General features: G+C 55.3%; 53 protein-coding genes, 2 tRNA genes and 1 rRNA gene (2 of these 56 only partly in view). 31 read left to right on the forward strand and 25 right to left on the reverse strand.

The window, feature by feature from the left end:
• Positions 1-252 carry the end of a Fe2+-dependent dioxygenase gene (locus tag SYC_RS07870; RefSeq protein ID WP_011243792.1) on the forward strand. Its footprint begins 420 nt before the window's first position, so only the last 252 of its 672 coding nucleotides appear in the window; its start codon lies off the left edge, out of view; it ends in the stop codon at positions 250-252.
• A gap of 165 nt (positions 253-417) precedes the next feature.
• Entirely contained in the window at positions 418-762 is a 345-nt protein-coding gene (locus SYC_RS07875) for a hypothetical protein (RefSeq protein WP_011243793.1), read from the forward strand.
• Positions 763-800: 38 nt separating this feature from the next.
• Here the strand turns inward: SYC_RS07875 and SYC_RS07880 are convergent, their stop codons facing one another.
• Positions 801-1,508: a hypothetical protein gene (locus SYC_RS07880; RefSeq protein WP_011243794.1), complete on the reverse strand. Its 708-nt coding sequence runs from the start codon at positions 1,506-1,508 to the stop codon at positions 801-803.
• 356 nt (positions 1,509-1,864) lie between these two features.
• Between SYC_RS07880 and rpsF the strand changes: the two genes are divergently transcribed.
• The 3 genes from rpsF to SYC_RS07895 all read left to right on the forward strand — a co-directional run bounded on the left by rpsF (position 1,865) and on the right by SYC_RS07895 (position 3,577).
• Positions 1,865-2,188 (forward strand): 30S ribosomal protein S6, encoded by a 324-nt coding sequence (gene rpsF / locus SYC_RS07885; protein ID WP_011243795.1) that lies wholly within the window; start codon positions 1,865-1,867, stop codon positions 2,186-2,188.
• 151 nt (positions 2,189-2,339) lie between these two features.
• The gene (locus tag SYC_RS07890; protein WP_011243796.1) at positions 2,340-2,831 is read left to right on the forward strand and encodes a hypothetical protein; all 492 of its coding nucleotides are present in this window, start codon (positions 2,340-2,342) and stop codon (positions 2,829-2,831) included.
• Positions 2,832-2,956: 125 nt separating this feature from the next.
• Entirely contained in the window at positions 2,957-3,577 is a 621-nt protein-coding gene (locus SYC_RS07895; RefSeq protein WP_231621371.1) for a DedA family protein, read from the forward strand.
• Between the two features lie 85 nt (positions 3,578-3,662).
• Here the strand turns inward: SYC_RS07895 and SYC_RS07900 are convergent, their stop codons facing one another.
• Complete coding sequence (locus SYC_RS07900) at positions 3,663-4,865, reverse strand: argininosuccinate synthase (protein WP_011243798.1); 1,203 nt, start codon at positions 4,863-4,865, stop codon at positions 3,663-3,665.
• A 104-nt stretch (positions 4,866-4,969) separates the two neighbouring features.
• Here SYC_RS07900 and SYC_RS07905 point away from each other — a divergent pair, with 104 nt between their 5' ends.
• The 4 genes from SYC_RS07905 to SYC_RS07920 all read left to right on the forward strand — a co-directional run bounded on the left by SYC_RS07905 (position 4,970) and on the right by SYC_RS07920 (position 7,718).
• Complete coding sequence (locus SYC_RS07905) at positions 4,970-5,293, forward strand: hypothetical protein (protein ID WP_011243799.1); 324 nt, start codon at positions 4,970-4,972, stop codon at positions 5,291-5,293.
• The gene (locus SYC_RS07910; protein ID WP_011243800.1) at positions 5,290-5,640 is read left to right on the forward strand and encodes a YtxH domain-containing protein; all 351 of its coding nucleotides are present in this window, start codon (positions 5,290-5,292) and stop codon (positions 5,638-5,640) included. The genes SYC_RS07905 and SYC_RS07910 overlap by 4 nt, the downstream gene beginning before the upstream one ends.
• Entirely contained in the window at positions 5,637-6,050 is a 414-nt protein-coding gene (locus SYC_RS07915) for a hypothetical protein (RefSeq protein WP_011243801.1), read from the forward strand. The genes SYC_RS07910 and SYC_RS07915 overlap by 4 nt, the downstream gene beginning before the upstream one ends.
• Before the next feature lie 72 nt (positions 6,051-6,122).
• The gene (locus tag SYC_RS07920) at positions 6,123-7,718 is read left to right on the forward strand and encodes a permease (protein WP_011243802.1); all 1,596 of its coding nucleotides are present in this window, start codon (positions 6,123-6,125) and stop codon (positions 7,716-7,718) included.
• Positions 7,719-7,751: 33 nt separating this feature from the next.
• On the opposite strand, the gene purF is transcribed toward SYC_RS07920, so the two are convergent.
• The 4 genes from purF to dnaN all read right to left on the reverse strand — a co-directional run bounded on the left by purF (position 7,752) and on the right by dnaN (position 13,719).
• Complete coding sequence (purF, locus tag SYC_RS07925; RefSeq protein ID WP_011243803.1) at positions 7,752-9,233, reverse strand: amidophosphoribosyltransferase; 1,482 nt, start codon at positions 9,231-9,233, stop codon at positions 7,752-7,754.
• An 84-nt stretch (positions 9,234-9,317) separates the two neighbouring features.
• Positions 9,318-11,651 (reverse strand): phosphoribosylformylglycinamidine synthase subunit PurL, encoded by a 2,334-nt coding sequence (purL, locus tag SYC_RS07930; protein ID WP_011243804.1) that lies wholly within the window; start codon positions 11,649-11,651, stop codon positions 9,318-9,320.
• A 43-nt stretch (positions 11,652-11,694) separates the two neighbouring features.
• The gene (locus tag SYC_RS07935; protein ID WP_199290672.1) at positions 11,695-12,561 is read right to left on the reverse strand and encodes an RNA metabolism; all 867 of its coding nucleotides are present in this window, start codon (positions 12,559-12,561) and stop codon (positions 11,695-11,697) included.
• A 30-nt stretch (positions 12,562-12,591) separates the two neighbouring features.
• Complete coding sequence (gene dnaN / locus SYC_RS07940; protein WP_070105208.1) at positions 12,592-13,719, reverse strand: DNA polymerase III subunit beta; 1,128 nt, start codon at positions 13,717-13,719, stop codon at positions 12,592-12,594.
• A 142-nt stretch (positions 13,720-13,861) separates the two neighbouring features.
• Here dnaN and SYC_RS07945 point away from each other — a divergent pair, with 142 nt between their 5' ends.
• Positions 13,862-14,683, forward strand: a complete 822-nt coding sequence (locus SYC_RS07945) for an HAD-IA family hydrolase (protein WP_011243807.1) — start codon at positions 13,862-13,864, stop codon at positions 14,681-14,683.
• A 120-nt stretch (positions 14,684-14,803) separates the two neighbouring features.
• Here the strand turns inward: SYC_RS07945 and thrC are convergent, their stop codons facing one another.
• Positions 14,804-15,904 carry a threonine synthase gene (thrC, locus tag SYC_RS07950; protein WP_011243808.1) on the reverse strand — a complete coding sequence of 367 codons (1,101 nt, stop codon included), beginning with the start codon at positions 15,902-15,904 and terminating at the stop codon, positions 14,804-14,806.
• 70 nt (positions 15,905-15,974) lie between these two features.
• Between thrC and SYC_RS07955 the strand changes: the two genes are divergently transcribed.
• On the forward strand, positions 15,975-16,739 hold the full coding sequence (locus SYC_RS07955) for a sirohydrochlorin chelatase (RefSeq protein WP_011243809.1): 765 nt from the start codon (positions 15,975-15,977) through the stop codon (positions 16,737-16,739).
• Between the two features lie 42 nt (positions 16,740-16,781).
• Complete coding sequence (gene cobA / locus SYC_RS07960) at positions 16,782-17,579, forward strand: uroporphyrinogen-III C-methyltransferase (protein WP_011378532.1); 798 nt, start codon at positions 16,782-16,784, stop codon at positions 17,577-17,579.
• Here the strand turns inward: cobA and SYC_RS07965 are convergent.
• The gene (locus SYC_RS07965) at positions 17,576-18,106 is read right to left on the reverse strand and encodes an alpha/beta hydrolase (protein ID WP_011243811.1); all 531 of its coding nucleotides are present in this window, start codon (positions 18,104-18,106) and stop codon (positions 17,576-17,578) included. The two genes, cobA and SYC_RS07965, sit on opposite strands and share 4 nt — an antisense overlap.
• Before the next feature lie 201 nt (positions 18,107-18,307).
• Positions 18,308-18,628: a hypothetical protein gene (locus SYC_RS07970; RefSeq protein ID WP_011378531.1), complete on the reverse strand. Its 321-nt coding sequence runs from the start codon at positions 18,626-18,628 to the stop codon at positions 18,308-18,310.
• A gap of 100 nt (positions 18,629-18,728) precedes the next feature.
• Between SYC_RS07970 and xth the strand changes: the two genes are divergently transcribed.
• The 3 genes from xth to SYC_RS07985 all read left to right on the forward strand — a co-directional run bounded on the left by xth (position 18,729) and on the right by SYC_RS07985 (position 22,354).
• A complete protein-coding gene (xth, locus tag SYC_RS07975) occupies positions 18,729-19,526 on the forward strand; it encodes an exodeoxyribonuclease III (protein ID WP_011243813.1) in 798 nt (265 codons plus the stop codon).
• Between the two features lie 86 nt (positions 19,527-19,612).
• Complete coding sequence (gene thrS / locus SYC_RS07980; RefSeq protein ID WP_011378530.1) at positions 19,613-21,427, forward strand: threonine--tRNA ligase; 1,815 nt, start codon at positions 19,613-19,615, stop codon at positions 21,425-21,427.
• A gap of 270 nt (positions 21,428-21,697) precedes the next feature.
• Positions 21,698-22,354 carry a hypothetical protein gene (locus SYC_RS07985; protein ID WP_011243815.1) on the forward strand — a complete coding sequence of 219 codons (657 nt, stop codon included), beginning with the start codon at positions 21,698-21,700 and terminating at the stop codon, positions 22,352-22,354.
• A 62-nt stretch (positions 22,355-22,416) separates the two neighbouring features.
• Here the strand turns inward: SYC_RS07985 and SYC_RS07990 are convergent, their stop codons facing one another.
• The 3 genes from SYC_RS07990 to SYC_RS08000 are packed head-to-tail and all read right to left on the reverse strand — an operon-like array spanning position 22,417 to position 25,688.
• Positions 22,417-23,004 (reverse strand): cytochrome c oxidase subunit 3, encoded by a 588-nt coding sequence (locus SYC_RS07990; RefSeq protein WP_011243816.1) that lies wholly within the window; start codon positions 23,002-23,004, stop codon positions 22,417-22,419.
• A 51-nt stretch (positions 23,005-23,055) separates the two neighbouring features.
• On the reverse strand, positions 23,056-24,681 hold the full coding sequence (ctaD, locus tag SYC_RS07995; protein ID WP_011243817.1) for a cytochrome c oxidase subunit I: 1,626 nt from the start codon (positions 24,679-24,681) through the stop codon (positions 23,056-23,058).
• A 59-nt stretch (positions 24,682-24,740) separates the two neighbouring features.
• On the reverse strand, positions 24,741-25,688 hold the full coding sequence (locus SYC_RS08000) for a cytochrome c oxidase subunit II (protein WP_011243818.1): 948 nt from the start codon (positions 25,686-25,688) through the stop codon (positions 24,741-24,743).
• 230 nt (positions 25,689-25,918) lie between these two features.
• Here SYC_RS08000 and SYC_RS08005 point away from each other — a divergent pair, with 230 nt between their 5' ends.
• From SYC_RS08005 to SYC_RS08020, 4 genes are all read left to right on the forward strand, one after another.
• Positions 25,919-26,833 carry a COX15/CtaA family protein gene (locus tag SYC_RS08005; RefSeq protein WP_011378529.1) on the forward strand — a complete coding sequence of 305 codons (915 nt, stop codon included), beginning with the start codon at positions 25,919-25,921 and terminating at the stop codon, positions 26,831-26,833.
• On the forward strand, positions 26,793-27,749 hold the full coding sequence (locus SYC_RS08010; RefSeq protein WP_011243820.1) for a heme o synthase: 957 nt from the start codon (positions 26,793-26,795) through the stop codon (positions 27,747-27,749). Before SYC_RS08005 ends, SYC_RS08010 begins: the two co-directional genes overlap by 41 nt.
• A 143-nt stretch (positions 27,750-27,892) precedes the next feature.
• On the forward strand, positions 27,893-28,246 hold the full coding sequence (locus SYC_RS08015) for a phenylpyruvate tautomerase MIF-related protein (protein WP_011243821.1): 354 nt from the start codon (positions 27,893-27,895) through the stop codon (positions 28,244-28,246).
• The gene (locus SYC_RS08020) at positions 28,246-29,322 is read left to right on the forward strand and encodes a hypothetical protein (protein WP_011243822.1); all 1,077 of its coding nucleotides are present in this window, start codon (positions 28,246-28,248) and stop codon (positions 29,320-29,322) included. The genes SYC_RS08015 and SYC_RS08020 overlap by 1 nt, the downstream gene beginning before the upstream one ends.
• On the opposite strand, the gene SYC_RS08025 is transcribed toward SYC_RS08020, so the two are convergent.
• Genes SYC_RS08025 through SYC_RS08040 form a run of 4 tightly spaced genes read right to left on the reverse strand, consistent with a single transcriptional unit; the run spans position 29,319 to position 32,972 of the window.
• Positions 29,319-29,798, reverse strand: a complete 480-nt coding sequence (locus SYC_RS08025) for a CYTH domain-containing protein (protein ID WP_011243823.1) — start codon at positions 29,796-29,798, stop codon at positions 29,319-29,321. The genes SYC_RS08020 and SYC_RS08025 overlap by 4 nt on opposite strands.
• 12 nt (positions 29,799-29,810) lie before the next feature.
• Positions 29,811-30,872 carry a Gfo/Idh/MocA family protein gene (locus tag SYC_RS08030; protein ID WP_011243824.1) on the reverse strand — a complete coding sequence of 354 codons (1,062 nt, stop codon included), beginning with the start codon at positions 30,870-30,872 and terminating at the stop codon, positions 29,811-29,813.
• A 51-nt stretch (positions 30,873-30,923) separates the two neighbouring features.
• Positions 30,924-32,354, reverse strand: a complete 1,431-nt coding sequence (locus SYC_RS08035; RefSeq protein ID WP_011243825.1) for a hemolysin family protein — start codon at positions 32,352-32,354, stop codon at positions 30,924-30,926.
• A 6-nt stretch (positions 32,355-32,360) separates the two neighbouring features.
• The gene (locus tag SYC_RS08040) at positions 32,361-32,972 is read right to left on the reverse strand and encodes a hypothetical protein (protein WP_011378527.1); all 612 of its coding nucleotides are present in this window, start codon (positions 32,970-32,972) and stop codon (positions 32,361-32,363) included.
• An 81-nt stretch (positions 32,973-33,053) separates the two neighbouring features.
• Here SYC_RS08040 and SYC_RS08045 point away from each other — a divergent pair.
• Positions 33,054-33,126 (forward strand) — tRNA-Ile (locus SYC_RS08045).
• 44 nt (positions 33,127-33,170) lie between these two features.
• On the opposite strand, the gene SYC_RS08050 is transcribed toward SYC_RS08045, so the two are convergent.
• Positions 33,171-33,689, reverse strand: coding sequence for a hypothetical protein (locus SYC_RS08050; RefSeq protein ID WP_234701759.1), 519 nt, complete (start codon positions 33,687-33,689; stop codon positions 33,171-33,173).
• 117 nt (positions 33,690-33,806) lie between these two features.
• On the opposite strand from SYC_RS08050, the gene pyrE reads away from it, so the two are divergent.
• Positions 33,807-34,415 (forward strand): orotate phosphoribosyltransferase, encoded by a 609-nt coding sequence (gene pyrE / locus SYC_RS08055; protein ID WP_011243828.1) that lies wholly within the window; start codon positions 33,807-33,809, stop codon positions 34,413-34,415.
• Between the two features lie 43 nt (positions 34,416-34,458).
• Here pyrE and SYC_RS08060 read toward each other — a convergent pair whose 3' ends face one another.
• The 3 genes from SYC_RS08060 to SYC_RS08070 all read right to left on the reverse strand — a co-directional run bounded on the left by SYC_RS08060 (position 34,459) and on the right by SYC_RS08070 (position 36,639).
• Positions 34,459-35,127 carry a PilW family protein gene (locus tag SYC_RS08060; protein ID WP_011243829.1) on the reverse strand — a complete coding sequence of 223 codons (669 nt, stop codon included), beginning with the start codon at positions 35,125-35,127 and terminating at the stop codon, positions 34,459-34,461.
• On the reverse strand, positions 35,124-35,639 hold the full coding sequence (locus SYC_RS08065; RefSeq protein ID WP_011243830.1) for a pilus assembly FimT family protein: 516 nt from the start codon (positions 35,637-35,639) through the stop codon (positions 35,124-35,126). The genes SYC_RS08060 and SYC_RS08065 overlap by 4 nt, the downstream gene beginning before the upstream one ends.
• 244 nt (positions 35,640-35,883) lie before the next feature.
• Positions 35,884-36,639 carry a 2-phosphosulfolactate phosphatase family protein gene (locus SYC_RS08070; protein WP_173282573.1) on the reverse strand — a complete coding sequence of 252 codons (756 nt, stop codon included), beginning with the start codon at positions 36,637-36,639 and terminating at the stop codon, positions 35,884-35,886.
• Positions 36,640-36,799: 160 nt separating this feature from the next.
• On the opposite strand from SYC_RS08070, the gene SYC_RS08075 reads away from it, so the two are divergent.
• Positions 36,800-38,320 carry a UbiD family decarboxylase gene (locus SYC_RS08075; RefSeq protein ID WP_011243832.1) on the forward strand — a complete coding sequence of 507 codons (1,521 nt, stop codon included), beginning with the start codon at positions 36,800-36,802 and terminating at the stop codon, positions 38,318-38,320.
• A gap of 18 nt (positions 38,321-38,338) precedes the next feature.
• Positions 38,339-38,866, forward strand: a complete 528-nt coding sequence (locus SYC_RS08080; protein WP_011243833.1) for a DUF3916 domain-containing protein — start codon at positions 38,339-38,341, stop codon at positions 38,864-38,866.
• 73 nt (positions 38,867-38,939) lie between these two features.
• Here the strand turns inward: SYC_RS08080 and SYC_RS08085 are convergent, their stop codons facing one another.
• Entirely contained in the window at positions 38,940-39,377 is a 438-nt protein-coding gene (locus SYC_RS08085) for a YidH family protein (RefSeq protein ID WP_011243834.1), read from the reverse strand.
• Positions 39,378-39,578: 201 nt separating this feature from the next.
• On the opposite strand from SYC_RS08085, the gene SYC_RS08090 reads away from it, so the two are divergent.
• A complete protein-coding gene (locus tag SYC_RS08090) occupies positions 39,579-40,019 on the forward strand; it encodes an Rrf2 family transcriptional regulator (protein ID WP_039755902.1) in 441 nt (146 codons plus the stop codon).
• Positions 40,020-40,026: 7 nt separating this feature from the next.
• Here SYC_RS08090 and SYC_RS08095 read toward each other — a convergent pair whose 3' ends face one another.
• From SYC_RS08095 to SYC_RS08110, 4 genes are all read right to left on the reverse strand, one after another.
• Positions 40,027-40,791, reverse strand: a complete 765-nt coding sequence (locus SYC_RS08095; protein ID WP_011243836.1) for an SDR family oxidoreductase — start codon at positions 40,789-40,791, stop codon at positions 40,027-40,029.
• Between the two features lie 9 nt (positions 40,792-40,800).
• Complete coding sequence (locus SYC_RS08100) at positions 40,801-41,433, reverse strand: DUF3386 domain-containing protein (protein WP_011243837.1); 633 nt, start codon at positions 41,431-41,433, stop codon at positions 40,801-40,803.
• Positions 41,434-41,520: 87 nt separating this feature from the next.
• Positions 41,521-42,342, reverse strand: a complete 822-nt coding sequence (locus SYC_RS08105; RefSeq protein ID WP_011243838.1) for an inositol monophosphatase family protein — start codon at positions 42,340-42,342, stop codon at positions 41,521-41,523.
• Positions 42,343-42,345: 3 nt separating this feature from the next.
• On the reverse strand, positions 42,346-42,714 hold the full coding sequence (locus SYC_RS08110) for a 2Fe-2S iron-sulfur cluster-binding protein (protein ID WP_011243839.1): 369 nt from the start codon (positions 42,712-42,714) through the stop codon (positions 42,346-42,348).
• Between the two features lie 93 nt (positions 42,715-42,807).
• On the opposite strand from SYC_RS08110, the gene SYC_RS08115 reads away from it, so the two are divergent.
• From SYC_RS08115 to SYC_RS08145, 7 genes are all read left to right on the forward strand, one after another.
• Positions 42,808-42,894 (forward strand) — tRNA-Ser (locus tag SYC_RS08115).
• 128 nt (positions 42,895-43,022) lie between these two features.
• Positions 43,023-45,272, forward strand: a complete 2,250-nt coding sequence (dnaK, locus tag SYC_RS08120) for a molecular chaperone DnaK (protein ID WP_011243840.1) — start codon at positions 43,023-43,025, stop codon at positions 45,270-45,272.
• A gap of 9 nt (positions 45,273-45,281) precedes the next feature.
• Entirely contained in the window at positions 45,282-46,166 is an 885-nt protein-coding gene (locus SYC_RS08125) for a DnaJ C-terminal domain-containing protein (RefSeq protein ID WP_011243841.1), read from the forward strand.
• 62 nt (positions 46,167-46,228) lie between these two features.
• The gene (locus SYC_RS08130) at positions 46,229-46,639 is read left to right on the forward strand and encodes a DUF3110 domain-containing protein (protein ID WP_039755524.1); all 411 of its coding nucleotides are present in this window, start codon (positions 46,229-46,231) and stop codon (positions 46,637-46,639) included.
• Entirely contained in the window at positions 46,640-47,563 is a 924-nt protein-coding gene (gene murQ / locus SYC_RS08135) for an N-acetylmuramic acid 6-phosphate etherase (protein ID WP_011243843.1), read from the forward strand.
• A gap of 58 nt (positions 47,564-47,621) precedes the next feature.
• Entirely contained in the window at positions 47,622-49,223 is a 1,602-nt protein-coding gene (locus tag SYC_RS08140) for a site-2 protease family protein (protein ID WP_041677003.1), read from the forward strand.
• Positions 49,224-49,400: 177 nt separating this feature from the next.
• Positions 49,401-50,446 (forward strand): 16S ribosomal RNA (locus SYC_RS08145); it runs 443 nt beyond the window's last position.

Genomic DNA, 50,446 nt, shown 5'->3' on the forward strand with positions numbered 1-50,446 from the left:
TATCGGTTGCCCGCCGGATCGTTGCTGCTCTATCCCTCATCCACCCTGCACCGTGTTGATCCCGTTGAGCAAGGCTACCGCTTTGCCTGCGTGGGCTGGGTGCAAAGTTGGATCCGCGACCCTGCTAAGCGGGAACTGCTGTTTGACCTCGATACAGCTCGGCGATCGCTGTTTACCCGCGAGGGCAAGAGCATTGAGTTTGACCTGCTTTCAAAAACCTATGCCAACCTGCTGCGACGCTGGTCAGAGTAGAGTGATGCCTACTGGAGCGATCGCATAGTGGGTACCTCAGTCCGCAATCGTCAATTGCTAGCTCTGTTGAGACCCAATCTCAAGGCAGTCAAAACTCTCTGAGGCTGCCACTATACTTTGGGTGATCTCTGGCTCAGTGAACACCTTGCTCCCCATAGGATTGTGATGAACTTACTCAAACTGTTCGCTGGTATTGGCTTAGTCATTTACGGCATTTATCAAGTCGGCCAGAAAATCTTCTTTACAACCCGAAGTTCCAGCTTTGATTGGGGTGGTTTTCCCGCCTCAACTTCCGTCATCATCTTTGTGGCAGGCATTTTGGCGCTGCTGTTCATCCCAGGGAAACTCAGCAACATTGGCTGGGGAATCATGGTGGTCGGAATCATTATGATTTTCTATAGCACTAGCATTATTGTCTCGCCTGTTAGTTTGGTGGAATTTTTAATTGCGATCGCTGCAATGGTTGGGGGACTCAAGTTGATGTACAGCAGTAGTCGCTACATCCTGTGATCTCCAGTGTCTTACCAGAGCCACTGCAGGTTGATCAGCTATTGATCGGGCAGCATGGCCAGCAATTGGCTCGGGGTGACCGGGACTTCAATCACTGCACTTAGGGCTGTCGCGATCGCAGCACAGTTTTCTTGGACTTGCTGCCGCGTGAAATCAGCCTTATTCTCTAAGACCGCTTTCAGCGCCTGGGCTTGATCGGGTGCCACACTCGGCAGCGCCTGAATGAAGGCTTGGATAACTGTCTCCAATTTTTGCCCAGACTCTTGCGCTTGGTCGGCCAATAAGGTCCGCAGATAACGTCCAAACCAAGGTACCGGCGCATCAGCTGAGGTACTCGACTCCCGGGCTTGAATGTGAACTTCTAACTGTTCAATCAACTGCCGCAGAGAGAGCAAGACATCGTGGGGGTCTTGCTCCAGAGGACGCCCTTGTCCATCCGCTGTTGCTTCGCCACTAAGAACGGCATCGAGTTGTTCCAGCGAAAGATTAGCCAGTCGAGAAATTCGACGCATTAAACTCCAGCGAATATCCCAAGGATCAATCTCACTCCCCTCATATTTATTGATAAGCGTAGCTGAGACCCCGAGTAATCTTGAGAGCTTTCGTTTCGATAAGCTTTCATGCACCAGAACTTCAGCACGAGCCGGCAAAGCACGACCAACCAAGTTGGCACGAATCTCTTGGAGCAGACTGGAAAGACGTAAGGCTCTCTGCTGACCCTTGGTATCCAACGCGTTGGCAGACATGGATCGATTCCTAAATTTAAGTGTCCTTTAATTCCAATAGTAGTTAGTGGAAAAGAAGGTACGCATTAAATCATCTATGCGATTAGTTCACTTCTAAATCAGTTTTCCCTAGGGTAGAGAAGTCCATTGCTCGTCCCGCAAGGCAGCAGTCTTTATATTTCCTTTAGACTTTTACCAAAACTGCTCCTTTGACCACCTCGGGCAAACACTGCTGCCGCGATCGCCTCCTCAGTCGGCAAGAACTTGCTGCGATCGCTGAGCCTCATTTTTCGGTAAACTAAAAGATCCTTGCTTCAAACTCACTGGGTAAAACCAGCTGAAGGTTTGGAGCCCCATGACCATAAGGATTGGTTCTGATGAAGGACTTCTACTACGAGACGACGTACATCCTCCGTGCAGACTTGACGGAGGAACAAGTTGAGCAAGCGATCGCTAAGTACCAAACGCCGCTCACCGAAGCAGGTGCAGAGGTGCAAGATACACAGCATCGCGGCAAGCGTCGTCTCGCCTACTTGATTAATAAACAGCGCGAAGGCATCTACGTCCAAATCAACTACACCGGCGACGGCTCGCAGATTGCCCCGTTGGAGCGTGCACTGCGGTTAAGTGAAGAGGTTCTGCGGTTCTTGACGGTCAAGCAAGAAGTCCGTCCGCCCGCACCGGTCGCTGTCGAAGCCTAGTCAGAGACTGCAATCGCTAGGACATCAAAGTTCTGGATTCGCGTGAGAGCCTACTGTTTTCAGTGGGCTTTTTTGCTGAGCAAGGCCCCTAGGGGAGTCTCGATCGAGGTGCTAGAGTAATCAAAAATTTCAGCAGTCCTCGAACGTTGGAGTGGCGATCGCTGCGATGTCTCGCTTCCCCGAACCACCGCCAGAGCAGCTCTATGCAGAACTGCAGCGCCTCCAAGAAGAACTGTTGCTGCGCGATCAACTGATTCAACAGTTATCTCACCAGCTCTACACAGAACTTGATCGGCAGGTAGCACCGGCAACTGCTTCAGAGGCTGCTGACGCGATCGCGGTTGAGTCCATTCCGATCAGCTCCGATCAACCACCAGTGGACTTACAACAGAACTATTTACAGCTCAAAGCCCGCAATCAACCGCTCGAACATCAACTCCTGCAACTACCCCAGGTTTATCAACGCAAATTCGAAGAGCGACTGCAGCCCTTGCAAGCCCGTCTGCAGTTCCTTGAAGCAGAAAATCAACGGCTCCAAGCTCAACTAATGGATGAGCTGCCCCTACTGCCTGAAGCACCCACCCATCAACCCGTCCAGCTGCCGCTGCGCACCTACGTTCCAGACTATTCGGCCCTGCAATAATCGCTGGCCCCAAGCGCGATCGGTAGCACTCCTCGACAGCCTTGGGGGAAAAATTCAGACCCTATTGATCCCCGCAATTTTGTTATGTCCGTTACGATCTAGGCCATGCGATCGCAGAGATGTCCATGCCTTTGGAATTGTTCTCCTTAGAAACGGTCCAAGACCTAGCCCACCGCTTCGGTTATGTGACTGTTTTTCTGGGGATCTTGCTTGAGAATGCAGGCATTCCGCTTCCAGGTGAAACGATCACCGTCGTTGGGGGCTTTTTGGCGGGCAGTGGGGAACTGAACCTCTCTGGGGTTTTAGCCTGCGCGATCGGGGGCGCCATCCTCGGAGATAGCTTTGGCTACTGGCTAGGCCGCTGGGGTGGCTGGCCGCTTCTGCATCGCATGGGACAGTGGTTTCGATTTAGCGAAGTGCAGCTGATCTCAGTCCGCGATCGCTTCAGTCGCAATGCCCCCCAAGCCGTTTTTCTCGGTCGCTTCATTGCCATCCTGCGCATCTTTGCAGGTCCCCTCGCAGGCATTGCGGGCATGCCCTACCGGCGGTTTCTCTTCTACAACGCTATGGGTGCGGTGCTCTGGGGTAGCACGACTGTTTGTCTGGCCTACTTTTTGGGCCAAGTGGTGCCGCTGGAGCAAATCATGGGCTGGCTGGCCCAGCTAGGACTGTTTGCTCTCGGAGCGGTTGCCCTCGTGGTGGTGGGACAGGTGTGGTTGCACCGTCGCCAAGACCCATCGCTTTAGAGCCGACTCGCCTAATCATCTTTAAAACGTAAAAGGCAAGGGCGATCACTCCTTGCCTCCTAGGAATTTCTTGCCTGATGTAGATTTAGGCGCGGTGAGTTTGCGACCAAATACGAGTTGGCATACCCCAGACGTAGATAAAGCCTTCGGCAGCTTTGTGATCGAATCGATCCTCAGCGCCGTAGGTAGCCATGTCAGGGCTGTAGAGCGACTGCTCAGAGCTGCGGCCGACGACAGTGGCGTTGCCTTTGAATAGTCGCAGACGGACAGTACCCGTCACCCGCTGTTGAGTTTGCTGAATGAAGGCATCCAACGCTGCTTTGAGCGGGCTGTACCAGAGGCCGTTGTAGACCAAGTTAGACCAGCTATTTTCAATGCCACGTTTGTACTGGCTGACGTCTGCAGTCAGGACAAGACTTTCCAGATCCTGGTGGGCCTGAATCAGCACCAGCAGAGCCGGAGTTTCATAGATTTCTCGGGACTTGATCCCAACCAAGCGGTTTTCGATCATGTCGATGCGGCCGATGCCATGTTCGCCGGCGATCGCATTCAGTTGTTGGATCAGCGCAACTGGTGCCAATGCCTGACCATTGAGCGTCACCGGCAGCCCCTGATCGAAGCCCAGCTCGATGTAGGCCGGTTCATCGGGGGTGTTGGCGATCGCTTTCGTGAGGGCGTAGACCTCTTCTAGCGGCTCATGCAGCGGATCTTCCAGCGGACCCGCTTCGATGCTGCGACCTAAGAGGTTGCGATCGATGCTGTAGGGCGAAGATTTTTTGACAGGAGCCGGAATACCAAAGCGCTCACCGTAGGCGATCGTTTCCTCGCGGCTCATGCCCCATTCCCGTGCTGGTGCCAACACTTTCAGATCTGGATTGAGTGCAGCGATCGAGACATCAAAGCGAACTTGGTCATTGCCTTTGCCTGTGCAACCGTGGGCAACGGCGTCAGCGCCATATTTGGCTGCTGCTTCAACCAAGAGCTTGGCGATCAGCGGTCGCGCCAAAGCCGTCGAGAGCGGATAGCGGCCTTCGTAGAGGGAGTTGGCTTGAATGGCTGGAAAAGCATAGTCACGGACAAACTCAGCAGTCGCATCAATGACCAGCGATTCCACTGCGCCCGAGTCGAGTGCTTTTTGGCGGATCGGCCCGAGTTCATCGCCTTGGCCAAGGTCAGCGGCCAGCGTAATCACCTCTTCAACGCCCCACTCTTGCTTGAGGTAGGGAATACAGACCGAGGTATCGACGCCTCCTGAATAGGCCAGAACCACCCGCTTGGCGCGACCCATGACAATCCACTCCGCTGTTGAAACAGCCTTTTATTATCGCAGTTTGCCTGCGGTCTCAGAAGAAGGTCGCTATCATTGCAGGGAGCATTTTTGAGCCTTCGGCTGTGCTGACTTGGGCGATCGCAATCGCAAACGGAATTCTGGCGCTGGTGCTGTTGTGGGCAGCTGGCAAGGTCTGGCGCTTGCGCGGCTATCTGCGCCAGTGGCGGCGAGAGCTACGGCAGGTCAACCGACAGGTCAGTACGGTGCTGGCTGCAGCTCCGGCTGATTTACAGCAGGCGGCTGATCAGGTGAGCCAAAGTCGTTGGCAGTATCTACGGCTGCGGCAACTGTGGCAGCAGTGGCAACTGTTGCTGAAATTTCTGGGACTCTTGCAGCCGTGGGTTCCTCTGTTCACCCCACCGAAAAAGTCTCGGGCAGCCCAATGACCTCTTCGCGCGACAAGTTTTGGAGTGGTGTGTTGCTGGGGGCAACCGCTGGGGCGATCGCAGCGCTCTTGACGGCTCCTCGGCGCGGCAAAGAGACTCGCGTTGTTCTTCAGCAATCCTTGGAGCATCTGCCCGAGGTCACTGCTGAAGTTACGGAAAAGGTGCAGGAACAAGCGGAACGGCTAGGAGTCGTAGTGGGCGATCGCTGGGGCACGGTGCGTGGGCGTCTGAAACAGGCTTGGCGATCGGGTGTGGCGGCAGCCAAACAGGAATGCCAAACGACGACGATCGCGGCGGAATCCGTCAGTGAGCATGAGTCCTCTAGCCCCGATCAGTCGGCCTCATGACGCCCATTTTCTGGCTGGGGATTTCCTTTTTATTAGTTGCTTCCAGCTTGTCAGTACTGCTCTGGGTGGCCGTTCCAGCCGTGCAAGAACTGGCTCGAACGGCTCGGAGTGCGCAGCGCCTGTTGGATATGCTCTCCCGTGAACTGCCACCAACGCTAGAAGCCATGCGGCTGACTGGCCTAGAAGTGAGTGAGCTAACGGATGAGATGAGTGAAAGCATCCGCAGTGCGGGTTCTGTGGTCAAGCAACTGGATGCAGGACTACAGGGCGTGCGGGAGCAAGCCACGAATGCTCAGCGCACGACTCGCAGTTTGACGGCAGGAGTCAAAGCCGCCTGGCGATCGCTCCACGCCGCGCAGCCCTCTACCAACAATCGCTCCAGTTCTGTACCAGATTCAAAAGATCGTTAGCGCAGACGCTGCAGTTCTCAGCACTTGCCAGCAGAATGAGCGGCAGCGTTTGTCGTTGCGCTCTCAATCCTGATGCTCAATCGCGATCGCCCTCGCTGGTTTGTCGGGCAAGACTTGGATGGATTCCTCGGTCTGGCCCTCGATAACCTGATTCAAATTCTGCTGATCCTTGGGCTCTGCCAAGGCTTACTGGGCTATCCACCCAGCTTGGTCTATGAACGGATTTTGCCTGCGATCGCCCTCAGCTTGATTGTCGGCAACGTGTACTACAGCTGGCTAGCCTACCGCTTGGATGAGCAGGAGGGCACGAGCGATCGCACGGCGATTCCCTACGGCATCAACACCGTCAGCCTGTTTGCTTACGTCTTCTTGGTGATGCTGCCCGTCAAACTCGCAGCTCTCAGTCAAGGGTTATCGGAAGAAGCCGCGATCGAAGCCTCATGGGCGGCAGGGCTGGTAGCTTGCCTAGGCTCAGGCTTGATCGAACTGTTTGGCGCATGGGTCAGCGATCCCCTACGGCGTTGGCTGCCGCGAGCCGCGCTGCTTTCGACCTTGGCCGGAATTGCGATCACCTTCATCGCCTTAGGCTTCCTGTTCCGAACCTACGCCCATCCGATCGTCGGATTGGTGCCCTTTGGCGTGATTTTGCTGACCTACTTCGGTCGGATGAAATTTCCGATTCCCGGCGGTCTGCTCGCGGTTCTCTTGGGCACTGCTTTGGCCTGGATCACTGGTCTTTCCCGCTGGGACAGCACTAACTTTGAGCTGGCACTGCAACCAATTGGCTGGCATGGCCCTAACTTTTACCTTGCCGCTATCTGGGAATCGCGATCGATTTTGCTCTCGCAGCTGAGCGTGATTCTGCCAATGGGACTCTTTAATCTCGTCGGCAGTCTACAAAACCTCGAAAGTGCAGAAGCAGCGGGCGATCGCTATCCGACGAAACCCTGTCTCGCGGCCAACGGCATTGGGACGTTAGTGGCAGCATTCTGCGGCTCCTGTTTCCCGACCACAATCTATATCGGCCACCCCGGCTGGAAGGCTCTAGGAGCCAAGGTGGGCTATTCCTGGCTGAATGGATTGGTGATGGGCGCGATTTGTTTGACTGGCACCATCGGCCTGCTTTCCTACTTCATTCCGATCGATGCGGGCATGGCGATCGTGCTCTGGATTGGCATCGTGATCAGCGCCCAAAGTTTTCAAACAACACCAATCGCCCATGCACCCGCCGTGGTCGTTGGCCTCATGCCGGGCATTGCCGCTTGGGGTGCCCAGACGATTAAAACCAGTCTGCGCATCGCTGGTTTGGGAACGACTGAAAGACCCTTTAGCGCTGCGTTGATCGAACCGTTTCAGCGCCAAGACCTCTACTTGTCAGGAGTTTTGGCTTTAGAGCAAGGGCAAATTTTTTCGGCCATGTTGTTGGCAGCGATGACGGTCTACATCATCGATCGCCAGTTCGGTTGGGCGGCCCTCTGTAGTCTGATTGCAGCAGTACTCAGTTGGATCGGCCTGATCCACAGTTACGAATGGATTACCTCAGACACGGTGATTCAGCTAGGTTGGGGAGCCGGTAGTGAATGGGCGATCGGTTATGCGCTGCTCAGTCTTTTGCTGTTTTACGCCGCTTGGCAACATCCGCGATCGCAGCCTGCACTCAAGGAGTAGAGCTGCGATCGCCTGTGGATATCTGTAATCGACTTAGGCCGTTACAGTTTCGAGCATCAGCTTCGATCGCTTGATCTCCTCGGGAATTGCGATCGGGTAGCGACCGTTAAAGCAAGCCGTGCAGAAGTTACCAATACTTTCTCGGGTCGCCTCCAGCATTCCCTGCTCCGTCAGGTAAGCCAGAGAATCGACACCAATCTGCTCAGTGATTTCACTGACCGATCGCGTGGCAGCAATCAGCTGATCTTGGGTGTCGGTATCAATGCCGTAGAAGCAGGGATGCGTCACAGGCGGTGAAGAAATCCGCATATGCACTTCCGTTGCACCCGCATCCCGCAGAGCTTTGACCAGTTTGCGGCTGGTTGTTCCCCGCACGATCGAATCGTCAATGATGGCAATGCGTTTGCCCGCTAAGACATCCTTGAGAGGGTTGAGCTTCATGCGAATGCCCGTTTCCCGCATCGATTGGGTGGGCTGGATGAACGTCCGCCCCACGTAGCGGTTTTTGATTAACCCTTCGGCGTAGGGAATGCCCAGCGCTTCAGAAAAACCAATCGCAGCCGGAATACCGGAGTCAGGCACACCCAGCACGAGGTCAACATCCGCCGGAGCTTCCTTGGCTAAGCGTTGGCCGATGCGGCGGCGATAGCTGTAAAGCGACTCGCCGTGAAAGAGGCTATCAGGCCGCGCAAAGTAAATCATCTCGAAGACGCAGAGCTTCGGCTGCGGCGCCTCGGCCCAAGTCCAGCTTTCCAGACCTGCATCTGTAATCCGCACCATTTCACCCGGTGCGATATCGCGCACGTAGTCCGCACCAATGATGTCGAGACCGCAGGTTTCAGAAGAAAGCACATAGCGCGTTTGGCCATTGCTCTCCAGCGTGCCCAGCACAAGCGGCCTAATGCCATTGGGGTCACGGGTGCCGTAGAGTGCCTCAGGAGTGCCGATCGTCAGGCTAAAGGCTCCTTGGCTGCGGCGGCAGGCAGACTCGATCGCCCCGCGCCAGTCCTGGCCTTCTGCCACTGCTTCCATGATCGCGAAGGCAATCAGTTCTGAATCGGTGGTGGTCGTCAGCTCGTGGTTCTTAGCTAGCAGCTCTTGGCGCAACTCAACCGTGTTGACCAAGTTGCCGTTGTGCGCCAAGGCCACCGGCCCAAGGCGGGTTTCCAGCAACGCCGGTTGAGCGTTGGCAATACGGCTTGATCCCGTGGTGGAGTAGCGGGTATGACCGACCGCAAGGCTGCCTTGCAGTTGCTGCAGGATTTCGGGATCAAAGACTTGGGAGACCAAGCCCATGTCCTTGTGGAGCATGACGCGATCGCCTTCAAAGACGGCGATGCCAGCAGACTCTTGTCCACGATGCTGGAGCGCGTACAGCCCGAAATAGGCCATGCGCGCCACTTCTTCGCCCGGTGCGTAGAGGGCAAAAACCCCACAGGCTTCTTCGGGGCGGTCAGGTCGCTCCAGGCCCAAATCGCAATCCAGGTCGGCGGTCAGCGGCTGAGTCGGGATCATGCCCTTGCAGAGCTCCTGATTGGCAAAAAGATGGCCAGCGTTGTAGCGGCTAATGCAAATTTAACAATGACTTAACCCTAGCGGTTAGTCTTTAGCCAAACGACGTTCGATCGCCCCGCCCCAAGTCTGCTGGAGCTGATCGACGGAAAGCTGGACGAGGGGCTGGTTTCCAGCGGCGATCGCCAGTCCAGCATCGGCTTCAGTAACCGTGCCGATCGCTTGCCAAGCTGCCGGAATTTGTGCCTGTAGCTCGGCTTCCCAAACCGCGACATGTGCCGGATCGACGGAAACAAGGATCCGCGCACCGCCCTCGGCAAATAGCAACCAGTCGGGACGATGGCCAACCAGTTCACCCAGATTGACCCGAGCACCGAGGGAACCTGCGATCGCCGATTCCGCGATCGCCACAGCCAAGCCGCCTTCCGCACTGTCGTGGGCCGATCGAATCCAGCCTTGGTGAATGCCAAGACGACAGACCGCCTGCACCCGCCGCTCTAGATCAAAATCGATCCGAGGCGGCAGCCCCGCTACGGTTTGATGGGCGATCGCGAGATATTCACTCCCCCCCAAACTGAGGCGATCGTCAGCCGCTTGGGTTGGCAGACCAAGCAGATAGAGGCGATCGCCAACGGATTGGAAACCCTGACCACAGACGCGATCGAGGTTGGGCACCAAGCCGACCATGCCGACCACCGGCGTCGGGTAAATCGGCTGGGGTTTCCCGTCTGAATCCAGCGTTTCGTTATAGAGCGAGACGTTGCCGCCCGTCACTGGCGTGGAAAATTCGCGGCAGGCTTCCGAGAGACCCCGACAAGCTTCCGCCAACTGCCAGTAGCCGATCGGCTTCTCAGGGCTACCGAAGTTGAGGTTATCGGTCACAGCTAGCGGCTCAGCACCAACACAGCTGAGGTTGCGGGCCGCCTCTGCAACCGCTGCTTTTGCCCCCTCGTAGGGCTGCAGGTAGCAGTAACGAGCATTGCAGTCGGTGGTGGCTGCCACACCCTTGTTGGAGGTTTTCAGCGCAGCAGCGCCCATCTGCGGTCGTAACCGCACCACAGCGGCATCTGCTGCCCCCGGCAAGACAACCGTGTTGTTCTGGACTTGGTGGTCGTACTGGCGATAGACCCAGCGCTTAGAGGCGATCGTGGGGCTATCCAGCAGAGTCAGCAGCAAATCATTCCAACTGCGATCACCACAGCCAACTTCGGTAGCTGCCGGAAGCTGATCAATCGTCCACTGCCAAGCCTGTTGAGCGTAAGCAGGCGGTTCGTCGGGGAGTTGCCGGTGATAGATCGGCGTGTTGTCGGAGAGGGCAGTAGCGGGAATTTCCGCTGCGATCGCGCCTTGCCAGAAAATCCGCACGATCGGCTCAGCGATGATTTTGCCAGCGACGACCGCTTGCAGCCCCCAGCGATGGAAGATGTCGATTAGCTCTTGCTCGCGACCAGCTGCAGCCACGAACAGCATCCGTTCCTGGGATTCCGAGAGCAGATACTCGTAGGGCACCATGCCGCTTTCGCGCACGGGAATCAGGTCCAGATCCAGCTCAACGCCGACACCACCTTTGGCCGCCATTTCTGCCGTGGAGCAGGTCAGCCCCGCCGCACCCATGTCCTGCGCAGCAACAACAGCACCTGTTTTGAACGCTTCTAAGCAAGCTTCAATCAGCGATTTTTCGAGGAAGGGATCACCAACCTGCACCGCGGGGCGATCATCCAGCGATTCATCGCTCAGCTCAGCGCTGGCAAAGCTGGCCCCCCCCATGCCGTCGCGACCGGTTGTGGAGCCGACATACAGCACCGGATTACCAATGCCTGAAGCACCTGCTTTGACAATCTCGTCGGTTTCCATCAGCCCCAAGGCCATGGCATTCACCAAGGGATTGCCGTTGTAAGCCGGGTCAAAGGCGACTTCACCACCCACCGTCGGCACGCCGACGCAGTTGCCGTAGTGGCTAATTCCCGAGACCACGCCGTGGAACAGTCGCCGCGTTCGGGGTTGCTCGAGGTCGCCAAAGCGCAGGGAGTTGAGAATCGCGATCGGGCGAGCTCCCATCGTGAAAATATCGCGGAGAATACCGCCTACACCCGTTGCTGCCCCTTGGAACGGCTCTACAGCAGAGGGGTGATTGTGAGACTCGACTTTGAAGGCCAGATGCAGTCCATCACCCAGATCGACAACACCGGCATTCTCACCAGGACCAACGAGGATACGCAGGCCCTCTGTCGGAAATTGACTGAGCAGCGGTCGTGAGTTTTTGTAGCAACAATGCTCTGACCACATCACGCCGAACATTCCTAGCTCGGCTTTGTTGGGGTGCCGACCCAGTCGCTCGACGATCGCATCGTACTCCTCGGGTTTGATGCCCTCACCAGCAATTTCATCGGCCGAAAAAGGAGCAGAGGAGATCGCCGTCATGGCTTTGGAATTCCCGCAGAAGTCGTCCTTAATTGTATCGGCGTTAGACCCACGGGTCGTCGTCGTCCCAAGCCTCGGGCGGAATCAGGGGCTGTGCTGGCGGGGCGATCGCGGCTGATTTAGGGCGCAATTCCGGCAATGGCTGTAAAGCGGTCTCCGCCGCATCCCAATCTTCCTCATCCTCTGCGATCGCGGTGAGAGGCTGTGGGGTGGCATCCTCCCAATCCAAGGGCTGCTGGACTTGCTCCCGCACTTCTTGGACTTGCGCTAATACTTCCTGCGCTTGTTCCTTGACCTTGCTGACTTGCAGCTTCAGCTCTTGCTTCCAGTGGCGCGCCCGCTGGCGTAGATCGCCCAACAGATGCCGATAGTCCGGTTCGGAACCAGCAACCGCTTCCGTCAATCCCGCTTCATAGACCGGCAGCGTTTCTGGATCGAGTTCCGCCACCAAAACCCGCGCTTGGCCATAGCTCAAGACCAGCTGCGGGTCGAGATCCCAAAGCATGCCAGCCACACCCCGCCAACCGTGGGGGCTAACCAGATAGGCGCTGATGTAGCCCGTCTGACGATCGAAGCGGCAATCAACAATTTTGCCGACATGCAAACCGGCATCGGTCCAGACTTCGTGTTGGAGGAGTGATTCGAGGCGATCGACTTTCTCGGGATTGGCAGGCTGTGGCGCTGCTTCTAACACCACGCTGTCATCGCCGAGGGCATGGAGTTGATCGAGCCGAAAGGCAGAAAACTCTCCACGAATGAGCCCTTGCTTGCAGAGAAACCCCAAAACGCGATGGGCTGGCGGATGCATCCAGACGCGATCGATGCGGCCATGTTCATCCGTGGTTTGGCGATCAAGAACTTGTCGATTGAGAAGGTCGCTAACCCGCAGTTCTTCAGGCTGGTCGGACATTGCCACGGTGAGAAAAAGGGGATCTCAACTCTAGCTGCGCAACTGAATCGGCATCACCAAGTAGGTGATTTTGACGGGTCCCAACGGACTGAGCACGACAGGGCTGGTGTTGCTGTTGAGCTGAATCTGAATGTCCGTGGTGTTCAAGGCTTTCAGCCCTTCGGCGAGGTAGCGCACATTGAAGGCGATCTCCAAGGGTTCACCGATGATTTCAGCCGGCACGGCTTCTTGACCGCTTCCCACATCCTGTGCATCGACTGCTAAGGCTAGGCGATTGTTCTCCGGATCAAGGGAAAGACGGATGGCGTTATTTTGCTGATCCGCCAACACTGCAATCCGCTCCAGCGCGGCCAGCAGGCGTTTGCGATCGACGGCAACGTTGCGATTGAACTCCCGCGGAATCAGCTGCCCGTAGTTGGGATATTGGCCATCCAATGTCCGGCTCGTTAGGTACTGGTCGCCCCACTGGAAGACAGTCTGACCTTGGTCATGATAAAGCGCGATCGCCTCGTCACTGCCGCGAATCGCGATCATCCGCTCTAGGTCCCGTAAGGCCCGCGAAGGCACCGTCACAGCAAACTCAGTAGCTGGAGTTGCTGCGGCATTCTCGGTTTTAACCACAGCCAAGCGGTGACCGTCCGTCGCTGCAAACTCTAGGCCATCGGGTTGTACCTTGAGGTGGACGCCCGTCAGGATTTGCTTGGTTTCATCCCCACTAGTCGCAAACAGGGTGCCACGCAGCCCTTCGATCAAAGCGCTGGCGGAGAGTTGTAGAGCTTCTTGGCTCTGAACCAGAGGCAACTCAGGAAATTCATCGGCACTGATCCCCCGCATTTGGTACTGGCCAGACCCCACTGACAGAGTCGCCGCTGCATCGTTGTCTTCCAGCGTGACGTCGCTGTCGTTGGGGAGGCGCGAAACGATATCGTTGAGCAGCTTGGCCGGTAGAGTGATGGCACCGCTCCGTTCGACTTGCGCGGCAAAGCTGGTTTGAATTCCGAGGCTGAGATCAAAGGCGGTTAAGCTCAGTCGTTGAGTACCGGCATCAGCCGCTAGAAGCACGTTGGCAAGCACCGGATGATTCGGGCGGGAAGGTACAGCACGGCTAACGAGCGACAGACTGGTATTCAGTTCGTTTTGGCGACAGACCAACTTCATGGGGGGAGGCTGCCCGAGCCTTTGATCGCAATCTTGCCAAAGCATCGTAGCACTGCTCTTCCACAAGGATTTTTGACGGTGCGATTACTAGATCGGATCTCTTTTTTAATTTTTAGATCAGTAGTAGTAGGGGCTGTGGAAAATGTGGAAAAGATCCTGGAAAGCTTTCATAGCAAGACTTTCAGCGATCGACCCCTGTGGAAAAGCTGTGGAAAAACTAAGAGGGTTTTCCACAGGGGGGATCAAGGGGGGTTCCTTTCTCCACAGACTGAAGGGGTTTTCCACAAGAAATCCACAGGTTTTTCCACAGAGTTATCCACAGACTTTGCAGGCGATTATTTTTGATTTTGATGGAACTTTAGTAGATTCTCTGCCTACTGTAGTTGCAATCGCTAATGCTCATGCCCCGGATTTTGGTTATGACCCGATCGATGAGCGTGACTATGCGCAACTGCGTCAGTGGTCTTCCCGCACGATCGTGCGGCGTGCGGGTCTGTCACCTTGGCAGCAGGCGCGGTTACTCCAACGGGTGCAACGCCAGCTAGGGGATTGTCTACCGGCGCTGCAGCTCTTTCCTGGGGTTGCAGACCTCTTGGCTCAACTGCGATCGCGATCGCTCTGTCTTGGGATTCTTAGCTCCAACAGTCGGCAGAACATCGAAGCCTTTTTGCAACGACAAGGTCTGCGATCGCTGTTCTCTGTCGTTCAAGCTGGAACGCCCATTTTGAGTAAGCGTCGGGCTCTCAGTCAGTTGGTGGCTCGCGAGGGCTGGCAGCCAGCAGCTGTGATGTATGTCGGCGATGAAACCCGCGATGTGGAAGCTGCTCGTCAGGTGGGTCTGATTGCTGTGGCCGTGACTTGGGGCTTTAACGATCGCCAAAGCCTGGTCGCGGCCTGTCCTGATTGGCTACTAGAAACTCCCTCAGACCTATTGCAAGCTGTGACGCAACTGATGCGACAGTAGGGACGTTGTTGTGGGTGGTGCAGTAAATTGGGCAGGTTGGAAAATGACCAAAAGTTAAGTCCTGATCCTTGGTCAAAGAATCAGGACAAAAAGGCGAAGGTTGCGTAGAAGAAATTGGAATTAAAAGCCCATGGTGTGAGCCACGATATCTAAATCAGGCTCAATTCCAGCTTTGAAACCTGTGTGGCTAAATTCGATCGCACTGCTGGGATCCTTGAGGCCATTACCAGTCAGAACGCAGACGATCGTAGCGCCGTCTGGGATTTCATCTTTGCACTTCAGCATGCCAGCGACGGAAGCTGCACTGGCAGGCTCACAGAAGATACCCTCCTGACCAGCCAGCATGCGATAGGCATCAAGAATTTCAGCATCGGTCACTGCATTGAAGGCACCATTACTTTCCTCATGCACTCTGAGGGCACGTTGCCAGTTCGCTGGATTACCAATCCGAATTGCTGTTGCGATCGTATCGGGCGATTGCACAATTTCTCCGGTGACTAGAGGCGCTGAACCCGCCGCTTGAAAACCCATCATGCGGGGCAGTTTTTGGCTCAACCCCTTAGCATGATATTCCTGAAAGCCCATCCAATAGGCACTGATGTTGCCTGCATTGCCCATGGGAATACAGAGCCAATCGGGGGCTTCGCCGAGCACATCAATCAACTCAAAGGCAGCTGTTTTTTGCCCTTCTAAACGATAGGGATTGAGCGAGTTAACGAGGGTGACTGGGTACTGGTTAGCGACTTCGCGAACGATTTCGAGAGCTCGATCGAAGTTGCCTTTGATCGCCAGCACTTCTGCCCCGTAGAGCAGGGCTTGGGCTAGCTTGCCTTGGGCAACAAAACCATCCGGAATCAAGACAAAAGCACGCAGGCCGCCACGTCTTGCGTAGGCTGCTGCCGCCGCCGAAGTGTTGCCAGTACTGGCGCAGATAACCGCTTTTGCACCCGCTTCTTTGGCCTTGGTGATCGCCATCGTCATCCCACGATCTTTAAAGCTGCCTGTGGGATTGAGGCCATCATATTTGACGAAAACTTCCACGCCGCGACCAATTTCACGGGCGATCGTCGGCACAGGAATCAAGGGCGTATTACCCTCGTGCAGCGTGACGATCGGCGTCGTGTCGGTGACGGGGAGGTAGTCGCGGTAGGCTTCGATCAGTCCGGGCCAACCGTGGGCACGGCTTTGGGGTTGGGCTTCAGACGGATACGTTGCGGTCACGAGTACTCTGGATGGGAAGGGTTCGCGATGGCTGCAAGGGAGCGCGATCGCGCCTCACCCGTGGTAAGCCATGACTCAGTTTACCGTGCTCCCTTCGCTCCTCAATGATGAGACTTCGGCTAGGTTCATGTTGCGTGTTTTAGTCGCCCATGGCAGTCGCGATCCGCGGTCGGCGATCGCATTGCAGCAATTGGCCACCGACCTCACGCCTCTGCTAGGAACTACGCCCGCGATTGCTTTTTTGGAAGGCCCTCATCCGCCCCTAGCCGACCAGATTGTGCAGTTGGCTCAGCAGGCTAAAACTCAGGGTGCGATCACGGTTCGGGTTTATCCCCTGTCTCTGCTGGCAGGCACCCACACCACAGAGGATTTGCCGGCAGCGATCGCCACCGCTCAAACGCAGATCCCTTTGCCCGTTGAACTGCAGCCCGCCTGGGGTGAATCGGACAGTCTGCGCAGTCTGCTGCGATCGCAAGTCACCCCCGCAACTGAAACGTGGCTGTTAGCTCATGGCAGTCGTCGCCCTGAAGCCAATCAGCAAATTGAACAATTGGCGGCTGAATTCGGCTGGCCTGCAGTGTTTTGTCGAGCAGAACCGCTGCTGAACGATCGCTTGGCTCGCACCCAGCCCCAACGCCTCTTGCCCTTGTTGCTTTTTCCGGGGCCGATTTACGACAGTGTGCAAGCACTTTGTGAAGCGGCTGATGCCTCTGCTTGCTTGGCACCCCCGCTGAGCCAATGGCCCCGGTTCTTAGAGGCAATTGCCCAGTGGCTCCAATTTGATCTTGCTATCAGCGATAATCGAGCCTCGACCCCTTCTCGTTTTCCACAGTAGCCTGGGGAAATTGGGGAGAAAATCTGCCACTCACCTCCGACATTGACCCTGATTTCTTCTGTTACAAAAGGCAAAGTTTATCTAGTGGGTGCTGGCCCTGGCGATCCGGGTCTGTTGACCTTGCGAGGCAAAGCATTACTAGAAGCTGCTGAGGTGGTTGTTTATGACGCCTTGGTCAGTGATGCAATCTTGTCTTTAATCAATCCCAAGGCAGACAAAATTCATGCCGGTAAACGGCGTGGACAACACTCACTGTTGCAAACTGAAACAACCCAGTTACTGATTGAAAAGGCTCAGCAACAAGCGGTTGTGGTGCGCTTGAAAGGTGGCGACCCGTTTGTGTTTGGTCGGGGGGGTGAGGAGATGGCCGACCTCCAAGCAGCAGGCATTGCAGTGGAGGTGGTTCCCGGCGTGACGGCAGGGGTGGCGGTGCCAGCCTACGCTGGCATTCCCATTACCCACCGCGATCGCAGTTCCAGCGTCACGTTTGTGACTGGTCATGAAATGGCGGGCAAGTATCGCCCCAGCATTGCTTGGGAGGCGATTGCCCGGGGCAGCGAAACGATTGTGATCTACATGGGCCTGCACAATCTGGCTCTGATCATTGAGCAGTTGCAGACCGCAGGCTTACCCGGCATAACCCCGATCGCCTTGATTCGTTGGGGTACGCGACCGGAGCAGGAAGAACTGTTTGCCACGCTAGAAACCGTTGTGGCAGCCGTTGCCGAACGTCAATTTCAAGCACCCGCGATCGCGGTCATCGGTCAGGTTGTCAGCCTGAGTCCGTTGCTGCCGCCGACAATGATGACAGCGAGCGATCGCGGACTACCGACGGCCTAATTACTGCCGCCCGACCCGAGTGATCGAATCAGCGCTTCAAGGTCGCCGACTTGAGCAATCAACCCCAGTAGCGAATCCACATTGACCCGCATGTTGGTGGGATAGTTCTCTAGCAGTTCAACGGGAGAAATTTGACCATCCTTCGACAAGGAAAGCAGAATGGCGGCTCGCAGTGCTTGGCGTCCATCCTGGTTAGAAACCCGTGGAGCGACGATTGTCCCAGCGCGATCGAGTAGGCCTGTCCCTAGGCTGCTGTAGAGCAGATCGCTGGCCTGGACAAGGCTAAAGGGAAAGCTGAGATTCAGAAACCGCTGTAGCTGTTGGGGATCCTGATTGCCAAGCTTCAAAATGGTGCCGAGAAATCCCCGGGCTTCGCCGGTCTCTGCTAGGTGTTTCAGGTCTGCGACATCAATGGATCGGTTCCAAGGACCGTAGATGAGCGTTACGGTTTCTGCAGCCTTTCCGGGAATGGCACTGGCGAACAGTACAGCGAGACCCGAGAGAACAGCAGTGAGCGAGCGGCGCATGGGCAAAACTCACGAAAGCTTAGACGTAGTGTGCCATCGCTCTCCAGAAAACTCTGTATCCTGTCGGAAATTGCAGTAAATCAACGCTTCTGGGGCGATCGCGGCTTTTCTGTTCTCTGTTATGCCCCTGCAAAACAGCGCAGAACCAATTGATCGCCACCAACTGAGGAGGCGATCGCCGAGGGCATAGAGCGTAGGTATTTAGGGCGCTGGTGTAAAAGAATTGCCCGTATTGCGCTGGCGCACTTGCTCTAGCTGCTGCCGACGGAATTGAGCGGCTTCACGGTCAATATTTTGGCTTTGCTCTTGCAGCGACCAATTAGGATTGCCATCCGCCGCTTGTTGGAGTCGCTGAAAGATGCTGAAGGCATCGGTGGGCTGACGACTGGCAGGATTACTTGGATCGTTGTTGGGTGTAAATGTGGTGCCGCTGCCAACGGGAGCAAACTGCGCCTGAGCAAAGGGAGCAACGCAGAGGCCAAGGCAACCGCCAAGGAGAAGAGAGGCTAGCGATCGCTTCATAACCGTTAAGAATGAGTCGGATGACGCTCTTATCCTAGCGGACGCAGGGATCCATGAACCGCGATAGATTGGGCTGCGTCCTGCTTCTGTCTCGATCGCTATGCGTATTGCCACCTGGAACGTCAATTCGGTTCGCAGTCGTCTCGAACATCTCCAGCGTTGGCTAACGGATCAGACCCTTGATATCGTCTGCCTCCAAGAAACAAAGGTAGTGGATGAGCAGTTTCCCTTGGAGCCTCTGCAAGCTCTGGGCTATCACTGCGCGATCGCGGGTCAAAAGTCTTACAACGGTGTGGCGATTCTTAGTCGACAACCCCTCGCAGATGTGCAAATTGGTTTTGGTGCCGTTTTGGGAGCAGAAGCCGTCGGGGATTTAGATGAGCAAAAGCGTGTGATTTCTGGCCGATCTGGGGATTTACGGATTATCAATCTCTACGTGCCGAATGGCTCAGAACTTGGCAGCGAGAAGTATGACTACAAGCTGCGCTGGCTGACCTGCCTGCAGCAATACTTGACGGTCTTGGGCGATCGCGAAAGCCAAATCCATATCTGCGGCGATTTCAATATCGCCCTGGAAGATCGCGATATTTACGATCCAGCGGGCAAAGAAACGCACATTATGTCGTCGCCGACAGAACGGGAGGCCTTGCGCCAGTCGGTGCTTTCCCTCGGCTTTGTCGATGCTTTTCGGCTGTTCGAAGCCGGTGCGGATCAGTTTAGCTGGTGGGACTACCGCACCGGGGCGTTCCGACGCAATCGCGGCTGGCGCATCGATCATCACTACCTCTCGGAGTCAGCCAAGGCACGGGCGATCGCCTGTCACATCGACCGCGAGCCGCGCACTTGGGAGAAACCCAGCGACCACACCCCTGTGGTTCTCGAACTGGCGGATGAATGAGGGCTAGCTAGGAGAGGCAATCGCGCCGGTAGGATAGAACAGTCGCCCGCCCTTGGTTGAGGCGTCCCTTAATCCTTGTGCCCCTCATGGTTCAATCTGCTCCGTCGACCGAAGCCATTCAGCTGCCGAAAACTAGCGAGTCTGCGCAACTCAAGCGCATTCGACACACAATGTCGCATGTGATGGCAATGGCCGTCCAAAAGCTATTTCCCAAGGCACAAGTCACGATTGGCCCTTGGACGGAGACAGGGTTCTACTACGACTTCGATACGCCAGAACCGTTCACCGAAGCCGATCTCAAGGCCATCAAAAAAGAGATGGTCAAGATCATTCAGCAAAAGCTGCCGGTCGTTCGTGAAGAAGTTAGTCGAGAAGAAGCCCAGCAGCGGATTGAGGCGCTGGGTGAACCCTACAAGCTGGAGATTCTGCAGGGCTTAACTGAGCCGATCACGCTCTATCACTTAGGCGATCGCTGGTGGGATCTCTGTGCAGGGCCGCACGTTGAGACCACGGCTGAACTCAATCCCAAGGCCTTTGATCTGGAATCCGTGGCAGGTGCCTACTGGCGCGGTGATGAAACCAAAGCACAACTGCAGCGGATTTATGGCACCGCCTGGGAAACGCCAGAGCAATTGACCGAATACAAGCGCCGCAAAGAAGAAGCGCTCAAACGCGATCACCGCAAGCTGGGGCGGGAGTTGGGCCTGTTCCTGTTTGCCGATCCCGTCGGCCCCGGCCTGCCCTTGTGGACGCCCAAAGGCACGATTCTGCGATCGACCTTGGAGGATTTCCTCAAGCAGGAACAAATGAAGCGTGGCTATCAATCAGTCGTCACGCCCCATTTGGCGAGAGTCGACCTCTTTAAAGTTTCAGGGCACTGGCAAAACTATCGGGAAGATATGTTCCCGATGATGGCTGAGGATGATGAAGCCCGTGGGCTGGAGCAAGGCTTTGTACTCAAGCCCATGAATTGCCCGTTCCATATTCAGATCTATAAAAATGAACTGCGCTCCTATCGCGAACTCCCGATTCGTTTAGCGGAATTTGGTACCGTATATCGCTACGAACAATCGGGTGAACTGGGCGGCCTAACGCGTGTGCGCGGCTTTACCGTCGATGATTCACACCTCTTTGTTCGCCCCGATCAGCTGGCGTCTGAGTTCTTGAGCGTTGTCGATCTCATTCTGTCTGTCTTCAAGGCGCTCAATCTCAAAAAGTTCAAGGCTCGCCTCAGTTTCCGCGATCCCGAGTCCGATAAATATATTGGCTCGGATGATGTCTGGGAAAAAGCAGAGTCTGCAATTCAAGCGGCCGCTGAGACGCTGGGAATGGACTACTTTATTGGCGTTGGTGAAGCTGCTTTTTATGGTCCAAAACTCGACTTTATTTTTCAAGATGCCCTTGATCGTGAGTGGCAGCTAGGCACTGTTCAGGTCGACTATAATCTACCGGAACGGTTTGACTTGGAATATGTGGCAGAGGATGGCAGCCGACAGCGTCCTGTGATGATTCATCGTGCACCGTTCGGGTCGCTAGAGCGCTTAATTGGCATTCTGATCGAAGAATACGCTGGTGATTTTCCGCTGTGGCTAGCGCCTGAACAAATCCGACTGTTGCCTGTCACTGAAACGGTTCTTGATTACTGTCAACAGGTTGCTGATCAACTGCGAGCGATCGGTGTTCGAGTGCAGGTCGATTGCAGTGGCGATCGCCTCGGTAAACTAATTCGCAATGCTGAGAAGGCCAAGATTCCAGTCATGGCAGTGATTGGTGCTCAAGAGGCAGAGTCAGAAACTCTGAGTATTCGTACAAGAGCGACCGGTGATCTTGGCAGCCTAACGGTAGCTGATTTAACCAAACGCCTGTCATCTGCGATCGCAGAAAAATTACCGCATCTTTAGCAGGTTTGAGAGAGTTGATTAGTAGTCACTTGTAAGGAGCTTCTCCAAGGGGTGCTCTCTGCGGCTACGTATTTTCTCATTAGAATCTCGATGTTCCTAGATTGATAATTGAAAGGGGTGACAGAGAACTGTAGCGAGTTGAGATAACCTAAATCGCGATAAGAACAGTCAAACTTTGTTAAGGGATTATAAATATGTAGAACTGGGTAACACACAATCTGTCTTAGAGGCTGCACACTGATAACACTAGATTGCCACAGTGTCAAAAGCATGAGCCTTGGATCCCAGGCATTCGGCCAAGCCTTTCCCTCTGACAACTTCCCAGAACAGCCCCAGGCTGCTGCGTCGCCACAACCTGCGCGAGCAGATAAGGTCGATCAGCAAGTAGTTGCCGTACGGCGCGCCCTAGGGGAGCACTTAGTCTTGGGCGGCTTTTTGACGAACCTTCAACTCCAGGCAGCACTACAGGATCAATTTTGTTCGGTCAACCAAACCGCAAAGCGGCTGGGAGAGATCTTAGTCAGTTATGGTTGGGTCTCTGGCAAGGTGATTGATTTTTTCTTGCGTTATCGCTCCCATCACCTGATTCAGCCAGGTAAACAGCTCGGCGATTATCTGCTTGAGCTGGGTTTGGTTTCGCATGCTGATCTAGATAAGGCCCTTCGACTTCAAAAAACGAGTTATCTAGGTCAGCCTCTCGGCCAAATTTTAGTCAAGTTTGGCTTAGTTAAAAAACAAACAATTGATTATTTAGTTGATTCCATTATTAAGCCAGAGCTCGCACTGCTCAGTCAGTCGTGGACTGGCCCTGAGGGAACTTCTAATCCCTATAAATCGAAACCTAATCCCCTAGCTGATGAGGAAGTTTATTTTGATGAACTAACAACTTTCTCAGAAGCCTTTAGTCCTTTCAAAAAGCGTCAGTAATTTCTTGTTCTTAAAATTGATTATCTAGTTCTCTAGTTCTCTAAGATGGGTAATCACTAAACCTAAATCAAGTAAAGCAATACAAATAAAACAATCCAGACGATATCAACAAAGTGCCAATAAATTTCAGCAGCTTCAATGCCGAAATGATGTTGGTCTGAATAATAATCTGGTTGCCGCGATCGCCACAGAACAGCCAGAATTGCCAGTAGTCCTACGAGGACGTGTAGGCCGTGGAAGCCAGTTAGGGCGTAAAAAGTGCTGGCAAACAAGTTATCTCTGAGGCCAAATGTTAACTGGCTATATTCATAAATTTGACCAACTAGAAAAACAACACCCATCAGAGCAGTAATGCCAAAGTAGCGCTGAACCGCTTTGACGTTATTTTGCTTAATCGCATCTTCAGCGCCATGAATAACAAAGCTACTGCTGATTAAGATGGTTGTGTTAATCGCTGGAATGAGTAGCTCCAGCTCAGGCATTTGCTCTGCGGGTAATGAATTGACAGCCCGAAAGGTGAGATAGGCAGCAAATAAGCCCAGGAAAATCATCCCTTCGGCAACAAGGAACAGAATGAGCCCAAAGATTCGATGATCAGGATGTGCTTCTTCAAGGTGATGAGTTTTTAAGGCTTCCAAAGTGCTTGTCATAGGAGTTGCTAAGAGTGAGGACTGCAAACAAAGACTGTGTTTGAACGGCAATTAAGGCTGAATAATTTTGCGATCGCCATAGCCATAGGGATTGGTCACGAGCGGAGCTTCTCCAACCCAATTCTCAACAGGCGGAGGAGAACTGGTAAGCCATTCGGGTGTAATGCCTCCCCAAGGGTTAGGACCAGCTTTAGCGCCTGCAATCCAGCTCCAAACTGCATTGATTAGGAAGGGAATTGTGGAAATAGCCAGGATAAATGAACCAATTGAGCAGATTAAGTTGACCGTGGCAAACTGTGGATCGTATTCAGCCACGCGGCGCGGCATGCCCTGCAAGCCTAGCCAGTGCATCGGTAAGAAGCAGAGGTTAAAGCCCACAAGCGTCAAGATGAAATGAACTTTTCCCCAGCCCTCATTCAACAGACGCCCAGTCATTTTGGGGAACCAATGATAGATGCCAGCATAGAGGCCAAAAACACTGCCCCCGAAGAGAACATAGTGGAAGTGCGCAACGACGAAGTAGGTATCGTGAACATGAATATCAACAGGAACTGAGGCGAGCATAATGCCGCTCAGCCCTCCAATCACAAACATCGAAATAAAGCCGACACTGAAGAGTAGGGCACTCGTCAGTTGAAGTTTCCCGCCCCAAAGCGTTGCCAACCAGCTAAAAACTTTAATGCCTGTTGGAACGGCAATGATCATGGTGGCAATCATAAAGAACATTCGCAGCCACGGTGGGGTACCACTAGTAAACATGTGGTGCGCCCAAACAATTAGGCTCAGGAAGGTAATCGCTAGGCTGGAATAAGCGATCGCTTGATAGCCAAAGATAGGCTTGCGAGCATGAACTGGCAGAATCTCAGAGATCATGCCAAAAACCGGCAGGATCATAATGTAGACCGCTGGATGAGAATAGAACCAGAACAAGTGCTGATAAACGACAGGATTACCACCACCTAATGGATTGAAGAAGTTCGTGCCTACCATTAAGTCAAAGCTGAGCAGAATCAGGGCACCAGCCAAGACTGGCGTCGATAGGATTGCCATGATTGAGGTAGATAGCATTGCCCAGCAAAACAATGGCATTTGATTCCATCCCAAGCCAGGGCGGCGCATCTTAATGATTGTGGTGGCAAAGTTGATAGCGCCCAGGATCGAGGATGTTCCGAGCAGCAGAACACTGAGGATCCAAATCATCTCTCCGGTCTTACCACTCATCAGGCTGAGGGGTGGATAGGACGTCCAGCCTGAGCTTGGGGCTTCAACTAAGAAGCTCGCAATTAAGAGAATTCCTGCTGGCGGCAGAAGCCAAAAGGCGACAGCATTCAACTTGGGGAATGCCATGTCCCGTGCACCAATTAGCAGGGGAATGAGATAGTTCCCAAAAGCACCACTACCCGCTGGCACGATCCAGAGGAAAATCATGACGGTAGCGTGAACCGTGAAGAGTTGGTTGTACAAATCACGGCTGACGACATCCACAGTCGGTGTGGCAAGTTCAAGACGAACTGCTGTCGCTAACGCCCCACCAATTAAATAAAAGATGAACGTTAAAACTAAATACTGGATGCCAATCACCTTGTGATCGGTACTAAAGCTAAAGTATTCGCGCCAGCCAGTACTACTATGAATTTTTTCCGGTGACTGATCCGGTAGAAAAGCGGTGGTTGTCATTGCTTGATTGAAAATAGGAGTCGCAGATCGATCGCAAAAAACGAATGTAATTGGCAGGACTAAAGAGAGGAGGCTAGCTGATGCAGATGATGGAGATGTTCTGGCTCAACCTGAAGATCTAAAGCGGCAGTTGCTGTCTCAAGACGGCTAGGGACAACGGCTGCTGTCGTAGTTTGTGATTGAATCCAGCGATCGTAATCTTCAGGAGTCTCGACGATGACCTGACTTCTCATCGCGCCGTGATAGCTACCACAGAGTTCTGCGCAAACAATAGGATAAGTTCCGAGCTGAGTGGGTGTGAACTGCAGACGGGTTCTCTCACCAGGAATGGCATCTTGTTTGAGGCGAAACTGTGGTACCCAAAAAGCATGGATGACGTCTTGCGCTTCAATCTCAAGCTGAACGCTTTTGCCAAGAGGTAAATGCAGTTCACCGGCAATCAAGTTGTGACTGGGATAGTTAAAAATCCAGGCGAACTGGAGGCCCTTGACATTGACTGTGACATCCGGCAGAGCCTCTGTAGGAGCTCCGAGGCCTGCAGAAACCCGAGGAGTACTTTTGGAGTCCTGGAGTGAATCGCTGGAGAGTTCAGCGGCGATTGCAGAGTCCCGAGGCTGTGCGTGAGCCATGTGTCCGCCGCCGTGTCCCACGGAGAGCCCACCCATCGTGGTGTAAACACTAAAGCTATAGACGGAAAGGCCCAAAACAATCACCACTGGAATTCCAGTCCAGAGAATCTCGAGGGCGAGATTGCCATGGATGGGAGCGGCGTCAGTGACATCGTTGGGTTTACGCCGGAAGCGCCAGAGGATGACAAAAATGAGGCCTTGAACTAGTAAGAAGAGGCCGGTTGCAATCGTCATCATGGTATTGAACAAACCATCGACTAGAGGCGCATCTGTCGCGGCTGCAACTGGAAGCAAGCCATGGTTTTGTCCGTACCAAAGGCTTAGACAGGTGATGGCAACTCCTGCCAGTAGCGTCAAAATATTGCTGGGAATTGCCACGGAGATTCTCCCTGCACGGGTGCTCCAATCTTAACGACTGTTCCCCGTTAGGCAGGGGATTCATTCACTAAAGATGACAATATTTTTCGATTTGCTTTGGGATCATCCCAGCAGTTGGTGTGCATCGATACGAGTTCTGTAGTTATTTGTAATTTAACGAGAGAAAAATCCAAAGATCGGCTTCTTTTTGAAGATTTAGCGTTAGGCTTCGACTACATCTGGTGAGGAGTATGACGGTTTCAATCGCCTCTCATCTTCAGCGTTTCAGCGGGCATTTGGCGATCGCCACTTGGCTTTTGATAGGGATTGGCGGTGCGACCCGTGTCATGAATGCTGGCCTCGCCTGTCCTGACTGGCCTCTCTGCTATGGGTCTTGGCTGCCTTGGCAGCAGTTCAATTTGCAGGTCTTTCTGGAGTGGTTTCATCGCTTGGATGCGGCGGTAGTGGGTTGTGGCACGTTGGTGATCGCTCTGGTGGCTTGGCGATCGCGATCGCAACTGCCCCGCTTTTGGCCGTGGGCTGCTACGGGTGCTTTGTTGTTGGTGGGGCTGCAAGCCACCCTAGGTGCGCTGACCGTGACAGAACTGCTGCGGTTTGATTTGGTCACTGCTCATCTCGGCACCGCCCTGCTGTTTTTTGTCAGTTTGTTAGGGCTGCAAGCAGCTCTTCAACCGCGATCGCCGCTCAATGCGGGGCAATCCCTGCCACGGCTGCTACTGCTTGTCACCGCGATCGCTGTCTACGGTCAGTGTCTGCTTGGTGCCCTAGTGGGCTCGCGATGGGCGTTGCATCAGTGTTTGGCCGGATCTCAGCTTTGTACCGTGCTGCAAAGCCATCTTTGGGGCATTGCGCCAACTACCTTGCTCGTAATCAGCCTCAGCGTTGTGGCTTGGCTTCGAGGTCAGCACCGTTGGGCCAGCCAGATAGCTGCCTTGCTGGGGTTGCAGTTGCTCTTGGGCTGGGGCACCTATTTCTGGCACCTGCAGATTGAACCTTTGACGATTGGTCACCAAATGGTGGGGGCGGCGTTGTTGGGCTGGATTGCCAGCGCCGGCTTCCGATCGGCATTTAGCCCTCTGTCATCTGTCTCTGAGGAGAAGAACCATGACGTTAAGCAGCGACAGCAGACTGAGGTTCCCGCTTGAAGAGGTTGGCGCTCAGCTTCTGGCCTACTGGCAGCTCACCAAACCGCGCATTATTCTCCTGCTGCTGATCACGACGGCAGCGGGCATGGGATTAGCCGCGCAAGGGCCCCTCGATCCTCGCCTGGCGATCGCAACTCTCATCGGTGGAGGCTTGGCTGCCGCCGCCGCCAACACTCTCAACTGCCTCTACGATCGCGACATCGACGCGATCATGGAGCGCACGCGCTGGCGTCCCTTACCCTCGGGCCGGATTCAACCGTTCGAAGCTTGGGCCTTTGCCCTTTCCTTGGCGGCCCTGTCCTTCATCCTGCTCGACTGGCAGGCCAATCAACTAGCCGCCGGTCTGGCACTGGCTGGAATTGTTTTCTACGTCGTGATCTACACCCACGGCCTCAAGCGCCACAGTTCCCAGAACATTGTGATTGGAGGCGCTGCCGGCGCAATTCCGCCCTTGGTGGGTTGGGCGGCCGTCACGGGTGAGTTGGCTTGGCCCGCTTGGATCCTGTTTGCCATTGTCTGCCTCTGGACGCCGCCTCATTTTTGGGCGCTGGCTCTGATGATTCGCGATGATTATGCGGCGGTCAAAGTGCCGATGTTGCCGGTCGTGGTGGGTAATGCAGCGACGGCGCAGCAAATTTTGGCCTATGCCGGTCTGCTCTTGCCGACTACGCTGGCCTTGGCTTGGCCACTCGGGGCGGCTGGCCCCTTCTATAGTGCAACGGCGCTTTTGCTGGGACTGGAACTGTTACGGCGATCGCGGCAACTCTGCCAAGCCCCAGATTCTCGTCCCCTAGCGCGATCGCTGTTCAAGTTCTCGATTTTTTATCTGATGCTGCTCTGCGGAGCGATCGCCATGGATTGCCTACCGGGAGCCCCCAGCCTCAGCCAAGCGATCGCGGCCTGGCCAGGCTTCTAGTCAAGGAGCGATGAGACTGAGGCATTCGCTTTGGCCTAGGAAGCGTGGTCATTAGTGCAGTCGCGACCCAAAAAGTGCAGCCAGTGCGACAGCCGTACCAAGACCTGCGACGATATCTTGTCTAGCAATTTCTGTCCGTTCTGATGCCGCTGATTAAACTGCAAACTTCGATTGCTGCGCTGCCCAGCGATCAAACGACCAGCCTGTTGCAGTCCCTATCTACGACCTTGGCGCAGCAACTGGGGAAACCCGAGCGCTACGTGATGACGCTGCTGGAAACTGATGTGCCGATGACCTTTGCCGGCACTACGGCTCCAGCTTGCTATGTGGAGATCAAGAGTGTTGGGCAGATGAAGCCCACTCAGACTGCCCAGATGAGCCGCCTCTTCTGCAACCAGATTGCCTCAGAACTGGGCATTGCCAGCGATCGCATCTACATTGAATTTGCTGATGCCCAGGGCTACCTCTGGGGTTGGAACGGTTCAACGTTTGGCTGATGCAGCAGCGTCCTCATCTCTATGTTGCGATTACCAATCATGGGTTTGGCCATGCAACCCGGACCGCTGCAGTCCTGGCTGAATTGCATCGCTTGCGACCCGATGTGCGGTTCACCGTTGCGACCCAAGCGCCCCGTTGGTTGTTGGCCTCCTACTTCGGCGGTGACTTTGAGCAACGACCGGTGGCTCTTGATGTGGGAGTTGTCCAGTCCGATAGTCTACAGATCGATCGCACGGCGACTTGGGAGCGGTTGCAGCACCTTCAAGCCCAGCAGGATAGCTTGATTGAGCAAGAGGCTGCCTATCTTCAACAAGAGCAAGTGCAGTTAGTTCTGGCTGATATCCCACCCCTAGCGATCGCGATCGCAGCCAAAGCGCAGCTGCCCTGCTGGATGATGGGGAACTTTGGCTGGGATTTTATCTACGCTGATTGGGGGCACCCATTTGTCGAAATAGTCGACTGGATTCGACATCTCTACAAGGATTGCGATCGCCTGTTCCGCCTGCCCTTCCATGAGCCAATGCAGAGTTTCCCAGTGCAGGAAGCCGTGGGCCTGACTGGAGGATCGCCCCAGTTTTCCGACTGGGATCTGCGCCAGCGTTTTGATCTCAGTGCTGATGCCAAGACTGTCCTGCTCACCTTTGGCGGCTTGGGCTTGCAGCAGTTTCCCTACGATACTCTGCAGGCCTTTCCCGACTGGCAGTTTCTCAGTTTCGATCGCCAGGCACCGGATCTTCCCAATCTACGGACGATCCGCGATCCGATCTACCGTCCGGTTGACTTCATGCCGATCTGCGACTGGGTTTTTTGCAAGCCGGGCTATGGCACCTTTTCAGAAGCCTGTCGGGTTCAAGCCCCGATCGCCTCTCTGACGCGAACCGGCTTCGCCGAGGCAGAACTTTTGCTGCAGAGCTTGCAGACGATCGCCCCCCACGCCATTCTCAGCCCTGAAGCTTGCGTTGCCGGTGACTGGTCTGTGCTTAAGGAGCCTCCCCAGCCACCACTGCAGGAGTTGCCTTGGTACCGAGATGGCAACCGTCAAATTGCCGAAGCGATTGCCGAAGCCCTGAACTAGTTAGGGCTAGAGTCCCAAGTGCAGTAGGGTGTGAAGCTCAGGTAGGCATTACCGTAGCGGCGATCGTGACTGACTTCCGCGCCAACCCAGTCCGGTAGAGCAAAGACTTCCTCAGGATCCGACAGTTCAATCTCAGCCACGATTAGCCCCTGATTCTGTCCCTGAAATTCATCGACTTCCCAGAGGTGGCCCGCATGTTCAACGCGATAGCGCTGCTTCTCGACCAGAAAGCCCTGGCACAGGCTAGCCAGCATTTCCTCGGCATCTGCTAAGGCAATCGGGTATTCATACTCCGATCGCGAGATGCCTAGCATGGGCCCTTTGATCGTTAGATAGCCGCGATCGCCTGCAACCCGCACTCGAATGGTGCGATTGCCATCCGCGAGTAAGTAACCCTGACGGTAGGGAACCCCCAAAGATCCCTGACGCCAACCATCACCCTGGACGAGAAACTTACGCTCAATTTCCGTTGCCATCCCGGTACTAACCTAGGGAAGAATTGGCGTGATCTCTGTGGCCACTCCTGCTTCACGCCCGCTTTGCCAAGGTCGCCCATCCAGCGCCATCGTTTCAATTTCGCGGGCCAAGCGCAGCGCTTTAATTGCCTGCTCACCGCCAACGGAGGGCTGGTCGCCGCCACGCACGCAGTTGACGAAATGCTCCAGCTCAGCGTGCAACGGTTCGATATTGCTGGTTGAAACTTTCTCAATCAGACCATCTTGGCGGTAGAGCACTTGGCCATAGTCACTCGACAGATGGGTCGTTGTTTGGCGGTGAATCAGAATTTCGCTGTTGAGAAAATCTGCTTCAGTCAGGCAGTTGCGGCAGTGAGCAGCAATGCGGCGGATCTTGCGATGGGTGACTTTGCTGGCCGTCAGAGTAGCGATGATGCCGTTAGCAAAACTCAGGGTCGCTGTCACATAGTCCAGTTGCTCAGAACCCAAAGCCTTGCTGCCGCGCGCACTGACTTGGGTGACGGGTGCATTAGCTAGAGCCAGTAACAAGTCAATGTCATGGATCATCAAATCCAAGACAACGGAGACATCGTTAGCCCGCTGAGCGTAGGGGCTCATCCGATGAGCTTCCAAAGCCAGAATTTCTTCAGTCTTGAGGACTTTGCTCAGCTCTTGGAAAGCGGGGTTAAAGCGCTCGATATGGCCGACTTGGAGAATGCATTGGGCTTCCGCTGCTGCATTGACCAAGGATTCTGCCTCGGCCAAGCTGGCTGCGATCGGTTTTTCGATCAGTACATGGACGCCAGCCGCCAAACAGGTCATGCCCACATCGTGATGCAGCTTGGTGGGAACGGCGATACAGACCGCATCGACCAGCGTTAAAAGCTCCCGATAGTCTTCGAAGTAGCGAATCCGATAGTTGCTGGCAGTTTCTAGGCCTCGCTCGACATCAACATCAGCGATTCCAACGAGCTCAACATCTTTCAAAAAGCTAAGGACACGGGCATGGTGTTGGCCCATGTGACCGACGCCAATCACGCCGACGCGGATCGGCTTGACCCGCTTGCTGAGGGCTTGCGCAGCAGCTGCACTCATCCCAGACTTCTCCAGCGAGAACCGCTCCAAGGCAGGGCACGGCTAAGACAGTCAGATGTTAGCATGCGGTTTTGCCTCATCGGACGCTGCAGGTTGCGGCGATCGCAATTGTCGAATTTCGATAAATTCCAACCGTGGCCCTTCTGCGATCGCCACGCGAATCTGACAATCCTGAAAGTCAAAGCCTTCACCGGCTTCGGGAATTTTCTGTAACTGCGCTACGACAAATCCACCCAAGGTGTTGTACTCCTCTTCGAGGGGAAGATCCAGTCCTAAGCGCTCATTGACGGTCTCAATGTCCGTTTGAGCCTGAACCAGCACGGTTTGGTCGTCAATCCGCCGAAACTGTTCATTCTCCTCAGCGTCTTGCTCTTCATCGCCGAGAATTTCCGCCAGAATGTCCTGCAAGGTCACCAGACCTTCGGTGCCGCCAAACTCATCGACCACAATCGCCATCGGTAGGGGCGATCGCTGCATCTGGGGCAGTAACTCTTTTAGGGAGAGGCCTTCCGGGACAAAACGGGCTGGTTGCACCCAGGCTTTGACAGGACTGCTGGGCTGAAGTTCGCCGCTGGCCATCGGCACCGCCAAAGCACGAAAGTCGATCAGGCCTAAGACTTGGTCAAGGCTGTCTCTGATCACGGGAAAGCAAGCATGGCCGGATTCCTGAATCGCAGCCAAAAGATCGAGGAAGGTGGCGTCTTCTTCTAGCGCCACAATCCGGGTGCGTGGCACCATCACTTCGCCAGCGGTGATTTCACCAAACTCAATCACATTACTGAGAATCTGCCGTTCTTCTGCTTCTAAGCCTGTCGATTCAGCTGCAGATTGAATGATCCACTGCAGCTCCTCTGGGGTGACGCTGCTATACCAGCGCTGCTGGCTATAGTCGATGCCGAAGAGTCCCAGCAGGCATCGGGTCGAGCCGTTCAATAGGCTGATCACCGGCGCAAAAATCTGGGCGATCGCAATGCTTGGTGGACCTAAGAGGCGGGCCATCTGTTCTGGGTAGATCAGTGCGACTGCCTTGGGACAGAGTTCACCTAGGACGATCTGGAGATAGACCAGCAGGGCAAAGGCGAGGGGGATCGCCAGGACATGGCTGAGCGGTTCTGGCCCGATCGCGGGTAGCGGCAGTTGCTCGAGTGCCTGACGAATCAGAACGGCGATCGTTGATTCTCCGACCCAGCCGAGGGCTAAACTCGCCAGCGTAATTCCTAGCTGTGTGGTCGAGAGCAGTCGATCAATGCTGCGCTGTAGTCGTTCCACCATGCGAGCGGGAACGTCGCCTTCCTGGGCGAGTTGATTAATCCGCGATCGCCGGACGTAGACGATCGCAAACTCCGCAGTCACAAAGAAGGCATTGATGACAATTAGCAGCACGATCGCAGCTCCCCGCCAGAGCCAAGCGCTCAGTGGTAGATCGGGGCTTGCGGCGATCGCGGCAGTCAAGTCAGGGGTAGGGGCAGGCAGAGGATCCATAACCAGCTATTCGTTCAACGCCGGAAGTGGCACCGGCACACTGCTGCTGGGACTGCCCAGCCAGTGCAGGGTCAATCCTGTTAGGGAACCTTCCATCAGACTTTCAGCAGCTGTCAACTCTAGGGTGAGGGGTGCATTGGCGCGATCGAGCTGAGCCGGCAAGGTGACTGCCAGCGGAGCCCGATTGCCTTGGCGATTCATTAGCTCAAACCGACCTGCGAGTAAGTCCACTGGCTGATCGTCAGCCGGTTCTAGGCGAACTTGCAAGCGCAGTTGTCCGGCTCGACGTTCCACTGTCTCTAGGCTCAACAGCAGTTCACCCCTCGGGGCTGCGGAGCGATCGCCGCTGTTTTCTGCAGGATCGCGATCGGCGGTAGTATTGCGCTGCGACTGCTGGAGCGCTTGGATCCGTTTGAGAATGGCTTGCTCTGAGAGAAAGTTAGCGGCTTCAGTGGCTGGCAAAACGCGGGTGGCGAGGGGCGCTGTTTCGGGCGCACGCACCCCAGCCAGCGAGCGCTGACCGATTGTCCAGCCGACCAGGGCACCCACCACGACCCCAATGCTGCCAATCACCAACAACCACTGACTGTTGGGTGGCAGGCGCTGCAGGCGTGACATTGGCGATCGCGGGTCAACTTGGCCCAAGCAAAAAGTCCTAGGATTTCGCGAGCATTGACCGCTAGTATGGTAGCGAAATCTCCAGGGTTGGCCGAGCGGATTAGGCAGCGAACTCATAATTCGCTTTAGGCGGGTTCAACTCCTGCACCCTGGATTCTGACTTCACAGACTGACTCCCGCGAGACTATCGCCTCGGCTTTAGAACAGAGCCCGAACGGGCGGCGGCGGCAGGGGACGTTGGAAGGCAGGGGCTGGCTGGAAGACCGGAACTACTGGCGTAGGCTGTGCGAGCGGTTGCGGCAGCAGCGAAAGCGAGGTGTCGAAGGGGTTGTTCGCATCCGCCACGCGCAGCACGGGATCATCAGAGGTTTGGCGATCTTGACCCCAGCGTGTTAGGTCGTTGACGGCAGCGCCATCGCGACGAATCCGTTCTTCAGGGAAGCCCCCGAAGCCCAGAATGTCGTTGATGTTCCACCAGAGATTGGTGCCGTTGAAATAATAGGGTGAGTTCCAGAAGTAGGCCCGATTGAAGGCATCATCCAAGGGCACAGGTGGAGCACCCGGCGGGGTGACCGCAGGTGGCGTAACTACCTGATAGGGCTGATAGGGAACCGCTGCCGGCGCTTGCTGAGCTTGGCTGGCAGGTGCTGCGATCGCTCCCAGCACGACTGTGCTGAGTAGCGCCAGAGTTCGTGGACAAGAACGCAACTGAGCCATCACACTGCACACCGCCATAGAGCTTTGCCTCTAGCTTAGAAGGCTTCTCGCATTTTGCCAGAGGGGAAAGAGAAATGTTAGCCGATAGAATCAACAAGTGCCGCTTCTTTCAATGGAATGATGCTGATCTCCGATTCCAGCTGGGCTGTTCAGGCAGATTTACCCCGGTTGCACGATTTGCTCCTCGATCTGCTCTGCGATCGCCCCTATCGCGAAGGAGATTTTTTGCTGTCTTCCGGCCAGCGCAGCACTTATTACATCAATGGCAAACAAGTGACGCTGCATCCCCAAGGGGCTGTCGCCGTCGGACGCTTGCTTGCTGCGCGCCTGCCCCAGGAAATTACAGCAGTAGCGGGCCTTACCTTGAGGGCTGATCCGATCGTAACGGCGGTCAGTGTGGTTGCCGCCTACGCTGGTCGCGATCTGACACCGTTGATTGTGCGCAAGGAAGCCAAAGGGCATGGCACTCAGGCTTATATCGAAGGGCCAGAACTACCCGCTGGAACCGCGATCGCTGTCCTCGAAGATGTGGTGACAACCGGAGGATCCGCTCTGAAGGCAGTCACTCGCTTGCGGGATGCCGGCTACGTGGTCGATCGCGTGCTTGCTTTGGTCGATCGACAGCAGGGCGGGGCCGAACTCTATGCCCAAGAAGGCCTAATCTTTGATGTGCTCTATCGCATCCCCGATCTGCAGCAGCGCTACCGGGCATTGGCAGCGGATTAATTAGTCAGGCGCAGCCTCCGTTAGGGCGCTCCTGATCCCCACATTACGATCGCGGTGTAGCCAATCGACTGTCGCAGATTACTTGCTGCTCACCGCGATTGGGGCGACTGACGACGCCAATCATGATGGAAGCGAGGCGTTGTGACTCGGATAGATCAGCCTGCACGGCGGCTGTGTGGTTGCGATTGGCCGCGATCGCCCTACAAATTTCGGATGTTGTGTTGAGATTGACTTGATTGGCAACACCATCGATCAGCAGATCACCAAATTGGCTGGAGTTTTCGGTGTAGCGCCCCTCTGAATTGAAGCTTGGGCCACAGCGGTAAATGGCATGAGGACCTTGCCAGATATGCTGGGGCGTGATGGCTTGAACTGCATAGGTCACGGTGTAGAGTCCCCCACTGGGGCGCGGGATTTCCAAACTCAGAATCGGTTTGCGAGTGCTTGTATTGCATTGAGCTGTGGCCGTGAGATCTGCATTGAGAACAATGCGGCGCGATTGATGCATTTCACTACTCATAAAATCCAGTGCTAGACCCAGTTGATTGCGCTGTTTGGCCAGTTCAGCAGCGCGGCGATCGCTACTTAAGTTGGTTTTAAGAACAAAGCCCCCAGCCAACACGATGATCAGTCCGAGCAGACCACTGACCAATAGCTCTGAGACCGTAAAACCTGCTGTACTAAGATTCTGGCGACATCCTTTGCAAATCATGAACCACCATCCTTGACGCAGGTATTTTGTTGAATTGTGCCGAGGCGTATCACGCCGAGGGGTTGTGAGAGCACCAAGCAGCGTGTGGTGTTAGTCCAGGCATGGCTAAACCGCAACGTGCCGTTGCTGCTGGGGGTCGTGGTGGCAACAGGAGAAAAAGTGACACTGGCTAAGCTGCCGCTGACTGTGACACCAAGGTCAAAACCCATGCCTGAGTCACTGAGCGATCGCCCCATACTGACCAGACAATCGGGAGGATTGGCGGTAGCGAGATTATTGGCAAAAGTGACTTGACAGGTGCGATTGGTTCGTTGGGCCTCACGCTTGAGAATCATTAACTGGGCTTGGGCATTGGTTTGAGCGAGCCGAGTGGCATAATCGCCCCACATACCCGCCATCGATGGAAAGGAAACAGCCGCAAGAATGGTGCTAATCGTGAGGGCTGTTAGGGTTTCAACGACGGTGAAGCCCGACTGAATTTGAGCGCGCGAGGCAGGAGTTTGCAGGTCCATCGTGGGCCCCTAGCAGCTTGACTGATTTCAAGTGTCTGCGCGGGAAGATAATGACCAAAAGGACTAAAATTTTTCCTTCCGGATCATGAGATTTTTGTTCATTAATTCTTAGTAATGAATAATGATTACCTGCTTTTGTTTCATCAGGTTCTCAGGTTTTTACTCTAGGAAGACTGAGATTGATGCTGATGGCGATAGTTGAACTCTCGTTGTTTCCACTGCTCAGAGTTGCGATCGCAGCTGACTAGGCGACGCTTGTTTCTTGTGGCACAGCGCTGGCGAGAGGAGCGGACATCAAAACGCCAGGCTCGCCTTGCTTCGGCAGTACCTGCAAAATGTCTACGCGACTGCAATAGTCAAGGTCTGCCTCGCATTTGAGTCGCAGCAAGCGTTGGCCATGGCTCGCTTGGCAAAGTAGGCCGTAGAGATTGTGCTCCCAGTGTTGGTAGAGGGCGATCGCGGCCAACATTTCGTCATTGCCCAGCTGAATCTGTGATTGCAAAGGAGCAGCGATCGCCCCAGCACAGACGCTGTCTTCGAGGGCATAACTTCCTTCCCAACCGGAACCGACAATCCAAACGGTTTCCGGCTGTTCACGCTTCAAAAAATCAACGACTGCCTGTCGATTGACAAGGGCAGCCGCAATTACTGTCTTGGCTTGTTGGATGCGGGTGAGCGATCGCGTGCCGTTGGTGGTGCTGATGAACAGTCGGCGATCGCGAAAGCGTTCAGGAGTCACTTCCAAGGGTGAATTGCCGAAGTCAAACCCCTCCACCTGCTTGCCGCCGCGTTCTCCAGCTCGGAGGCGGCGCTCCGCTGGCCATGCCTCACTCTGGACCCGCAGAGTATCTAGGTCGCTAAACACCTGTACTGCCTCTGCCCCAGCATCCAGTGCGGTTGCAATCGTAGAGGTTGCCCGCAGTACGTCGATCGCGATCGCACAATCCGGCGTTTCTGTGTGGGGAACCAGTTCGGGGGTGTGGAAGTAGAAAAGCTTCACAGCAGACTTGGCGACAGAGTTGCTCTCCATTTTCGGACATCTCTTCCGGTCTGCCACAAAGAATCCTCAACTTTGATGATTGACACAAGGGTCAGAGCGATCGCCGCACCGTCCTCGACGCGAAACTGCCAATAATGGTCAGAGACGCCCAGGACTCACCATGCCGAGAGATTTACGCGGATTTCTCAAGTTGCTCGAAGAACGCGGCCAGCTCCGCCGGATTACGGCGCCCGTCGATTCTGATCTGGAGATCGCGGAGATTTCTAACCGCCTCTTGGCAGCGGGTGGCCCTGCCCTGCTATTCGAAAACGTCAAAGGCACGGATTGGCCGGTGGCCGTCAATCTCCTCGGCACCGTCGAGCGGGTTTGCTGGGCGATGAACTTCGAGGAGCCCAAGCAGCTCGAGGATTTGGGCCGCAAGCTCGGCATGCTCCAGCAACCGAAGCCACCGAAGAAAATCTCGCAGGCGGTGGAGTTCGGCAAAGTGCTCTTCAGCTTGGTGCGTGCGAAACCTCAGCGCGATTTGTTGCCGCCCTGCCATCAAGTTGTGCTCAAGGGAGATGAGGTCAACCTCGATCGCATCCCAATGATTCGACCCTATCCCGGTGATGCGGGCAAAATCATCACCCTCGGCTTGGTAATTACTAAGGATCCTGAGACGGGGACGCCGAACGTCGGCGTTTACCGGCTGCAACAGCAGTCAGTCAATACGATGACCGTGCATTGGCTCTCAGTGCGGGGCGGCGCCCGTCACTTGCGCAAAGCAGCGGAGCGCGGCCAGAAGTTAGAAGTTGCGATCGCCCTTGGGGTGGATCCACTGATCCTGATGGCAGCGGCGACCCCAATTCCCGTCGATCTGTCCGAGTGGCTCTTTGCCGGACTCTATGGCGGCAGCGGCGTTCATTTGGCCAAGTGCAAAACTGTCGATCTGGAAGTGCCCGCCGATTCCGAGATTGTCCTCGAAGGCACGATTACGCCGGGGGAAGTGCTGCCCGATGGGCCGTTTGGCGACCACATGGGCTATTACGGCGTGGTCGAAGATTCACCGCTGGTGCGCTTCCATTGCCTGACCCATCGGCGCGACCCGATTTATCTGACGACCTTTAGCGGTCGCCCACCGAAGGAAGAGGCAATGATGGCGATCGCGCTCAACCGCATCTACACGCCGATTCTGCGCCAGCAAGTGCCGGAGATCGTCGATTTCTTCCTGCCGATGGAAGCCCTGAGCTATAAGGCCGCGGTGATCAGTATCGATAAAGCCTACCCGGGCCAAGCGCGCCGCGCGGCGCTCGCCTTTTGGAGTGCGCTGCCGCAGTTCACTTACACGAAGTTTGTAATTGTTGTCGATCGCGAGATCAACATCCGCGATCCGCGCCAAGTGATTTGGGCGGTGACTTCCAAAGTGGATCCCGAGCGTGACGTCTTCATCCTGCCAGAAACACCGTTTGATACCCTCGACTTTGCAAGTCCAAAACTCGGTCTTGGTAGCCGCATGGGTATCGATGCCACCACCAAGGTCTATCCCGAAACCGATCACCAGTGGGGTGAACCGCTGCGATCGGATCCAGCGATCGCGGAGCAAGTCACGCAGCGCTGGGCGGAATATGGTCTGGCCGATCTGAAGTTGGACGAGGTTGATCCCAACCGCTTTGGCTACGAAATGCCCCCTATCCGGTCTTAGTGCCGACCAGTTGAATCCATGAGACGTCTGGATCTGTCGCAGCGGCGTAAACCAAGGGGGATTCCTCGCCGCCTGCGATCGCTTAACTACTGGGCCGATCGCTTTGTCACCCTGCCGCTACCGACTCCTGAGGATTGTGGCGACAGTGGTTTTTGGAACTGGAAGTTGCCGGTAATCGGCTCCCTAGCCAATCACCCCAGCCCCCGCTTGCGATCGCAATGCTTGCAAGCCTTAATTCGGGCTGCCGACAACTTGGCCCAGCAAACCCAAGCGGCTGAAGCAGACTGTTATGTTGCCTGTCTGATTGAGTTGCCCTACCTCTTCGGGAGTGAAGTGACGCTGTTCTATAGCCGCAGCTACTATCGCAGTTTCTATGGCGATCGTCATGCCCTCGCACCGCGATCGCTGGCACAGGAATACGGTCTGCAAATTCCGGCTGGCTGGGTTGAGCGTGGCTTTGATGTGACGCAACCAGAACAGCGAGGGCCGGTTGAATGGTGGGTGGTTGGTCAACTGCTTGAAAGCGATAAGTCAGCCAAATCATGACCAAGGCTCTAAAGCTGTCGAGCCATAAAACTGCCGCTATCTAAGGCTGCTGTTATCTATTTCAGAATAGATATCACTCAAAAATGACCATATTGAGAGTATCTAATGGAGCTGAGAAAATATAGTAGATCACGCCAATCCCCAGAATTAAGATCGTAATACTTGAGAGGATTACCCAGCGATCGGGTGGGTTATAGGTGTCAAGCTCAATGTCATTTCTGACACCAAAGTAATGTTGGGTCGATAGCAAAACCATCAGCAAGCCAACAATGGAAAAAGCCAAACCTAGCTTCCAAGCGTTGCCTGGTGCTTGGGGGGCAATCGGAGGCCGCAAAATCCTGAGGCGGACAATGAGAACGCCAAAACCCATTAAAGCGATGGCACTTCGCATCCAAGCGAGATAGGTGCGTTCATTGGCAAGATGATCGCGAATCCGGTTGAGATTCTGAGGCCGAGTCGGAGACTCACTCACCTTGTCTTGATTGGTCTCTTTGGAAGAAGAGGAAATCATAGAAGGCTCGATATCAATAGGAGACTAAAGCCAAATCAACTATCTGCCAGCAAAAGCGCCAGATTTATTTTCTAGAATACTTTTGAGCGATGGATCTGATGGAGAATCTTGCTATTTTTCTCGTCTATGTTACTGGAACAAACCAGTAACTTCTCAATCAGGATGGTTTCAGTCAATGGGCATGAGTCAGCTGCAAAAGAGATGAAATTAACCGTCCGTGCCCACTACAGTCTCAAGGCGCTGATTGACCTCTGTCTGCAACCAGAAGATGAACCAGTGTCGATGCGGGCGATCGCCCAGCGCCAAAATATTTCGCCGACGCTACTGGAAAAATTACTGGTGGAACTGTGCAAGGCAGGTCTAGTGACCGCGACCAAAGGACGGCGCGGCGGCTATCAACTGGCTCGACCAGCCGCCAAAATTTCGCTGGCCGATATTCTGGCGGCAGTCGGGGAATTAAGCGATCGCGATCGCCAACCCCTTGCTCCCGAAGAAGCGGCGGATTGGGTTTCGCGAGCGATTTGGCAGCGTTTGGATGCGCAATGGCAGGCAACTTTGCGACAAGTCAGCCTTGCGGATTTGTATTACGACGCCCGTAGTTGGCAGGCTGCCCAAGGTAATGAGATCGAGATTGTGATTTAGGCGATCGCTACCAAGGAATTGGGCTGCCATCCCAAGCAAAGAACTGGCCGCTGTCTGCTGCAGTCAAGCCACTGATCACAGCCAACAGCTGACGCACAGTGCGATCGGGACTGAACAGTTTTTCAGGCGGAACGTTCGCTTGAAAGGGAGCTGAAAGATCGGTGGCGGTGGTGCCTGGATGGAGTGCAACCACGATCGCGTTTGGATGCCGCCGCTGCCATTCCAATGCCAAGGTGCGCGTCAGCATATTCAGCGCCGACTTCGAAGCGCGATAGCTATACCAGCCACCTAGTTGGTTATCGCCAATGCTGCCGACTCGCGCCGAAATATTGGCCAAAACCGCTGGTTCTTTGTGCTTAAACAGCGGTTCCAAGGCTTGCACCATCAAGATTGGGCCAAAAGTATTGGTCGTAAAAGTCTGCAGCAACAACTCACGACTGACTTGCGCTAACCGTTTTTCCGGCGCTAGACCGTTGCCATGCAAAAAGCCTGAGGCATTTACCAGCAAATCCAGTCGCGGCACGATCGCTGCTGCCTTCTCTGCTGCTGCCGCGATCGCCTGATCATCTGCGAGATTAAGGGGAATCAGTTGGAGGCGATCGCCGTACTGCTGCCGTAGGGCTTGCAGGCCCGAACTCTCGGCAGGCTGACGGCTGCTCGCCAAGACGCATTCAACCTGTGGTTGCGCCAGCAAATTCTCGACAAACGCGAGACCAATGCCCCGACTCGCTCCTTGAATAAAGGCAAATCGGGGTTGAAAAGCAGCTGTCATCGTTGGGGGCTAAGAGAGCAGTTCCAGATCGCTGAAGCGGAAACTGATCGTTCCTGAATCTGATCGAATCGTGCGAGCGCTCAGCAGTTGGTAACCGCCGACGGTGATGTATTCGTCTTCAAATTCGCTGCGATCGCCTTTTTGTTCGCCCGTCGTCGGGTCGTGGTAGACCGAGTCGTAGCGGTGCGAGAGGTAGCCCTCGGCGCTTTTGTGGGTGCTGAAGGTGTTGATCGTCACGACTACGCCGTGAATGTGGCGGTGCACCAGCACGACTTCGTTATCGCGCACTTTGTAGCGATCGCCAGCAGACTTGCCGTTGACCAAAATTTCAACAGTGCCGTCGTTATCGCTGTTGCCGAATTCAAACTCGTTTTTGCCGTGGGTGTCTTCAAAGCCCCGACGGACGCGGTGAATCGCCACTTCAAACAACTGACCGTGGATCAGTTTGACCACTTCCGGCTCCTCAATGCCGGAGATGCTGGGCTTGAGGTCAGCACTGACTTCCACTGCACCTTGCCAGGACTGGTTGCCATCGCTGTAGGTGACGTTGGCGCGATAGCCGGGGAAATTGGCATCCCAGGTGTAGCGGTTTTCGTAGGCGGCGCGGAACAGTTCCCGTGCCGAAAGCTGAGCAGCGACCATGTCAACGCCTCTAAAATGATGCGATCGAAACTCTTCCTAGCGTAGCGATCGCCGGTTGTGATGCGTGAGACGATCGCAGACTACCGATCAGAATGCTTGCAGCGGTTTGATCTGCAACAGCGTTTCACTCAGCTCAGCGTGAATCTGACCGTTCGTAGCCAAAATCCGACCACTGGAAATGTCAAACGGACTGCGATCGTAGGCAGTAACGAGTCCGCCCGCTTCCTGAACGAGCACCACACCAGCGGCCAGATCCCAAGGCGAAAGTCCGCGTTCCCAATAGCCATCCAAGCGCCCGCAGGCCACATAGGACAAATCTAAGGCTGCTGATCCGCCCCGTCGTACCCCTTGGGTGACATGGGTCAAGCGACAGAACTCGGCGTAGTTGTTGTCCTCAACCTCGCAGCGATCGTAGGCAAAGCCTGTCACTAAGAGGGATTTCGCCAATTTTTCTGTTTTAGAAACCCGGATTGGTTGGCGATTCAGGGTTGCTCCCAGTCCTTGAGCAGCGCGGAACAATTCCTTGAGGTAAGGCGCATAGAAGACGCCAACGATTGGCTGATTTTGATAGAGCAGCGCGATCGAAGTTCCACAAAAGGGATAGCCGTGGGCGTAATTGGTGGTGCCATCCAGTGGATCGACGGCCCAAGAGAATTCCTGCTGGCGATCGCCGCTCCAGCCCGATTCTTCAGCAAGGACGGCATGGTCAGGGCAGTGACGTTCCAAAACGCTGAGAACCGCTGCCTCCGCTGCGCGATCGGCTTCTGTCAGCAGATCACCGGGACGTCCTTTCTCTTCGATCTGGGTTAACCGCCCCCAAAAGCGATCGAGTTCAGCCCCTGCTGCCAAGGCCGCTTCTGTCGCCACATCCAACCAGATTTGGAGCAGGCGATCGCTAATTGCTGTCACGGCTTATTCCTCGTCCAAGGGCAGGCCAAAGCTGACTTTTCCTTGGCCAAAATAGCGACCAAACTGCAGCATGTAGACTTCGTCTTCGTCTTGGGTCTCCACAATCACATCCGATCGCGGATAGCTAACGCAGAGCAGGGCATAACCGCGCTGGCGTAGCGGAGCTGAGAGTCCCATGGCCTCGGTTTGCTCGATCGCGCCGCCGAGAACGCGCACTGCACAGGCTGTGCAAGCCCCATTGCGGCAGGAGAACGGTAACTCATAACCTTGCTCTTCGGCGGTTTGCAGGATGTAGCGATCGGGCGGAACCTGCACCGTAAACTCCTCATCGGTACGGCGATCGCGAATGCGGACGGTGTAAGTGTCGCTCATGCGGGGTTCCCGGCAGCCAACTGCTGTTTTGACCGAAGTTCTCTGCTACGATATCAAGTCTGTGCGAGACAACTAAATAGTTCTTGCCCCCATGGAGAGATGGCCGAGCGGTTGAAGGCGCAGCACTGGAAATGCTGTTTAGGGGTAACTCTAACGAGGGTTCGAATCCCTCTCTCTCCGTTTTAATTTCCCGCATAACTTCCCTTGATGCCGTCAGTTATCAAGGAGCGAAGGGCTGCAAGCTAGAATGGGTCAGCCATTTTCGGCCACTGGTTGAAAGGCGTGCCCCCACCCTAGTTTGAGACAGCATGGGACGAGTCGTAGGCATTGACCTCGGAACGACGAACTCCGTTATTGCCGTGATGGAAGGCGGCAAGCCGATGGTGATCGCCAACGCTGAGGGCGTTCGAACAACGCCATCCGTCGTCGGTGTTAGCAAAACTGGCGAGCGATTGGTGGGCGAGTTGGCCCGCCGCCAGTTGGTGCTCAATCCGCGTAATACTTTTGCCAACATCAAACGCTTTATCGGCCGTCGCTACGATGAGCTGACCGACGAATCGAAGCGGGTGCCCTACACGGTGCGCCGCGATCCTGAGGGCAATGTGCGAATTGTTTGCCCCCAGCTCAGCCGCGAGTTCGCGCCGGAAGAAGTAGCGGCGATGATTCTGCGCAAGCTGGCGGAAGAAGCCAGTCGCTATTTGGGTGAGCCAGTTACCGGTGCGGTGATTACGGTTCCGGCCTATTTCAATGACTCCCAGCGCCAAGCCACACGGGATGCCGGTCGGATTGCTGGCCTGGAAGTCAAACGGATTTTGAATGAGCCAACGGCGGCTTCGTTAGCCTATGGCCTCGATCGCCGTGATAACCAAACAATTTTGGTCTTTGACTTGGGTGGCGGCACCTTTGATGTTTCGGTGCTAGAGGTCGGCAACGGTGTCTTCGAAGTCAAAGCCACTAGTGGCGATACCCAGCTGGGTGGTAATGACTTCGATCGCCGCATTGTCGACTGGCTGGCGGAACAGTTCCTCGAAGCGGAAGGCATTGACCTGCGCCGCGATCGCCAAGCCCTGCAGCGTCTGATTGAGGCGGCAGAGAAAGCCAAGATCGAGCTATCGGGCGTCAGCGTCACCGATATCAATCTGCCGTTCATCACGGCTACGGAAGATGAACCGAAGCACTTAGAAACGCGACTGACGCGATCGGAATTTGAAGCGCTCTGCGAAGACTTGCTGGAGCGGATGATGCGGCCGTTGCGTCGAGCCTTGAAAGATGCTCGCTTGCAACCCCAAGACATTGATGAAGTCGTGCTGGTGGGCGGCTCAACCCGCATGCCGATGGTGCAGCAGTTGGTGCGATCGCTGATTGGTCGTGAACCAAACCAGAACGTCAATCCCGATGAAGTTGTCGCGATCGGGGCAGCGATTCAAGCCGGTATTCTGGCGGGCGAAGTCAAGGACATTCTCTTGCTGGATGTGACGCCGCTATCGCTGGGGCTGGAGACGATCGGCGGCGTGATGAAAAAGCTGATCCCGCGTAATACGGCCATTCCCGTGCGGCGATCGGATATTTTCTCCACGGCTGAAAACAATCAGACGATGGTCGAAATCCATATCTTGCAGGGTGAACGTCAGCTAGCGGAGGGGAATAAGTCTCTGGGGCGTTTCAAACTAACGGGCATTCCACCCGCTCCGCGTGGGGTGCCGCAGGTACAGGTGTCGTTTGATATCGACGCCAATGGCATTCTCCAAGTCTCGGCGCTGGATAAGACAACTGGACGGGAGCAAACGGTCACGATTCAAGGGGCATCGACGCTGTCTCAGGAAGAAGTGAAGCGGATGATGAAGGATGCCGAACTCTATGCCCAGCAAGATCGGCAACTGAAAGCGCGGATTGAGAAGCGGAATCGTGCCCAAACCCTGATCGCTCAATCAGAGCGTCGCCTGCGGGAAATTTCCCTCGACTTTGGCCTCTACTTTGCGGAATCGAAGCGCCGCCGCATTGAAAGCACGATTCGCGAGTTGAAGGACTACCTTGAACGCCAAGACGATCGCGGTTTGGATTTAGCCCTAGCGGAATTGCAGGACGCGCTGTTCGACCTCAATCAAGAGACAGCAGCGCGGCTGCGCGATGAAGAAGGCGAAGGCTTCTTTGAACCGCTCAAGCAGACCTTTGCCAGCCTCCGAGGGGATGGCAATCGCGACTTTGAGCGTAGTTGGGACGATCGCGGTGGCGATCGCTGGGATGCCGATCCGTGGGATCGCAGTCGTCGCAGTACCCCCAGTTACGGTTACGACGATCGCCGCAGCCCCGTCAGCGATCCCTATCGGGGTGAGCGCTGGGTGGAAGAGCAAACCAGCATGAGTCGTCGGGAACCCGTGCGCGATCGCAATGGCGGCAATGGATCTGTTCGCCCGGAACCCGCTCCACGACGCGGCCGACCGACTTGGGAGGAAGACCAACCGCCTCGGCGCGATCGCAGTAGTCAACCCCCGGCTAAACCTGCCTCGGGTCGTCGCTGGAATGATGGCTGGGACGATGACGATGATGAGTGGTTCTAGAGGGCTGCGATGACTCGTTCTGCGTCGCCCATGCAAAATTTTCGCGACTACTATGCCCTCCTGGGGATCCCTCAGTCGGCGGATCAGGCTGCAATTAAAGCAGCCTTTCGCAAGCTGGCACGCCAGTGCCATCCCGACCTCAATCCGGGCGATCGCCAAGCTGAGGAGCGGTTCAAGCAGATCAGTGAAGCCTACGAGATCCTTTCAGATCCTGATCGCCGCGCCGAATATCAGCGCTTTAGCCGCTATTGGCAACAACAGGGTGCTGCATCCGTAGGGAGTGACGATGACTACGGCGATTTCCCTGACTTCGACATTTTTGTCGATGAACTCTTGGGGCGTCGCACCGTTGAGCGATCGCCACGTCGTTCTGCCCGCCGCTCGGCTGCGACCTCATCGGCTCTGTCACGAGATCTTGAGCGATCGCTAGAAGTGGATCCCAAGACTGCGTTGCAGGGTGGTTCAGCTCAGCTACAACTGGAAGATGGTCGCTTGCTAGAGGTGGATATTCCGGCTGGAATCCAAGCGGGTGAATATCTGCGGCTGCGGGGGCAAGGCATCAAGGGTGGTGATTTGCTGCTACGGGTGCAACTGCAGGCTTCGAATTTTCAGGTTCAAGGGTCAGATGTGATCTACACCCTGAACGTCAGTCCTGCTATGGCGGTACTCGGTGGACAGGTCACTGTTCCAACTTTGGATGGCCCTGTGCAGATGAAATTGCCTGCTTCCTTGCGGTCGGGACAACGCCTGCGCTTGGCTGGCAAGGGCTACAGCAAACCCAGTGGTGATCGCGGTGATCAAATCGTGGTGATTCAGCTGCAACTGCCCACGCGCCTCAGCCCCGAAGAACGCCAGCTTTACGAACAACTGCGATCGCTCGAACAATCGCGTTGATGGAACTGGGTTCGACCCTGCGAGATCAGGGAATAAGATGGTGCCAGCGATCACAGGCGCCTATGAAGGTCTACGTTCTGCTCTACAACGCGGGCACTGATAACGAGGGGATCCATTCGCTTTCGATCGGGGATGAAAACATCATCCTGATGTTTGAAGACGAGGATGATGCCCAGCGCTACGCCATGTTGCTCGAAGCGCAGGACTTTCAGGCTCCCATTGTCGAAGCGATTGACCGCGAAGAAGTCGAAGCTTTTTGCCAAGACTCCCCCTATCAGCCGCAATTGATTCCCCGGGATTTTCGACCCAGCAATGACTTTGAACGGTTGCTGCTCGCCCCGCCAGAGTTGAATCGCGAGGAAACCGATTGGTCTGAGGATGGTCGTTCGGCAGACGTTGCGGATGAGGAGGCAGACTCACTACCTGCCAGTGATCTCGAAGCATTGCGTCGCCGTCTAGAAGGCTTGCTCTAAATGGATCCATCCCTGAGCGATCGTGGTCATTTACTGACGGAACAGGCCAATCCAGCTAGTCAAGCACTGGATCAGCTATCTCCCTTAGAGCTCGTGGATCTGTTCAATCAGGAGGATCAGCACTGCCTAGCGGCGGTGGCGCAGGCCCGCGAAGCGATCGCCCAAGCGATTGAGTACGCAGCGCAAGCGATCGCCCGAGGGGGACGGTTGTTCTACATCGGGGCTGGAACCAGTGGGCGCTTGGGTGTCTTGGATGCGGCTGAATGCCCACCCACTTTTTGCAGTGATCCCGAGCAGGTGCAGGGCATCTTGGCTGGCGGTTCGGCCGCCATGTTTCGCAGTTCCGAGGGACTAGAAGATCGGGCTGAAGATGGGGCAGTGGCGATCGCGGAATACCAGATCGGTCCTCGCGATTTCATTCTGGGAATCACAGCAGGCGGCACCACGCCCTACGTTCATGGCGCTTTAGAAGCAGCACGATCGGCGGGCGCCAAGACTGGATTTTTGGCTTGTGTTCCCGCCGATCAAGTGGCGATCGCGGTGGATGTCGATATTCGCGTGCCGGTCGGGCCCGAGATTTTGGCCGGGTCTACGCGACTGAAAGCCGGCACGGTCACCAAGATGGTGCTCAACCAAATTTCGACGGGCGCGATGGTGCGGATCGGCAAGGTCTACGGCAATCGCATGGTGGATGTGGCGGTTACCAACCGCAAACTGGAAGACCGGGCGCTGCGGATTCTTTCAGATCTACTGTCCATTGATCGCCAACAAGCAGCTGCATTGCTCGGTGCGAATGAGCGATCGGTCAAACAAGCGCTTCTCCAGCATTGGACTGGCTTAGAACCTGCAGAAGCTGCCGCTCTACTGACCGAGCACCAGGGCCATTTACGCGCTGCTGTCACGGCCTTCTCGTCACTTCGGTAGATTGGGCAAAAGCCCAGTTAGTGAATGACTGGGCGTGTTGTTGCCCAGGAGAGCTTGCATGCCGCTCGAAAATGCCACGCCGATTCTGCTGCTCCTAGGAGCGATCGCGCTGATTGGCTGGGGCTTCTGGCGACGGCGCGGTCTCGGTAAATTAGGCGTTCTAGCCAACATTCAGTCCTTGGCTTTGGTCTCGCCTTGGCTGCTCTTTTTTGGGCTGTCTCTGTTTGGCATCTACCTGCGGCTGACGGTTGTGCTCAGTCTGCTGGTGGTAATGACCGTGACTTATATCCTGCTGGGGCGACAAATTCGGCAGCTCAGCCAAGATCCTGAAATTCAGGCCCAGATGCGCGATCGCCTGGCTGCTATGGCGGCTCGCAATACTCCCACCTCACCCGATCGATCGCCAGAGTCCGAGGCTCTCACTCTGGAAGACGACAATCAGCCCCATCCTCTGCCCGCCGATGACCTTCAGCAAATCAAAGGCATCTTCGGTGTCGATACTTTCTTTGCGACGGAAACGATTCCTTACCAGGAAGGCGCCATCTTCAAAGGCAACTTGCGTGGTGAAGCAATGGTGGTTCAGCCTCGACTGGCTCAGCTCTTGAAAGAGCGCCTCGGCGATCGCTACCGGCTGTTCCTGATCAACGATCCCAGCGATCGCCCTGCGGTTGTCGTTTTGCCCAGTACCGCTTGCGAACCTCCCAAAGTGCTGCCGGCTCAATATGTTTTGGCGGTACTGCTGGCTGGCTTTACCCTCTGGACTTGTTTTCTGCGAGGGGCCGAGCAACTCTATCCCAACCTTGACATTCTCCTAGCGCCCGAACGGCTCAAGGATGCTGCTCCCCTCGCGATCGGTCTAGCGGCACTGCTGGGCTCGCGGGAACTGGCCCATCGTTGGATGGCTGATCGCTACCAAGCCCGACTCAGCCCGCCCTATTTCCTGCCCTCAGCAGAACTCGGTGGTTATGGTGCTTACTTCCGCTTGCAGTCAATTCTGCGCAACCGCACAGAGCTGTTTGACATTGCCGCTGCTGGTCCATTGGTTGGAGGTGGCCTGTCGCTCCTGGTGTTTGTGGTCGGCTTGCTGCTCTCCGGCACCGCCGACACGACCGGGTTACCGCTGCCTAGTCAACTGCTCCAAAGTTCAGTCCTGATTGGTCTCTTGGCTCGTACTGTTCTCGGTAATGCGGTGCAGCAGACTCAGCTTCTCGTGCATCCCCTCGCGATCGTGGGTTGGACGGGGCTGATTGTGAATGCTCTCAACCTCATTCCAATCGGACAGCTTAGCGGCGGTCGTCTGGTTCAAGCGGTCTATGGCCGTAAGGTGGCGGGGCGTCTCGGGACCTTCGCGCTGTTGATTTTGGCGATCGCTGCTTTCACCAATGTCATCGCCTTCTACTGGGGCGTCTTGGTACTCCTGTTCCAGCGTCAGCCAGAACGTCCTTCCGCCGAAGAACTCTCGGAGCCAGACGACACGCGATCGGCAGTCTGTTTACTGCTGCTCTTTTTAGCGATCCCAGTTCTCCTTCCCCTGTCTCCCAGCGTCGCAGGACGCCTCGGAATCGGCTTGGAGCAAGTCCACGCCCCATCCCGAAAAAATTTTTCTCTGAGGGGGTTGACGCGACTAGGCGAGTTAGGTAGATTAATTAAGCGCCGGTGAGAGCGGAGCGGAAACGCGAAGCGGGGCTGGCGACAGGACCTAGACAAGAGAATAGTTTAGAAGCCAGTCTTGAGGGACTCGTCAATAAAATGATGAATCCGGTTAACTGGGTTCGGGAAAACTTACGAACTTGGAAGTCTTGCCTAATGGGTGAGATTTCAAATTAAGAGTTCAACCAAAATGGAGAGTTTGATCCTGGCTCAGGATGAACGCTGGCGGCGTGCTTAACACATGCAAGTCGAACGGGCTCTTCGGAGCTAGTGGCGGACGGGTGAGTAACGCGTGAGAATCTGCCTACAGGACGGGGACAACAGTTGGAAACGACTGCTAATACCCGATGTGCCGAGAGGTGAAACATTTATGGCCTGTAGATGAGCTCGCGTCTGATTAGCTAGTTGGTGGGGTAAGGGCCTACCAAGGCGACGATCAGTAGCTGGTCTGAGAGGATGATCAGCCACACTGGGACTGAGACACGGCCCAGACTCCTACGGGAGGCAGCAGTGGGGAATTTTCCGCAATGGGCGCAAGCCTGACGGAGCAACGCCGCGTGGGGGAGGAAGGTTTTTGGACTGTAAACCCCTTTTCTCAGGGAAGAAGAAAGTGACGGTACCTGAGGAATAAGCCTCGGCTAATTCCGTGCCAGCAGCCGCGGTAATACGGGAGAGGCAAGCGTTATCCGGAATTATTGGGCGTAAAGCGTCCGCAGGCGGTTAATCAAGTCTGTTGTCAAAGCGTGGGGCTCAACCTCATACAGGCAATGGAAACTGATTGACTAGAGTATGGTAGGGGTAGCGGGAATTCCAGGTGTAGCGGTGAAATGCGTAGATATCTGGAAGAACACCAGCGGCGAAAGCGCGCTACTGGGCCATAACTGACGCTCATGGACGAAAGCTAGGGGAGCGAAAGGGATTAGATACCCCTGTAGTCCTAGCCGTAAACGATGAACACTAGGTGTTGCGTGAATCGACCCGCGCAGTGCCGTAGCCAACGCGTTAAGTGTTCCGCCTGGGGAGTACGCACGCAAGTGTGAAACTCAAAGGAATTGACGGGGGCCCGCACAAGCGGTGGAGTATGTGGTTTAATTCGATGCAACGCGAAGAACCTTACCAGGGTTTGACATCCCCCGAATCTCTTGGAAACGAGAGAGTGCCTTCGGGAGCGGGGAGACAGGTGGTGCATGGCTGTCGTCAGCTCGTGTCGTGAGATGTTGGGTTAAGTCCCGC

Origin of the sequence: Synechococcus elongatus PCC 6301 (assembly GCF_000010065.1) — a bacterium.
In the GTDB taxonomy this organism is placed as follows: domain Bacteria; phylum Cyanobacteriota; class Cyanobacteriia; order Synechococcales; family Synechococcaceae; genus Synechococcus; species Synechococcus elongatus.

Excerpts from the sequence above, each read along its gene's own strand:
- SYC_RS07875 (WP_011243793.1), top strand. The coding sequence starts at position 418 with ATGAACTTACTCAAACTGTTCGCTGGTATTGGCTTAGTCATTTACGGC.
- SYC_RS07990 (WP_011243816.1), bottom strand. The coding sequence starts at position 23,004 with ATGACAAGCACTTTGGAAGCCTTAAAAACTCATCACCTTGAAGAAGCA.
- SYC_RS08110 (WP_011243839.1), bottom strand. The coding sequence starts at position 42,714 with ATGAGCGACACTTACACCGTCCGCATTCGCGATCGCCGTACCGATGAG.
- SYC_RS08085 (WP_011243834.1), bottom strand. The coding sequence starts at position 39,377 with ATGATTTCCTCTTCTTCCAAAGAGACCAATCAAGACAAGGTGAGTGAG.
- SYC_RS08075 (WP_011243832.1), top strand. The coding sequence starts at position 36,800 with ATGCCGAGAGATTTACGCGGATTTCTCAAGTTGCTCGAAGAACGCGGC.
- SYC_RS07920 (WP_011243802.1), top strand. The coding sequence starts at position 6,123 with ATGCTCAATCGCGATCGCCCTCGCTGGTTTGTCGGGCAAGACTTGGAT.
- SYC_RS08140 (WP_041677003.1), top strand. The coding sequence starts at position 47,622 with ATGCCGCTCGAAAATGCCACGCCGATTCTGCTGCTCCTAGGAGCGATC.
- dnaN (WP_070105208.1), bottom strand. The coding sequence starts at position 13,719 with ATGAAGTTGGTCTGTCGCCAAAACGAACTGAATACCAGTCTGTCGCTC.
- SYC_RS08005 (WP_011378529.1), top strand. The coding sequence starts at position 25,919 with ATGACGGTTTCAATCGCCTCTCATCTTCAGCGTTTCAGCGGGCATTTG.
- SYC_RS08090 (WP_039755902.1), top strand. The coding sequence starts at position 39,579 with ATGAAATTAACCGTCCGTGCCCACTACAGTCTCAAGGCGCTGATTGAC.
- SYC_RS07895 (WP_231621371.1), top strand. The coding sequence starts at position 2,957 with ATGCCTTTGGAATTGTTCTCCTTAGAAACGGTCCAAGACCTAGCCCAC.
- SYC_RS08095 (WP_011243836.1), bottom strand. The coding sequence starts at position 40,791 with ATGACAGCTGCTTTTCAACCCCGATTTGCCTTTATTCAAGGAGCGAGT.
- dnaK (WP_011243840.1), top strand. The coding sequence starts at position 43,023 with ATGGGACGAGTCGTAGGCATTGACCTCGGAACGACGAACTCCGTTATT.
- SYC_RS08025 (WP_011243823.1), bottom strand. The coding sequence starts at position 29,798 with ATGGCAACGGAAATTGAGCGTAAGTTTCTCGTCCAGGGTGATGGTTGG.
- SYC_RS07965 (WP_011243811.1), bottom strand. The coding sequence starts at position 18,106 with ATGCGCCGCTCGCTCACTGCTGTTCTCTCGGGTCTCGCTGTACTGTTC.
- thrS (WP_011378530.1), top strand. The coding sequence starts at position 19,613 with ATGGTTCAATCTGCTCCGTCGACCGAAGCCATTCAGCTGCCGAAAACT.
- SYC_RS07970 (WP_011378531.1), bottom strand. The coding sequence starts at position 18,628 with ATGAAGCGATCGCTAGCCTCTCTTCTCCTTGGCGGTTGCCTTGGCCTC.
- SYC_RS08060 (WP_011243829.1), bottom strand. The coding sequence starts at position 35,127 with ATGATTTGCAAAGGATGTCGCCAGAATCTTAGTACAGCAGGTTTTACG.
- SYC_RS07915 (WP_011243801.1), top strand. The coding sequence starts at position 5,637 with ATGACGCCCATTTTCTGGCTGGGGATTTCCTTTTTATTAGTTGCTTCC.
- SYC_RS08010 (WP_011243820.1), top strand. The coding sequence starts at position 26,793 with ATGACGTTAAGCAGCGACAGCAGACTGAGGTTCCCGCTTGAAGAGGTT.
- SYC_RS07955 (WP_011243809.1), top strand. The coding sequence starts at position 15,975 with ATGACTCAGTTTACCGTGCTCCCTTCGCTCCTCAATGATGAGACTTCG.
- SYC_RS07985 (WP_011243815.1), top strand. The coding sequence starts at position 21,698 with ATGAGCCTTGGATCCCAGGCATTCGGCCAAGCCTTTCCCTCTGACAAC.
- SYC_RS08035 (WP_011243825.1), bottom strand. The coding sequence starts at position 32,354 with ATGGATCCTCTGCCTGCCCCTACCCCTGACTTGACTGCCGCGATCGCC.
- SYC_RS08080 (WP_011243833.1), top strand. The coding sequence starts at position 38,339 with ATGAGACGTCTGGATCTGTCGCAGCGGCGTAAACCAAGGGGGATTCCT.
- SYC_RS07945 (WP_011243807.1), top strand. The coding sequence starts at position 13,862 with ATGTGGAAAAGATCCTGGAAAGCTTTCATAGCAAGACTTTCAGCGATC.
- SYC_RS08125 (WP_011243841.1), top strand. The coding sequence starts at position 45,282 with ATGACTCGTTCTGCGTCGCCCATGCAAAATTTTCGCGACTACTATGCC.
- SYC_RS07910 (WP_011243800.1), top strand. The coding sequence starts at position 5,290 with ATGACCTCTTCGCGCGACAAGTTTTGGAGTGGTGTGTTGCTGGGGGCA.
- SYC_RS07900 (WP_011243798.1), bottom strand. The coding sequence starts at position 4,865 with ATGGGTCGCGCCAAGCGGGTGGTTCTGGCCTATTCAGGAGGCGTCGAT.
- SYC_RS08130 (WP_039755524.1), top strand. The coding sequence starts at position 46,229 with ATGAAGGTCTACGTTCTGCTCTACAACGCGGGCACTGATAACGAGGGG.
- SYC_RS08065 (WP_011243830.1), bottom strand. The coding sequence starts at position 35,639 with ATGGACCTGCAAACTCCTGCCTCGCGCGCTCAAATTCAGTCGGGCTTC.
- xth (WP_011243813.1), top strand. The coding sequence starts at position 18,729 with ATGCGTATTGCCACCTGGAACGTCAATTCGGTTCGCAGTCGTCTCGAA.
- SYC_RS08030 (WP_011243824.1), bottom strand. The coding sequence starts at position 30,872 with ATGAGTGCAGCTGCTGCGCAAGCCCTCAGCAAGCGGGTCAAGCCGATC.
- purF (WP_011243803.1), bottom strand. The coding sequence starts at position 9,233 with ATGATCCCGACTCAGCCGCTGACCGCCGACCTGGATTGCGATTTGGGC.
- SYC_RS07880 (WP_011243794.1), bottom strand. The coding sequence starts at position 1,508 with ATGTCTGCCAACGCGTTGGATACCAAGGGTCAGCAGAGAGCCTTACGT.
- SYC_RS08050 (WP_234701759.1), bottom strand. The coding sequence starts at position 33,689 with ATGGCTCAGTTGCGTTCTTGTCCACGAACTCTGGCGCTACTCAGCACA.
- murQ (WP_011243843.1), top strand. The coding sequence starts at position 46,640 with ATGGATCCATCCCTGAGCGATCGTGGTCATTTACTGACGGAACAGGCC.
- SYC_RS08040 (WP_011378527.1), bottom strand. The coding sequence starts at position 32,972 with ATGTCACGCCTGCAGCGCCTGCCACCCAACAGTCAGTGGTTGTTGGTG.
- SYC_RS08015 (WP_011243821.1), top strand. The coding sequence starts at position 27,893 with ATGCCGCTGATTAAACTGCAAACTTCGATTGCTGCGCTGCCCAGCGAT.
- ctaD (WP_011243817.1), bottom strand. The coding sequence starts at position 24,681 with ATGACAACCACCGCTTTTCTACCGGATCAGTCACCGGAAAAAATTCAT.
- SYC_RS08100 (WP_011243837.1), bottom strand. The coding sequence starts at position 41,433 with ATGGTCGCTGCTCAGCTTTCGGCACGGGAACTGTTCCGCGCCGCCTAC.
- rpsF (WP_011243795.1), top strand. The coding sequence starts at position 1,865 with ATGAAGGACTTCTACTACGAGACGACGTACATCCTCCGTGCAGACTTG.
- pyrE (WP_011243828.1), top strand. The coding sequence starts at position 33,807 with ATGATGCTGATCTCCGATTCCAGCTGGGCTGTTCAGGCAGATTTACCC.
- purL (WP_011243804.1), bottom strand. The coding sequence starts at position 11,651 with ATGACGGCGATCTCCTCTGCTCCTTTTTCGGCCGATGAAATTGCTGGT.
- SYC_RS08020 (WP_011243822.1), top strand. The coding sequence starts at position 28,246 with ATGCAGCAGCGTCCTCATCTCTATGTTGCGATTACCAATCATGGGTTT.
- SYC_RS07935 (WP_199290672.1), bottom strand. The coding sequence starts at position 12,561 with ATGTCCGACCAGCCTGAAGAACTGCGGGTTAGCGACCTTCTCAATCGA.